The following is a 42,364-nucleotide window of genomic DNA, read 5'->3' on the forward strand; positions in this document are numbered from 1 at the left end:
CGATGCGGTGCGGCGACCCCGTCAGGAACTGACACGTCGCCAGCAACAGGTACGCTTTTCCTGGGAATTGATCAGCCACTGTTGGCGAGTCCTACAGCGGCATCGGGCCCATGGGATGGCCGCGGAGTTGACCTACCGGACGATCTTCGCCTTGATCCCCCTGGCCGTGCTGGGGTTGGTGACGTTTAACATCGTCGGCGGGATGGACGAGGTACGGGACCGCGTCGAAGTCCAACTGTATGCCTTCTTCGGCGTGCCGGACATCGCCTACGAAGTCCGCGATGACGAACTGCCCATCGATCCGGTGCCCGACAACGTCATCCCGATCGATCCCATGGGGGCACCGGATCCGGACGCCGAGCCGATGCCCGAGGCGTTGCCGGCCGACCTGTCCGAGGGCCTGCCAGAGACCCTGTCCGAACCGCTGCCTTCGGGCAGCGACGGCGTGGGCAATCCGGCAATGCCGGGCGGCGACCCGGGGGTTCTCGACGGCGTAGACGGCCAGGATCCGTTGGTGGTCGCGGCACAGAGAGCGGCCGGCGCCGTGTCGGCCGAGGGCGGACCGGACGCGGAAGCCGAAGTCATCGCCGAGACGGCCGAAGCCGAACAGCAAGAGGAACGCAGTGCCGAAGCCAGCATCCGCCGGGCGCTCAGCGACAGTGTCGACAAGGTGGCCAACCTGGATTTCGCCAGCATCGGCTTGATCGGATTGTTGTTGTTCATCTATGCCGCCTTTGGTTTGACCGATTCGGTCGAAGAGGTCTTCAACGCCATCATCGAAGCGCCCAACAGCCGCCCCATCCACATGCGGTTTGCGATCCACTGGGCGGTCATCACCCTGGGTTCGGGGTTGTTGGCGATCAGTTTGTACCTCAGCGGCCAGTTCGTCGATTACCTGAGCGGAACCGCGTTGGGAGCCGGCAGCGGAATTTATTTGAAACACGTCACCGGCGTGCTGGCCAGCTGGGTGCTGCTGTTCTTGATGTACGCCCTGATGCCCAATACCAAGGTGTCGATTCGCGCTGCGGTCATCGGCGCTCTGGTGGCGGCCCTGCTGTGGGAATCGGCCAAGTTTGGTTTTCAGGTCTACGTGCGAACCGCCCTGCCGTATTCGGCCTTGTACGGTTCGCTGGGATTGATCCCGTTGTTTCTGTTTTGGGTCTACGTCACTTGGTGGATCTTTCTGTTCGGTTTGGTATGGACCTACACCCTGCAGACCATTCGCGGCCGCGTGCCCACCAAGGAAGAGGACGAAGCGGCCGTGGTCGCGTCAGGTGACCCCGACTGGATGCTGCCGGTGATGGTGGAGGTGGGGCGAGCCTTCGATGCGGGACGCAAGCTGACGCGCAGCGATCTGGTCGAACGCCTGGGATTGCCCGGCCGAGCCGTCGTTCATCTGTGCGAGGCGTTGGTCGAAGGCGGGCTGGTGCGCCGCAGCGACGGCGAGCCCGATGGGCATCTGTTGCCGTCGCGACCCTTGGACAAGATCACTGCCGAAGACGTCCTGAAGTTAAATCCCTATGCCCAGCCCGAAGCGATCCGCGGTCCGGCGTGGGCGCTGCTGGATCAATTGAACCAACAGCGCCGCGAGCTGGCCGCCAGTACGACCATCGAAGAACTGGTCGTTTCGGGGGATCCGCTGGGCCCGCCAAAATTGATCTAGCTGCGGACTCGCCACCTGGGCTATGGTGCCCCAAACGTATCCCCGCCGCCGGTGATCAACGGCGGAGGACGTGCGCGTGGACGGACTTTGCCGCCGGATCGACGCGGGAATCGAATTATCCGATCGCTGCAGGTCAAGGAGGACCGTGGTGCAAACTTTTAAAACAGCCGTGATCGTCGTGTTGATCGGGACCGTGGTGTGGGGCGTGTGCGTCTCGCTGACCACGCCGCCCGCGGAATTGCCCGAAGACATCATCGTCGCCATCAACGAAACCGATTCCGCCTTCCCCGATGGGACAGATTCCACGTTGGATGCCCTGGGTATCGATCCGGGACTTCCCGATGCTCTGGATGCCGGCGCCCCACCGCACCATCACCATCACGAGGAAGGCCATCACCATCACGAGGAAGGATTGCACCACGACGAAGACGGCGGAGTGATCGGTTCCTTCTCCGACTCGACCACGGCGGCAGGCGACAAACCTACGCAGGTTGCTGGAGACAATCGCCTGCCTCGGCCCCCGGTCGGGGTTGAACCGCCGGTCATCGAATCGGGCCGGACCTACGAATCGACCGGCCAGGACCGTTTTCAGTTGCCCGATCCCAGTTCGCTGGCGCCCTCGGTGGCCACGCAGGAAGACGCCGGACAGGCGACGCCGACCGATTCCGATCCGGCTGCCGACGCCCGGCTCGATCTGGCCATGACCGCTCCTGCAAACACCGATTCGGCAGACGCTTCCGCCGCCGGCGGTGGTTATCAATTCCCCAATATGCAGGCCGGTTCGGACGCCGCCGCCGGTGACGCCTTGGCTCTGCCCGGCGACACGGCCGATGTCGGCGACACGGCCGATGCCGGCGAGATGGCCGACGCACCATCGAGCACCAATGTGGGGTTGGCCAACGCGATCCTGGCCGCCGACGGTCACGTCGAAGCGGACCGGATGAAGGAGGCCCTGACCACGCTCAGCCTGTTCTACAACGCGCCGGACCTGACCGACACCGAACGCGAACAATTGCTCAGCCGCCTCGACCCATTGGCCGGCGAAGTCATTTACTCTCGGTTGCACCTGTTGGAGCAGCCCTACCGGGTCGGCAAAAATGAAACACTGATGGAGATCGCAGCGAAGTACGAAGTCCCCTGGCAATTGTTGGCCAACATCAACGGCATCGAGGATCCGGTGGTGGTGATGCCGGGCACGGAACTGAAGGTCGTTCGCGGACCCTTCCGTGCGGAGGTGAATCTCCAATCCGCAGAACTGACCCTGATGCTGGGCGAACTGTACGCCGGCCGCTTTCCGATCACGCTGGGCAGCGATCCGGCACCCCAGCCGGGAACCTACACCGTGCGGGACAAGCAAGCCGGCAAGACGTACCGCGATGCCAATGGGAATTCGATCGCCGCCGGGGATCCACAGAACCCCTTCGGAAACGTGTGGTTGGATTTGGGGCAACAGATGTGCATTCACGGCGGTGCGGCCGCCGCGATGGGCAAAGGCTGCATCGCGCTCGAGCCGGCCGATGCCGAAGACGTGTACGGGATCCTCTCGCAGGGTTCGACCATCAGCATCCGGCGGTAAACGGTTCCCCGGCGGGGACGGTTCCCCGATGGCGCTTGGGCCGTCACAATGCCTCCCGTCAACCCACCGTTCCACCACCGTTTGAAAGAGCGCAGCGATGAATCATTTCGATGCCGATGCCCTGAAACAATTGCTCCGCAGCGAAGCACTCCAGTTCGGCAACTTTACTTTGGCCAGCGGCAAGCAGGCGTCCTATTACCTGGACTGTCGCAACCTGACGCTGCATCCCCAGGCAGCCAATCTGATCGCCGCCGGGATGCTCAAGCAGATGGACGAGAACGGGCCGCTGCCCGATGCCGTGGGCGGGATGGCCATCGGTGCCGACCCGATCACCGCGGCGATCGTGACCGTGGCCGGCCAACGCGATCTACCGCTGCGGGGGTTCATGGTTCGCAAGGAACCCAAGGATCACGGCACCGGACGACAGGTCGAAGGTCCGGTCAAAGCCGGCCAGCGAGTGGTCATTGTCGAAGACGTGATCACCAGCGGTGGCAGCGCGCTCAAGGCGGTCGACGCCGCCGAAGCGTTTGGTTTGAAGGTGATCGGCGTGCTGGGGATCATCGATCGTTTGGCCGGTGGCCAGGAAGCGTTCGCGCAGCGCGGGATCCAGCTGCAGACCCTGTTTACGATCCGAGATTTCGGCATCGAACCCGAATAACGCTCGCGTTTCTCCCAGCCCCGAGGCAGCGACGCCATGGAAACCTCCCTTCATCGCCAGTTAAAACAGTCCTACGCTGGCGGCGCCGACGAGGTGGAAGTGACCATGGGGCCCTACCGCATCGATGCGGTTTGCGATGGCGAATTGGTCGAGGTCCAGCACGGTTCGTTGGTGGCGATTCGCGACAAGATCCAGCGCTTGCTGGAGGAGCACCGGGTCCGCGTCGTCAAGCCGATCATCGGCCGCAAACGCATCGTACGCCAGAGGTCGGCCGACGGCCCGGTCGCCAGTCGCCGCTACAGTCCCAGCCGCGGCAGCGTCCTGGAGCTGTTTGATGAACTGGTCTATTTCACGCGCGTGTTTCCGCACAGTCGCCTGGTCTTGGAAGTGCCGGTCGTGGAAGTGGAGGAGTGGCGATTGCCGCCGACACGGTCACGTCGCCGCCGCCGCCAGGCCAAGTACCGCGTCAAGGACGTCGTGTTGACCCGCGTCCTACAGACGCATCGCTTTGTCGATAGTTCCCAACTGCTGCCGTTGATCGACTCGGAGCGGTTGACGCAGCCGTTCTGTACGGCTCAACTCGCTGGCGTCCTGGAGGTCGAGCGTTGGGTGGCCCAGCGGATCGCCTATGTGCTCCGCGAAACCGGGGCGATCGCCGCGGTGGGCCGCCGTGGCAACACGATCCTGTACGCGACCCCTGAGACACAATCGGCGTTGACCGCCGCGGCCTAGATGCCGTAACACGGGCTCGTATCAAACCTACCAATACCGCTTTCAGCAAGGATGCAAATAGCAATGGCCAAGTTTGCAATGGGATTCGGCGTCGTCCTTCTCACGTTGTCGCTTTCCGGATGTGGTTCGAAACCTCCCGTCGCCGAAGATGCCCCCCAGGATTCGGCCGCCGCGCCGGCTGCCTCGGCGCAGGCCAACGCCCAGAGCGCCACCGAAGCTCCGACCGCCGTGGTCAGCGAGTTTCTCGATCGTATCCGCCGCGGCGGTGCCGCTCAGGTGGAAGCCGTGCGGTTGTTGACCGCGCGGGCGCAAGCCGAATGCCAACGCACCGGATTGAAGATGGATTCGATGGGCGCACCCGATGCACGTTTCGAAGTGACTCGCAGCCAACCGGCTCCCGACGCCGAAGACGCCGCCCTGGTCCACTCGGTCTGGACCGAACCCGTGGCCGACGGCACCGAAACGACCAACGAAGTGGTGTGGTTGATGAAGAAAGAAGACGCCGGTTGGCGAATCTCGGGTCTGGTGTTGCAGGTGGCCGAGGACGTGGACCCGATCGCGATCGATTTTGAGGACGGCGATCAAGCCGCCGCAGTGCTCGGCGCCGCCGCCCCGGCCGCAGAAGCCACCGCCGCCGCACCGGCCGCTACCGAACAGCGGTAGTTGGTTGTTGGTTGTTGGTTGTTAGTTGTTAGTTGATGGGTCCTTGTTAACCGACAACCGACAACCATCAACCGACAACCGGCAACCGACACCTACTGCGTCAACCGCTCGTAGGCTTCTCGATATTTGGCCTGGGTTTTGGCGATGATCTCCGCCGGCAGCGCCGGCGGCGGGCTGTTGCGGTCCCAGTCGCTGCGGCTGAGCCATTCGCGAACGAACTGTTTGTCGAACGAACGCTGGGCGTGGCCCGGTTCGTATTCGTCGGCGGCCCAGAATCGCGAGCTGTCGGGCGTCAGCACCTCGTCGACGAGAATTAATTCGCCGTCGACCAAGCCGAATTCGAACTTGGTGTCGGCGATGATCAGGCCGCGGCCGCGAGCGTGCTCGGCGGCCTGGCGGTAGATCTCCAGCGAAGCCGTCCGCAAGCGGCCGGCCAGGTCTTCGCCAATCTGCTGGGCCATCCACTCGTAACTGACGTTTTCGTCGTGCCCGTGTTCGGCTTTGGTGGCCGGCGTGAAGATCGGTTCGGGCAGAGCCTCGCACTGCCGCAATCCGGCCGGCAGCGAGACCCCGCACACGGCCCCGTTCTGCTGGTATTCCTGCCAGCCGCTGCCTTCGAGGTAGCCGCGGACGACGCACTCAAACGGCACCACCTGGGCTTTGCGGACGACCATCGAGCGGCCGCGGAGCGGTTCGGCGTCGATGCCCTCCAGGCGGCCGAGCGGCAGATCAACGCTGACCAGATGATTGGGAAAGTCCAGCAGCGTGAACCAGAACCGGCTGAGGCGGGTCAGCAATTCGCCTTTGCCGGCGATCCCCACCGGCAGGATCCAGTCGAAAGCGCTGATCCGGTCGGTGCTGACGACCAGCAGTTCGTCGCCCAAATCGTACACGTCGCGAACCTTCCCGGTCCGCTTCGGCAGGGGCAGGTCGGTACTCAACAGGGCCCCGGCGGCATCGGTTTGAAAGTTCATAGGGATCGATTGGCAAGCGTAGAGAATCGAGCAAAGCATGTTGCTAGCGGATTTTAGTGCGGCGCGGTGGGGCGCCAATGCCGCCAGCGTCGCCTTTCGGCAGTGTTGCCTCCAGCTACTTTCGCGGAGCGAAAGGCGACCCTCCCGCTGCGCGGGAGGGTGTTGTCGCGGGGTTTCACCGAAAGATTTATGCCGACGTGCTTAGTTTGCCGGAAAATAGTCTTTAATCGTCAAAGTTTACCGCGGCGGCGGTCGATACTTGCTTTCGGGCGGATGGACCAGGCTTGGCAACAGGCTGGGTCCATTCGATAGGGGGGCTTCCATTTCAATGGTCACAGGACTGCGCTGCGGCACTTCGCCGCTCGCGGAATCGGACACTGGCAAGGAAGCCTAAAGATGAATCGTCGGCTGTTTCGCTACGCCGCTATTATCCAGCTCGCGTTGACGGTGATCACGTCGATCGGTTGCACACCAACGCAACCGTTCTTCCTGAATGAATCGCCGAACCTGCAGTATTATCTCGATACCGCTGCGGAGATCGAGTATCCGGACGTGCAGGTCGATTCGTTGGCCGAGACGACCGAGTCGCTGCCGCCGCTGACGATCGATAATCACGAATTCGAGTACTGGGACCTCTCGCTGGAGGACTGCGTCAGTATCGCCTTGCAGAACAGCAAGTTCTTCGTGACCACCGGCGGAACGGCCGAGCAACGCCAGAACGTGGCGGCTCAGTTCACCAGCGGCCAAGCGGCTCAGTTCGGTTCGGTCTACGACGTGGCGATCCAGCAGAGCACCACGCAGTCGGTGCCGCTGACGGTCGACAGCCAGGGCAACCGCGTGCTGCCCCGCGGCGCACCTCGGGCCAACCAGGTGGGCGGCGTCGAGGACGCGTTGGCCGAGTTCGATGCCCAGGTCAGCGGGTTCTTCAACGTCGCCACGACCGACCGCGTCCGCAACGTCGGCCCGGGCAACGTCTTCAACCCCCAGCAATTCCAGGCTTTCGACAGCACGCAACAGCTGGCGATCAGCAAGCGGACGGCGACCGGTGGCGTGTTGACCCTGCGAGAGCAGGTGGTCTACGCTCGCAACAACGTGCAAACCAACGACGTCGGGCGTCAGGTGCCCAGCGATTACACGGCCGTGATCGAAGCCCAGTGGCAGCATCCGCTGATGCGAAACCGCGGGACCCTGATCAACCGTTTGCCGGTCGTCCTGGCCAGCTTGAACGAAGACAACACCCTGCACGATTTTGAGATCTCGGTCCGCAACCTGGTCCGCGACGTCGAGAACTCGTACTGGGATCTGTACGTCGCCTACCGCAACGTGGAAACGGCCATGATCGGCCGCAACAGCGCCCAGGCCACGGCGGAATACGCCAAACAAAACCTTTCCGGTGGTAAAGGCACGACCCAGGACGTGGCGCAGGCCGCCGGCCAATACTTCCAGTTCCGCAGCCAGTTGGAATCGGCGTTGACCGGTTCGAACGTGCCGGGCCTCGATCGCTTGGGCGTCTACGGGGCGGAACGCGTGTTGCGCGAGAAGATGGGCTTGGCGCCGACCGACAGCCGCCTGATTCGGCCTGTCGACGAACCGTCGCTTGCCCGTATCAATTTCGACTGGGAACAGGCTGTCTGTGAGATGCTGGCCCTCAGCCCCGAGCTGCGACGCTCGCGCACGGAAGTCAAAAAGTCCGAACTGGAATTGATCGGTGCCAAGAACCGGTTGTTGCCCGAGTTGAACTTTTCGCTGCTGTACCGCTGGGTCGGTGTGGGCGACACGCTGGGACCTTCCAGCGGCAGCGACATCCCGGCTCCCAACGCCGGTTCGTCGGCTCTGGCGGAGTTGACCGGCGGCGATTACCAGGAGATCGGAGCTCGGCTCGAATACACCCCCGCAGCGATCGGCAAGCGACGTCCGCTGGCCGACGTGCGGAACAAGCAATTGGTGCTGGCTCGCAACCGCGACTACGTGCGGGAACAGGAACGCCTGCTGGTCAGCCAGTTGAGCGACGCGTTCGGCAAGCAGCGAACGCACTACCACCTGATCCAGACCACGGCCCAGCAGTTGGCCGCCTACGACCGCGAAGTCGAAGCGCGTCTGGCCCTGTACCGCAACGGTCTGAGCCCGGTGAACGAAGTGCTGCAGAGCCAGCTGCGTCGTGCTCAGGCCCAGATCAGCTACTACCAGGCTCTGGCGGAATACAACAAATCGCTGAACTACATCCACTACCTGAAAGGCACGCTGCTGCTGGAGTGCGGGATCGAGCTGGAAGAAGGCCCCTGGCCGAAGAAGGCTTACTGGGACGCGATCGAGCGGGCTCGGGAACGAACCGCGGGCAAGAAGATCCGCTACGGCGTCACCCGTCCGAACGTCGTCCGCCGCGGTCCGGTCCACCCGGTGGCTCCGGCCCCCGCCGGCGACGCCCAACTGCTCGCCCCCGGCGGAGCGGTCATCCTGGAAGCCGACGACAGCGGCTATGAGGTGATCGAACCCACGCAGGACAACGGGATCGAGATCGTGCCGCCGGGCGAATCGATTCTGGAGGACGCTCCGGTGGGTTCGGGAGCCGCTCCGCAGGGTTCGGGAGCTGCTCCGCAGGGTTCGCCGGCTCCGGCCGACGGGGCCGCCTGGCAGGAGCAGGCCGCCCAGGAGATCGCCCCGGTGGTGCACCGCACGCCGCTGCCGGCACGGGGCGGAAAGTAACCAACGGCTCGCCGGCGGCGGACTTGATGTTGCTCCGGCCGCCGCGGCTGGGCTACCTTCCACCCCGGCTTTGTTCCTTCGGTCTTTCCTTCCGGCACATCCATGGCAGCTTACCGGCGACCCCAACTCGCAGAGCGCCGCCGGCGCGTGATCTACGCCCACGGTTTGGACCAGCGACGCGGCCCCTCCAAGGCCGCCGTGGCGGCACGTCGTCAAGCGCGGCGGCCTCACGCCGCCTACGGAGCTCGGGTGCATCGCCGCTTGCGGGCTCGCTGGTTTGCCCTGGTGCCGGTCCGCCGCCGCAGTTTGTCGGCGGCCATCGTTGCCGTCGCCTGCCTGGCCGCGCTGTTGACGCTGGGCCACTGGGCGGCCACGTCCTGGGCTCCGTTGGCCTACAAGTCCGAACTTGCCCGGCCGCTGCTGCTGGGACGCCCGGATAGTTTTGGCTCGTGGCTGGCCCTGTTGCTGTTGACCACGGCCAGCGTGGCCGCGTTCTTGATCTATCAACTGCGGCGCTATCGCAGCGACGACTACCAGGGACACTATCGCATCTGGCGGCCGGTGATCCTGGTCCTGGCCGTAGCCGGTTTGGACGTCCTCGTGGGATTGGTCGACTGGGGCGGTGCGCTGCTGGACAGGTGTTTGGGCGAGCGTCAGGTGCTGGCCGGGGATGACTGGTTGCGGTTGCTGTTGACCGTCGGCGGGGCCGCTCTGGGATTGCGTTTGACGGCGGAGATCTGGCGTTCACGCGTGGCTACGGTCGCGCTGGCCATCGCCGCGATGATGTTGGCCTATCCGGCCCTGGTGCATTGGCGTTTTGTTTCCGCCGCGACGCCGGCAACCGTCCTGTGGCTGGCCGCCGCGCCGCTGTGGGCCTATGCGGCGATTTGGGTCGCGATGGTCGCCTACCTGCGCCTGTTGTATCGCGACGTCCGTCAGATCGATGCCAACGACCGCCTGGCCGATCGCCTCCGCGAATGGAAGATCGTGCAGTGGTTCGACCGCACGCGACGCGCCGAGCTGCGGCTGGTCGAAGAAGACGCTCGGCCGGAAGATGCCGAAGCGGAGCACGCTGAGTCCGATAACGCGGAGCCAGATGATGAGGACACGGAACCGGGACGCCTGCGACGCTGGGTCCGCTGGCCTAAAGCGTTGTCGCGGCGTCAACCGGCGGGCAACGAAGACGGCGCGGACGAAGGCGACGCGTACGGAGACGATCAGGGCATCGAGGTAGAGCAGGACGTCGATGCGGAGCAGGACGTCGAGTCCGATGCGGACACCGAGGAAGACGACACCGAGGAAGCGCCGCGCGAAAAACGTCGCTTGGGTTTCAAACTGAAATGGTTTGGCAAGCGGCGCTCGCGGTCCGAGCCGGCCGGAGAAACCGAATCCGAGCCGCCGGAGGACGACGAAGCGGCCGAGCCGGAGTCCGCAGAGCAGGGCGGGGCGGAAGATGAGGAAGAGGTCGAGCCCAAGCGGCCGCGTCGCTGGTTCGGTTTGCGGGCTGCCAGGGGGCCGTCCGAGCCGGCGGATGCCAGTGCGGATGATTCCGCCAGCAATACGGACCACGAGGAGTCAGCCGCAGCGGCGGACGCTACGGACGGTTCGCAGAAAGTGGCTGGCAACGAAGAGGCCGGCAGCAACCAGGGCTCTGGCGACGATGAGGATGCCGAGCCGCTGGATCCCGAATCGATCGACTGGTCCTCGATGAACAAAGCCGAACGACGGCGGATGCGCCGCGAACTGAAACGCCGCGGCAAAGCGGCCTAGACTCGCGCCCCCAGTGGCACAGGCTTTGTAATCGTTACAGCTTCGCCGACGGTGCGGTTTGCGTTGACTTTGACGGCTCTTTGGAATGTTTGGCAGCGAACGTTGATTCCAGTTGCTCTCGGTCCACCGCCGATACGGTCTGTACGGTTCGTAGCGTGTGGGCTGCGCACCGTATTCGCTCTCCCTCAGCAAGAGATGGCCTGCGGTGTCGAAGCTACGAACAGAATCATGGTGTCGCTACCTCATGCTCGTGACGGTGCTGGTCCACAGCGGATGCAGCCTCGCCCAGCGGATTCCGCCGGGGCCGCACGACACGACCACGTCCTATCATGATCGGGTGGGGCTGCAGATCGAGTACCCGCAGGTTTCCGCCTGCACCGAGAACTCGCCGCCCGAAGCGACGGGAGCCACCGAGCCACTGGCTTTTGAGGACCCGTCGGAGCTGCCGGCTTGGGACCTGACGTTGGAGGAGGCCGTTCGCTTGGCCGTCGGCAACAGCCCGGCGCTGCGGACCCTGGGCGGGGCCGTGGTGACGTCGCCTCAGGCGACCACGACGGTCTACGACCCGGCGCTCGCCCACGCCAATCCCCAGCTGGGCGTCGAAGCCGCGTTGTCGGCCTTCGACGCGCAGTACAGCGGCCAGTTGTACTGGACCAAGGTGGACCAACCGACCAACGTCCAGCGTGGCGGGCTGGGGGCGGCCTTCAATCCGGTGGCCCTGCAGGAAACCAACGCCGTTTTCACCAACGAATTGGCCAAGCAGACCGCGCAGGGTGCCGGTTTCGCGCTGCGGCACGTGGTCAACTACAACCGCACCAACCGCCCGTTTCGGCAGTTTCCCAGCGACTTCATCGGGTTTGTCGAAGCCGAATGGCGCCAGCCGCTGATGCAGGGTGCCGGGACGTACTACAACCAGATCGCCGGGCCCAACGCTCCGATCGGCCAGTACAACGGGGTGCTGATCGCCCGCATCAACGAAGACGTCTCGCTGGCCGATTTCGAAGCCGCGGTGATCACGTTGGTGGCCGATGTCGAGCAGGCTTACTGGGAACTGTACGAGGGCTACCGGTTGCTCGAAGCGAACCTGCGTGGTCGCGAAGCGGCCCTGCAGACGTTCCAGTTCCAGGAGACGCGTTTGGAAGCGGGGATCGCTAGCCCGGATGAAGAAGCCCAGGCACGATCGCAATTCTTCCAGTTCCATGCTCAGGTTCAGAACACCCTGGCCGGACCGTCGGGACTGTATGCCGCGGAACAGCGCCTGCGGTACCTGCTCGGTTTGCCCGCGACCGACGGTCGCTTGATCAAGCCCGTCTCCCGCCCCGCGACCGCCGAAGTCGTATTCGACTGGAACAGTGCGCTCAACCAAGCGCTCTCGCGCCGCGTCGAAATCCGGCGTCAGAAGTGGAACATCAAACGGCGCGAGCTGGAGTTGGTGGCGTCGCGTCTGAATCGTCGCCCCCGCTTGGACTTCCTCGGTCAATACCGCTGGCGCGGCTTGGGCGATCACCTGATCGGTGACAACGATGGCCAGCCGCTGGATAACCTGTACGGTTCGATCACCGGCGGGGACTATCAGGAATGGCAAGCCGGGTTGGAGCTGAGTTTCCCGGTCGGCTTGCGAGCGGCCAGCAATGCGGTGGCCCATGCGAGATTGAATGTGGCCCGCGAACGGGCCCTGCTGAACGAGACCGAACTGCGGGTCAGTCATGATCTGTCCGCGGCGGCTCGCGAACTGCAACGGGCTCATACGCTGCTGGAAACCAACTACCACCGCTATCAAGCCGACCTGCGGCAAATGGAAGTCTTGCTGCAGCGGTACGTCCAGGAACTGGACAATATTAATTTCTACCTGCAAGCCCAACGCCAGGTGCTGCAGAGCGAGTCGGACTTCTACCGCGCAATCACCGCCTATAACTTGGCAATCCGCGAACTGCATCGTCAGAAGGGCACGCTGTTGGCCTACAACCACGTGGCGCTGAATGAAGGACCGTGGGCTGCCGGAGCGATGAACGACGCCTACCAACGCGGCCGCTTCTTCAAGGCTCGCCAGAATCCTGGTGCGGTCGAGATGACGCCGCCGGTCAGCGCCGGACCGTTCGACCCGTCCCAGCCCGCCCCGCAGACGGCTGCCCTGGATGCGGTGCCCGAGTTTATCCTCGACCAGCGTCCGGTGGTTACGGCCGGCCCGGCTCGATTGCCCGAGGTGGAGTCGGAGGTGCAAACCAGCCGTCCGGCGGCCAACCCCGCGGCGGCCAACCCCGCGGCGGCGGTCGATCAGGGGCCGGTCACCTTTGCTCCGTCCCCGATGTTGAACTCGGCCGTGGGCCATCGCCCGGGTGCCGACCCGGCCGCCACGGTGCAGCCACCGCCGGCGGCCCTGCCACCGGCGGCCGCCGGTGATGGCGAGGCGGAATCGTCGGTCAGTCTCAAGCGGTTGCTCGAGCGGTATCGTTGATCTCGAACAGTTCTGGATAATTTCGTTGCCTCGGCCGCAGGCGTGACCTAAGTTTCCGCATCAGGAATCAATGTCGACGCCTCTACGCTAGCCGGCCTGGAATGTCTGGAACCTCCTCCCCCCTCGATCCGATCAACGGTTTCTCGTCACCCGCCGCATTGCCCTTGAGCGGGGGCACGCCGGAGGAAGCCGACCAGGCGATCGAAAATCGCCTGGCCATGGTCCGTTTGGGCATGGCGACCGCTCTGTACTACGCCCTGCGGACCAAGCATCCGCCCACGGCCGCGCATTCTTTGCGCGTCGCCGTGGGATGTTCGCTGTGGGCCGAGCGCATGCGTTTGCCCGCCGAGATGCGGGACCGTATCGAGGTGGCGGCGCTATTGCACGATATCGGCAAGATCGGGATCCCCGACAACGTATTGCGCAAGCCCGGCAAACTGTCGGTCGCCGAACAATTGACGATGGACCTGTATCCGCGGCTGGGATGCGAGATCCTGTCGGGATGCACCAACGACGCCGAACTGCTGTCGATCGTCCGTTACAGCCACGCCTGGTTCGACAGCCGCCGCAACCGCGACGCTCCGCGAGCCCAGTCGATCCCGTTGGGCGCTCGCATGTTGGCGATCGTCGGCGCGGTCGATGCGATGACGACCGACCAGGTGTACCGGCCGGCAATGAGCCGCGAACGCGCGATCAGTGAATTGATGGCCGGCAGCGGCACGCAGTTCGATCCGGAACTGGTGCACGACTACTGCCGCATGGTTCAGACCCAATCCGAAACGGTTCCCCGGGGAGTCGTCACGCGGTGGTTGCAGCAATTGTCCGACAGCCGTGACGATGGACCCTGGGGTGCCGGCAACGTGATCGGCAGCACCGACATCGCCCGCGTCGATTGTCACCAGCGGTACCACAGCCAATTGTTCGATCACATGCACGACGGTGTCGTCTTTGTAGACGCCGACGGCATCGTGATCGGTTGGAATCGCGCCTTGGAACGGCTCTCGGGCGTGATGTCCGAGGCCGCGTGCGAACACCTTTGGACACCGGAGCTGATCGAGCTCGAGGACAGCGACGACCAGGCGATCGATACCGAGAATTGTCCGGTTTATGAATGCCTGCGAAGCGGCGTGTTCAGCAGTCATCAATTGCAGATTCGCGGACGCGAGGCGAACCGCGTGCCCGTGCACGTGCACATCTCGGCCGTCAGCGGTCGCCGCGGCGAAACGATCGGAGCGCTAGCGATCTTCCACGATGCCTCACGCCAAACCAGTCTCGAAGAACGATTGGTGGCGCTGCATGAGAAGGCGACCAAGGACGCCCTGACCGGGGTGGACAACCGCGGCCAGTTCGATCGCGCCTTGGCGGAGTTGACCGATTTCGCCAGCAGCAGCGGGCCGACGTTCAGCTTGATCATCTGTGACATCGATCGCTTCAAACAGATCAATGACGTCCACGGGCATCAGGCCGGCGACGAAGCCCTGGTGCAGTTCGCCCGCGTTCTGCAAAAACACGCTCGGGAAGGGGATCTGGTGTGTCGCTACGGCGGCGAGGAGTTCGTCGTGCTGAGCCCCTCGAGCGACAATCCAACGGCCACCCGCCGCGCCGAAGCCATCCGCAAAACCATCGAGCAGACGCCGGTCGAGGCGCTTGGCGGCGCCCCCCTGACGGCCAGCTTTGGCGTGACCGAGTACCAGTCCGGCGACAGTCCCGAGACGGTCCTCGCCCGCGCCGACCGAGCACTGCTGCGAGCCAAGGACACCGGCCGTAACCGTGTGGTCCAATTGGGGGCCGGTCGCAGCAGTGATGAAGCCACCGTGGACCCGCGCGGCGGTGCGCTGGCCGGGCTAATGTCCTGGTGGGAGGGCGGCGAACAGAGCCAGACCGAGCTGCAGGTCCACACGCCGGTTCCACGCGATCTGGCCATCGAGAAACTGCGCGGCTTTATTGCCGATCACAGCGCCGAAGTCCTGTCGGTCAGCGAGGACGAAGTCCGCGTGCGGCTGAACGTCCTGTACAGTCTGGGAGGTCGTCGCCGAGCGGACCATCGGATCGGGTTTGAAATCTCGATGCAACTGGAAGAGCAACCGCAGGACACCGACCCCCAGGCCGCGCCGCTGGCCCAAACGGTCGTCCACGTCCAGCTCTGGCCCATCCGGCAACGCGATCGCCGCCTGCGAGAGCTGGCCAGTTGTATCGATCAGGTGATCGCCAGCCTGAAAAGCTATCTGGTCGGCAGCGTCGTACGCTCGGCCACCGCCCCGTAAAGAGCCACCGCCCCGTAAAGAGCCACCGCAGCGGGTATAGAGCCACCGCAGCGGGTATAGACAGCCGGCTATAATCGCTCGTCTGCCCGGCCGACTGGGACCGCGGGGTTTTGGGGAGAGCCTCGGGCAGCCGAGTTTGTTCCTGCATCCCGGTCGCTTCGTATGCCTCCTGCCCAACCCTCGCCGTGCCGTTTGTGCCAGCGGGTGACCAAATTAGGGACGACCGAGCATCATCTGATCCCGCGTACGTGCCATCGCAACCGTTGGTTTCAGAAACGCTTTAGCCGCGAGCAGATGCGGCAGACGATCTCGGTCTGCCGGGATTGCCACCGCGCAATCCACAAGCTGATTCCGCGGGAAAAAGATCTGGGGCGTTTTCACAATACGCCCGAAAGCCTGTTGGAGCACGACGAGTTGGCGAAATTCGTCGCCTGGGTACGCCGCCGCCGCTAGGGTAGCCGATCGCCAGCGATTGGATCGAGACGGCGCAAAGGTCCGACGTCTGGCGACTTCAGCTACGGCCAGCTCCTGATCAAATGGGGACGCCGACGCAGCAACGCTCTGCGGGCTACTCGATGCCCACTTCCTCTTTGACCTTTTGCACAAAGTGCGGGCTCTTGCCGCCCTTGCTCAGCTCGGCAGCCCGTTTCTCGGCTTCGCTCTTCTGGTCGTATTCGAAGACGGCGATCCGCTTGAGGCTTTGGCTGAACACGCCCCAGTACATCTTCATGCGAACTTCGGTGGCCGGTTTCGCTTTGGTTTTGCGTTTGGCCGTTTTGGTCTTTTTCTTCTTCTTGGCCGACTTTTCGGCTTCGGCCGCTTCGGCTTCAGCGACCTTGTCTTTGCGGCTAACGACTCGACGCGCCATAGTAGTAATTAGGGGTGCGTAGGACGATGGGGAGAAAGTGGCTCGACAGAAGAGATAAGGATACTCATCGCGAGCCGTTTTGCCTACCAGAGCCGATTCAAATTGGCGAGCCGTCGCACTGCTGCTGATTTGGCCAGAATGGGGACCGCTCAGCGGACGTAGCTGCCCGGATAGGCACTGCCCGAAGTGCTGCCGGGCTGGTACGGAGCCGCCGGCGTGTAGGCGGGCGGGGCGGCAGCGGTCTGGGCCGCTGGGCCGGACGCGGCTCCGGGGACGGCGTAGCCGTACGGATTGGCGGGGTTGCCGGCCGCTGCGGCGGGCGATTGGTTGGCGACCGCAGCGTTGTCGGCCCCGGGCAAGCTGTAGGCGGATCCGCCGTAGGCCGGCGCCGTACTGGAAGCGGCCGGGGTGGCCGAGCCGGCGGAGCTGCCGGGCAGGGAGTAACCGCCCGCGGTGCTGGCATACGCGTTACCGCCCGCCGGGGCGTTGCCAGCGGGTTGCGTCTGGCCGCCGGCCGCTTGCCCTTGGTCGCTGGCGGGGCCGCCGTACTGGTATCCGCCGGCGGTCGCGGCTTGCGCATAGCCACCGTAGTTGCCCGCCGCGGCGGTCTGCGCGGTTGGGGACGCGGCGGTGTTACCGAGGCTGGCGTTGTAGTAGCCGTTGGCTCCGGCGGCGGCAGCGTTGGGTACCGAACCGGCCGGAGGAGTCACTGCGTAGGCACCCGAAGCACTACCGCTCGCGGACGCCGGGTTGCCAGCCGGTGAACCTGTGTCGGCCGATTGGGGCGAGGCGGTTCCGCCGGCCACCGAAGCGATTGCCGCGGGCGTCGCGTTCTGCGAAGGCGGAGCCGGGTAGGTGGTCGAAGGACCATCGCCGGCCAACGCTTCGGCCGAAGGTTTCTTGCCCCATCCGAACGTGTTCCAGCTGGGGGCGCTCATGCCGCCGCGGCATCCGGTCGAAGCGGCGACCGCGACCGCGCAGCCGGCCAATAGGACTTGGCGTACGTGGGTTCGGTAACGCATCAGTTCCATCCTTGGTAGTGACAAATCGCAGGATTGCCGGTTCGCAGACCCGGCCAGCCGCGATCATATTAGCTGAGGTTGAATCATTCGTGTTTCCATCACAATCGATGGCGCCGCCTACAGAGAAGTCTTTCGACCAGCAGGACTGGCGGATTTGAATTATTCGGCAAAAACTTCCCCGGCATTCCTTGCCAAAAAAAGCTTCGCATCCTGGGTCTCGGGGACCGTAGGACTTGCCGCAGCCGCCCGTCAAGATCAATCAGGCTCGTCGCTGAAGTCGCCATACTTGGGACGCGCGGCGTTCGACGCCGCTACCTCCAAACGCTGGCGAGTTCAGCTACGAATTCTCTCACCTGGACCCGTCTATGCCCCTATAAAAACAGCTCGGCTGCGAACAGCCGAGCTGACAAACATTCGTAGGCGGGTTGCGGGACGAGCCCGCTACCTTTACGGGACGAGCCTGTTACTTGGCCGCTTCGTAGCGTTTGGCGACGGCGTCCCAGTCGACCACGTTCCAGAACGCGGCGATGTAGTCGGGGCGACGGTTTTGGTAGTTCAGGTAGTAGGCATGTTCCCAAACGTCCAGTCCCAGGATCGGCGTGCCACTCATCCCGGCCACGTCTTTACCCATCAGCGGGTTGTCCTGATTGGCCGTGCTGCCAACGGCCAATTTACCTCCGTCGACAACCAACCAGGCCCAGCCGCTGCCGAAGCGTGTGGCGGCGGCCGCAGCGAACTTTTCTTGGAACGCTTCGAAGCTGCCGAAAGCGGAATCGATCGCTTCGGCCAATGCGCCGGAGGGTTTGCCGCCCTTGCCCGGACCCAATACGGTCCAGAACAGAGAGTGGTTGGCGTGACCACCGCCGTTGTTGCGGACCGCGCCCCGTTTGTCGGCCGGCACTGCCGAGAGGTTCTGGATCACTTCCTCAACCGGCTTGTCGGCCAGGTCCGTGCCCGCCAACGCATCGTTGACCTTGCTGACGTAACCTTGGTGATGCTTGCCGTGATGGATCTCCATCGTCTTGGCATCGATATGCGGTTCCAAAGCGTCGTGAGCGTAAGGCAAATCAGGAAGGGTGTAAGCCATTGGGATGGGCTCCAAAGATACGTGGAGAGAAACCGCCGGGCTTCGGCACAGCGAAGACCCAGGATGTGGGTCCGTACTGTGTTGACCATAACGCCCCGGACACCCATCGCAAAGCGGGGGCTCTATAGCTCCGCCGGCCCGCCGCCCGGTCCCGCCGGCTCGCTGGGCCCGACGCGCGGCCCGCTGGACCCGACGCGTGGCTCGCTGGGCCGAACGAGGATCTCGTCGGGCGTGATCTGCACAACCCGGTAGCCTTCGGCCAAACGGTCCCCTTCGCGAATCAGACGGTTGCCTTCCAACAACGCAATCCGACCGTGTTCGCTATGAAGGATCGCTTGCAAGCGTCCCACGGACTCCGGATCGAGCTGCTCGACAGACACTGTGTGCGAATGTTCATCGGCCGCGTCGTCATCCACAGCGTGGTCGCTTGCGGCGACCGCCGCCGATTCGCTGGCCGCGGTGCCCGGCGACGTCCAAGACGTGCCCGATGTCGCCACCGCGGGCGCCGGCTGGCGCAAGCGGTCGACCAGGCGGGTCATGTCCTGCGCCATCTGCCACCACGACAGCGCGCCCTCGGCCGCTTCCTCCGATGCCACCGGTCCGGCGTCCCTTGCAACGGGCGAAGCGCTGTCGGCCGTTGCGGATCCGCTTTCGCTTTCGGTTTTGGTTTCCGGTGGCAGGAACGGGTTTTCGGCGGTGATGTGTTCTAGGTTCCAGCGCGGCCACGGCCGCGCGGTCGTCACCTCGGATGACGCAGCCCCGGCCGGTGATGCCGCGACCGGCGCAGCGGGTGGAGGCGGAGGCGTGGTTTCCTTGGCGGGCCAGAACAGCACGGCAAACAAGACCGCGACCAGCAACGGGATCACCACGCGTTTGAGCTGTTGTTGTCGCCGCAGCGCGGCTTCGTCGGTTGTCATGCTGGAAGTCCTCTTTACTTATTTTTCACAGGCGAGAAGCCCGGGCGAGGGTTAAGCGGTTTCGGGTGCTTGGAGGCTGTGCGCGAGGGTGATTCGCAGTTCCATGGCCATGCTCGACTTGCCGGCTTGCGGAGCCGTCAGGGACAGGTTGCCGATGCGACACATCCGCGGCAACCGCTGCAGGCCGGCGGCAAACTGGCACAACCCTTCGTAGGATCCTTCCAGACGCAGCACCAGTTCGGTTTCCTGGTGTGTGGGGTGTTGGTGCCGCGCCCCCGGCCGGTAGTCGCGAATCTGCAAGCCGCTCTGCTGGGCCAGTTGGGTCAGCTGGTCCAGGAACTGGATTTCGCCGGCTTGGTCCGGGATGCGGCGGTGGACCTGCTGTTCGCGCTGGCGCGCCGCGGCGAGGGCGGCTTCGCTCTGGTCACGCCGCTGGGCGATCTCGGCGGCGCGAGCCAGGGTGGTCGAGGCTCGGTGGCATTCGGCGCGCAGTCGCCCGCAGTGGGCGTCCAGTCGCCCGTAGGCGACAATGCCGGTCATCAGGATCGCCGCGGCCAGGGTGGCGCCGATGGCATGCAGGACGCAGGAGACGGTCCGCATGGACATCCGGCCGGCGTAGCGATGGCAAAGGGTGTTCAACATCAGTGCACCAGTTCGAGATGAAAGTGGCGTCCGCCGCTGGCGCCGCTGGGCGCGTCGCTGGAGGATCTCAGATCGACCTTGGCAAAGACTTCGTAGGAGCGCAGCTGGGCGACGAACTGGGACAGGGCCGCATCGCTGCTGGCCCAGCCATGCAGGCTGACCTGGATCCGCAGCGGCGATGCGGAGACCGGTGTCGCGGTGGCGGCAGCGGTTTGCGAAGTGGGAGCGCGACCGTCGGACTGCAGATGGAATCGCAACGTCTGAACGTCGCCGGTCGTGGCGGCGGCGCTTTGCGCGATCATCCCCAGGACCGGCAGGGTCGGGTCCGGCGGCAACAGGTTCTCGGTCGCAACGGTTTGTTTTTCCAGCCGAGCTCGTTGTGTTTCCAGTCGCGCGATCTGCGATTGTTGTCGCTCGAGCGGTTCGATTCGCTGCCGGACAGTTTCGGTTTGACGGTTCAAACTCGCCAATTGCCAGCCGCCGACGCCCATCGCTGCGATGCTGATCAGCAAACATGCCGAGCATAGCGTCAACCATGTTTTGACACGGCTGCGCAGCATCAGCAGCAAACGAAATTCTTCATGCAACAGATTCATCGACATCACAGCGGCTCCCAGAAACTATCGGACAACTGGCGAGCGGCCGCGAACAGGGCCGGGTGTCCGGCAGACGGCTGCGTGGCCGGCTCTGGGGTCGGAGCGCCGCTGTGGCCGGCGGCACAAACGTCCAGCGAGAGCTGCGGAGCCAGAAAGCGGTCCAGGGAGCGAACCTCGGCGCCGCCGCCGGTGATCCACAGGCGTTTGGGAAACTGATCGGGGTACTGCGCCGAGGCATAGCCCAGGGTCCGCTGGATTTCCTCCAGCAATCTTTCCAGGGCGGGGGCGACCAGGCCGGTGAGGAGCGAACGGCCTCGCGGCGACGTGGGTTCCGGTCCCAGACCCACTTCCCCGAGCAACAGCTGACTTTCTTCGGCCGTCAACTGCAGATGCTGGCTTAGCAACCGGTGCAGCGGAGCCAGGCCACAGTCGCCCAGGGAGCGGCAGAACCCCGGTCGACCTTGTTGGCAAAAGACGATCTGAGCGGCGTGGTCATCGATGTGCAGGACCGCCGCCGGTTCCGCCGACAAGGTATCGCTCGCCCGGCGGAAGGTATCGCTCGCCCGGCGGCTCACCCGCTGTACCGCCCGCGCCAAGACCGTGGGCAAACAGGCCAACACGCGGCATTCCAGGCCGCACTCGAGCAAACGCTCGGTGACGCGCTGGGAGATTTCGTAATCGGCCGCGACCACCGTCACTTCGGCCAGATCGCCGGTGGCGGGTTTGCAGTTCCAGAAGGCAAACGTAAACGGTTTGCCGAATCCCAGTTCGTCGCTCAATTCGTCTCGCACCATCGCCCGCATCTCTGTTGGGCTGCCGGCCGGGATTTCGAACTGCCGCAGAGGCAGCAGGTGCGGGGGCAAGGTCAACGCGACCCGGTTGCCGCGGAACATCGACCGCAAGCGAGGCCACTGGGTGAGCAATTGATCCAGGGCCGCATCCAAACCCTGCAGGTCACGGGCACCCTGCAGGTCTGGATCGTTCTGGCCGCCGGCCCAGGACAGCTGCCACTGAGCACTCGGCTGGCTCCGGCCGCTGCCACGGATCTGTTGAGCGATCTGGATGGTTTGGGAGCCGATTTCGATCCCGATGTAGCCGTAGCCGGCCGGGCGCAGGTTCCAGGCTCGGGGAAAGCGGTTCCGCGGCCGGGGAAGGCCAGCGGTCGGGGCAGGTGATGGATGCGACGAAGCCCCTCCGCCGCGCAGCCGCGGCAGTCGGTGCGACGTTTCGGAAAACGCCTCGGTGAGGGACGATACGAGACTCATCATGTGGCTCCGGTGTTTGCGTCCGCTGGAGCGCAAAGGAAATTAGTGCGGTGTAGAGGACACGTCTAACAAGGGTAGGACAACCGAGAGGATGACGCCGGCAACAATGACTCCCAAAACCACAATCACCGCCGGTTCCAGGACTTTCACCAGGTCGCGGATGTTCTGCTCGCCCTCTTCTTCGTAGTACTGCCCCACGCTTTGCAGCACCTCGCCCAGATTGCCGCTGCGTTCGGCCGTGGCCACCATCTGCGCGGCGCCGGCCGGCAGGTACTTGGCCTCGCGCAGCGGTTTGCCCATGCCTTCGCCGTTCAGAACATCGCTTTCCAGTTTCTCAAACAGGTCTCGGAACAGCCGGTTATGAACCGAATCACGACACAGCCGAATCCCATCGATCAAGGGCACGCCGGTCGACAGCATCGAACCCAACAGGCGAAAGCAACGACCGGTCAGCAGCGGCCGAGTGGCATGGCGAACCACCGCGAAATTTAAACTGACGTGGTCCAGCAGGCGGCCCACCATTCGGGTGTTTCGCAGCAGAGTAACCGCCGTCGCCAAGGCCACCGCAGTACCCAGTACCAACAGTCGATGTTCGTTGACGATCTGTCCGAAATCCAGCATCACCCGGGTGATCGGTGGTGCCGGGCGGCCCAGGTCGTCGAAGACTTTGGAGAACTGCGGCAGGATAAAAAACACCAGAGCGATCAGCACCAGGACCGTCACCGCGCACAGGACGATCGGGTACATCAGCATCGACCAGACGGCGGCTCGCAAGCGGATGTCGCCGCGGACCAGTTCGGTCAATCGTTTCAGGACTGCATTGATGCTGCCGGATTGCTCGCCAGCGGCCACGCCCGCGACCAGGGTGCGGTCGAACACATGCGGGTGACGCGACAGCGCTTCGCTGAATGAGACGCCGGCCGAGATGTCCTCGTGTACTTCGCGCAAGACCTTGCGAAAGGCCAGGTTGGTGATGTTGTCCGCCACGTTCTTGATGGCTTCGGCGATATCGACGCCGGCCTGGCACATGATGTTCAACTGAGACAACATCATCAGCAGGTCGGTGCGTTTGATGCCGCGTCCCGAACGCGGTTTGGCGGTGTTGCCGGCGGCCAGGTCTTGGACGGCTTGGATGTTGACGACCAATAACCCGTCACGGCGCAGTTGCTGGCGGGCTGCGGGCAGGCTTTCCGCTTCTAGTTTGGCGGTGACCGACGCGCCGGTGCGTTGTTTGGCGGTGTATTGAAATTGCATGATGCCAGAGAGCGTGTGACCGTGTTCTATTCGAAGTGGGCGACGCGCATGATCTCCTCCAGGCTGGTGCGACCGGCTTCGGCCATCCGCAGACCTTCATCCATCAGCAGCGTGCCACCTTGGTCCAGGTGACAGGCGCGGAGCTCGTCCAGTTCCGCTCGGCGGCCGATCATCTGCCGCATCCGTCGATCCACCGAAAGGATTTCGTAGATCCCCAGTCGTCCCTGGTAGCCGGTGTCGTAGCACTGTCGGCAGCCCTCACCGCGGGTGAACGGGCGGCGGGCGTCGCCGGTGTAACCGATCGAAGCCAACAGTTCGGCGCCCGCGTAGTGGGTGGTTTTGCACTTGGGACAGATCGTGCGTACCAGCCGTTGGGCGATCACGCCGACCAGGGCCGCGGCGATCTTGAATGGTTCGACGCCCATGTCGGCCAGTCGCGTTACCGCGCTGATGCTGTCGTTGGTGTGCAGCGTGCTGAGCACCAGGTGGCCGGTGAGGGCGGCTTGGATGGCGACGGTGGCGGTTTCCGCATCGCGGATCTCGCCCACCATGATCACGTCGGGGTCTTGGCGAAGGATGGACCGCAGGGCCGAGGGAAAGGACATCGCCTTGGACGCTCCCACGGGCACCTGGTTGATCTGTTCCAGCTGGTATTCGACCGGGTCTTCGACCGTGACGATGTTACGGTGTACGGATTTGATCAATTCCAGGGCCGAGTACAGCGTGGTGGTTTTGCCGCTGCCCGTCGGTCCGGTGACGAGAATCAATCCGTGCGGCCGCGCCAACATCTTTTTGGTCGTCTGCAGCAGCGGTGCGGGCACGCCCAGTTCGTCCAGATTGAACGTCACGTTCTTGCGGTCCAGCACCCGCATCACGACCTTTTCGCCCAGGATGGTGGGCAGCGTGGAGACGCGGAGGTCGATTTCGCGGCCTTCGACCAGGACGTGGATGCGGCCGTCCTGCGGCAAGCGGTGCTCGGCGATATCCAGTTTGGCCATCACCTTCAGCCGCGAAACCAGAGCCGCATGGAAGTCGCGTCGGGGCCGCAGCACCTCGCGCAACTGGCCGTCGACGCGCAGTCGCACCGTGGTGCAGCGATGGCCCGGTTCGACGTGGATGTCGCTGGCCTTCTGACGCAGGGCGTTGACGATCACAAAGTTCACGAGGTTGACGATGGGGCTGCCATCGGCCAACGATTCGATGTCGCCCAAGTCGATGTCGACCGTGTCGTTCTGGACTTCGACCGCATCGGGCGACATGTCCGCACTGATCGCGTCGACCGCGAAATCGTCTTCGTAGCATCGCGGAATCGCGTTTTCGATCGCCGCCCGCAGCGCCAACACCGGGGCCACGCGGAGCCCGGTCAGGCGTTCGATTTCGTCGATGTGACGCAGGTTCCGTGGGTCGGCCATGGCCACCGTCAGGGTGCCGTGGACACGGAACATGACCAGCGCGCACAACTGTTGGGCTTTGGCCCGCGGCAGCAGCCGGACCACGGCCGGGTCGACCAGTCCGTCGCGCAGGCGAGCTGCCGGCACGCCGCACTGTTGTCCCAGCACGCGCAGCAGCGTGCTCTCGTCGACGAAGCCCAGTTCCAGCAGGGTTTCGCCCAGCTTGGTGTTCTTTTGAGAATGCTGGTTCAGGGCCGCGGACAATTCGTCGCTGCTGAGCGCCCCGGCCTGAACCAAGCGTTCGCCCAGCGGGACCCGCGGGGCGGCGAACGCCGGCGGAATCGCGGCCGGTGCGGACGGTGCGAGCGGTGTCGCGTGGGTGGTGGTCATTGTGCGAAACTCCCCGCGGCCGACACCACGTTATCAAACACCACGAAATGGTCGGTCATCCGCGTGGCCTGCAGGATCTCGCGGCAAAGGGTGGTCGGCGCGGCCAGCTCGAACGCACCACCGCAGGCGTCGCAGCGGCGACGCACGTCCCAGATCCATTCCAGGGCCGCGCTGTCCAGCAGGGGCACCTGTTGCAGGTCCAGCACCATCTTGGGCGGCGCGGCGGCAAAGCACGGTTCGATCCGCTGGTTCAGCGTCTCGATACTTTCGGCGGTCAACGGTTGGTTGGCGGCCAACAGCCACACGGTTCCCTGTTGCTTGACGTCCAGCATCAGTTTTGCTCCGTCGGGGCCGGCAGCGACAGCGTGAACCGCGAGCCTTCGTTCAGCACGCTTTCAATACTCAGTTTGCCGCCGTGCAGGCGAGCGACTTGCTGGGCAAAGGCCACGCCCAGTCCGCTGCCGGGAATGTCCTGGATGCGGGAGTCGTGACAGCGGTAGAACTTTTCGCCGATGCGCGACAGCTCTTCGGCGGCGATGCCGATCCCGGTGTCTTCGACGTGGACGTGGACTTGCTGTTTGTCCTGTTCGACCTTCAGCCGCACCTCGCCGCCTTCGGGCGTGTATTTGATGGCGTTGCCCAGCAGGTTGACCAGGGCCGCGGCCAGTTTGTCTTTGTCCGCCTGCAACTTCGGCAGTTTCGGCGGCAACACGCTCTCGACGACCAGTTGCTTTTGCCGGGCCTGGGGTTTGACGTTCTCCAGGACTTCCTGCAGCAGACGTTCCAGATCCGTTTCGTGACGGGTGGCTCCCATCGCGCCCGATTCCATCTGGCTGACGTCCAGCAGTTCGTCGATAAATCGAGCCAGCCGCGTGGCTTCGGCATTGATGATATTGAAGAACCCTTTCTGCTTTTCGATATCGATGTCGGCATCGAGCGTCAGGGTTTCGGCATAGGCTTTGATGTTGGCCAGAGGCGTGCGCAGCTCGTGCGTGGCGGTGAACACGAATTCGTTTCGCATCTCTTCGCTCAGGCGTTGCTGGGTGGTATCGCGGATCATCCACACCAGTCCGGCGGGCGCTGCGGCGCCGTTGTCATCGCACAGCGGCACCCGGGCGACCCGCAGTACGCCGTCGGCCGTGGTCGCTCCGCGGCGCAGCTCGCCCGTGACCTTGCTGGCGGAGTGAACCAGTTGTTGCAGGATTGGGTTGTCGGTGGATCCCGCCCACTGCTGGAGCAACTCGGCGAGGCGTTCCCCGCTCAAATCGCGGCCCGGATCCAGTCCCAAGACATGGCTGAGGGCCGGGTTGACCGCTTCGATGTCGCCGCTGGGGTTGGTGATGGCGATGCCTTCGGGCAGGTGTTCGAAAGCGGCTTGCCAACGTCCCCCATTGGCGTCGCGGAACGCGGTAGCCAGCCGCGTGGCCAACGCGTCGGCACGATCCGAACGCCCGATTCGCTCGAGCAGGTTGTTCCAGCCGGCGGCCACCGAACCGGCTTCGCACAGCGGCTGGAGGGCGTCGGTCGCGGGGGAGCCGTTCTGGCTGGCGTCGCCCAGGGTCCGCAGTTGGGCTTCGATCGTGCCCGGCACGCGGGCCACACTGCGCAGCATCCAGCCACCCAACAACAGGACCGCCAAGGGCACGGCGACGGCGACGGTCGCCACGCGGTGGGAGTGGTCTTGCAAGGAGAATTGAATGGCCAGGGTTCCGGCCAACACACAGGCCAGGCCGAACGCCAAATGACGTTCGACCAACCGTTGGGCCAGCGAGAGATCGGAGGATTGCGACATGGGGCAGTGGTCAAGAGGCGGTGGGACAGCCGTCCACAGCGGCGTTCGCCAGTTTGACGATCTCACGCATGCTGAACGGCTTGTAGATGATGTGTTCAACCTGGTAACGCTTGCGCATCTGTTCCGCATCCAGTTCCAGCCCCTTGGCCGAACAGATCAGGATCGGCAACGAAGCGTCGCCCAGGTCCTGGCGGACGAACTGGCACAGTTGTTCGCCATTGGCACCAGGCATTTGGAAATCGGTGATCAACAGATCGAACTGGCTGCCCCGCAGTTCTGCCATCGCTTGCAGGCCATCTCGCGCCACAGCGACCTCGAAGCCGGCGCGCTGGAGATTGAAACGCAGCACGTCGGACAGCACACGGTTGTCTTCGGCGACCAATACATGTTTGGGATTCATGGGTGCCTCCATGGCTCAGTCGAGAAGATGGAAATGACGGGAAACACCAAGACACCGTAGCCCCGCGATGTCTTGGTGTCGTGCATGAGAACGCTGTGGGCGGCGGTTCGAGTTACCAGTCGGAGCCGTCGGCATGATTGACGACGAACCGGCCGCTGGCCTCGTGATAGGCCCAGCCATCATTGCCATCGGGAGCCAAGGCGACTTCGCTGGCAGCCGCTCGGACCGCGGCGCTGACGTTGCCGGTTTGGCAGGTCGGGAAGGGGCCGTTCAGGTAGGGTTCCAGAGCCGTGGCGAGCGTCGCCGCCGGGGGATACTCTTCGTTTTGTGCGAAGTACATTTGGATGGCGTCGCGCACGACCGTCAAAGATTGACGCGTGCTGCTGTCGCGAGCGTTGTCAGCGGTGTTGAACATCCGCGGTGCTGCGACGGCCGCCATGATGCCCACAATCAGTACAACCACGACCAACTCTACCAGCGTAAAACCGCGACGCTTCGAACTTTGGGTTTGCTTTCCAGTTACTGACATTTGTCCCCGAACTCCAAGAAGTGAGATGTGTTGTGTTTGATACCGCCCGCTCCGCCTCGATGGCCGGTAATCAAATGCTCTAACGTGTTCAAGCGTTCTTGCTTGCATTCGCCGAAACCTAGGTTGCGGTCAGACACCGGGCAAACTTGTTTTAAAAAATCTCCGTCCAGTCATGGTGAGCTATGTTTGGGGGCAGCCCGGTTGTAACGACCTGTCTATCGAGGCCCCTCCATGAGTACCTGTTATCCCATCCTGTCCGGACAACAATTGACGCTTATTAATCAGACGCGATTGAACCTCAATCAGCGTTTCGATGCGTCGTTTACGGTCTGGTACCTGGGCTCCGAAGGTTTGCAGGAATTGGTCGGGCACGCCGAAGCGGCGCCGTCGTCGCTGAAAGAACAGATGCATCGTTTGGTCGCTCGCGGCGGCATCACCGGAGGATGTGTTTGCGAACCCGTCGAGGGGGGCGGGGATCTGGTTGTGCAGGTATTGCCGGTGGGGGCCAGCGACTTTGTGCTGATCGCCGGACACAGCGATCGACAGCGTTTGCAGTTGTCACAGGAGTTGGCCGAGAGCGCTCACCTGCAGGCCGAGCAGACGCTGGAATTACAGGAATCACGCAGTTGTTTGGTCGAATACGCCGACCAGGTCACCAACGACTTTGAAGAGTTGGCTTGGCTGCGACGGCTGGCCGAACACATCGAAGCCTGCGATCTGAAAAGCGATATGCAGACGGTTTGCGAGGCGATCCTGCCGCCGCTGCGCGAATTGATTAATGCCGAAACGATCGCCCTGATCCAACCCACAGGAACCGATGCCCAAGACGCGTTCGTCTGTGCCTATCGGCTGGGCGACCTGCCGATCGACCTGGATCGTTTTCAAGATCTATTGACCGCCTGTCCCATCCCTCTCGGACAGCCCTTCGTTTGCAACGCTACCGAACCGCTAGCGGCCAGCGGTGCCACCTTTGGCATGCGTAACTTTATTCTCGTGCGGATTTCGCGGTCGGGAACCGAGTTCGGTTGGTTGTTGGTTGCCAATCGAGCGGTCATCGGAACCGGTGCCACCGACCTGCGCGTGAACGCCAGCTGTTTGAACGGGTGGGAGTTCGGCACGTTCGAAGCCGGCATCGTCAATGCTGCGGCGGTGATGCTGGGCACGCACGCACGCAACTCGCAATTGTTCTGCGAACGCGAAGACCTGTTGCTGGGCGTGGTTCGAGCCTTGATCAACGCGGTGGATGCCAAGGATGCCTATACCTGCGGGCACAGCGACCGTGTGGCTCTGTTCGCCCAACGCATCGCTCGCAAAATGAATTTGAGTGCCGTGGAGTGTGAGCGGATTTATATGGCCGGACTGTTGCACGATATCGGCAAGATCGGAATTCCCGACCAGGTACTGTGCAAAGCCGGACGGTTGAGCGATGCGGAGTACGAAACGATCAAACAGCATCCAGAGATCGGTTATTCCATCCTGCGGCACGTCAAACAGCTGGAATACGTCCTGCCCGGAGTGCTGCACCACCACGAATCCTACGATGGCAAGGGATACCCGCACGGCTTGGCTGGCCAACAGATCCCGGTTTATGGCCGGGTGCTGGCGGTGGCCGATTCGTTCGATGCGATGACCAGTACGCGTTCCTATCGCAAGGCCATGCCCCACGCCAAGGCGATCGCGATTCTGACCGAAGGCGCGGGCACCCAGTGGGACCCGGCGGCCGTGCAAGGATTGCTGGAAGCCCTGCCGGAGATCGAACAGATCTGTCAGGCGCACCAGCCCGACAAGGTTGTGGACGACGAACGGGTCGATGGGACCTCGCCCTTTTACGGGGCGCGTATCGGAGAGTCCTGCGATGCGTTGACCGCCGCGTTGAGCGCCCTGGGAGACGCTTCATGAACCGGCGGCGACGCGGCGGCCGGCGGGGAGCTTCTCTGCTGGAATTAACCTTTGTCATTTTGGTCGTGGGTATTCTGGCCGCGGCGGCCCAGCCTCGCTATGCCGCCGCGCTGGCCCGGTACCGCATCGATGCCGCAGCCGAACGGATCGCCGCGGACCTCCGCTATGGATCGATCCTGGCGCGAACGACCAGCCGTCCGGTGACCGTGCGTTTCTTCTCCGCCGGCGGTGCCTCCTACCGCTTCGATGCCGTAGCCGACCCCCGGCAAGCCGGTCTGGTGGCGGACCCCGCCGAACCGTCCACGTGGTACTCCGTCGACCTGACAGCAGAACCCTACGGCGTGGCGCTGAGCGGCTCGCACGTTTGTACGTTCGATATTCATGGGATGGCCGACCGGGACCAGCAGATCACCGTCGGGGTCGGAGCCAACACCCGCACCGTTTCGCTCCGGGCCGGAAGTGATCGGGTAGAGACATGAACCGCAGTGCGTTTTCCTTGGTGGAATTAAGCGTTTCGATCCTGATCGTCAGCCTGTTGATGTTGGGGTTGATGTCTTCGATCCAGATCGTGACCCAAGCGTCCCAGTTGGTCGATGGGCCGGTTCAGGAAACGACGTCGCTGGCCCGCGCCGTTGAACAGATGTCGGCGGATCTCCGAGTCGCACAGACGTTTATCGAACGATCCAGTGACGCCGTGGAGTTTACCGTCGCGGACCGCGATGGCGATGGCAACGCCGAACGCATTCGGTATCAGTGGGCCGCCGCTGGCGATCACTCGTTGACGCGAACCCTGTCCTACAGCGCTGGCAGCCGGCCGGACGAGACAAGCGTTACGGCCGAGGGCTTGCAAAACCTGAGCCTGCGGTATCTGACCGCCACGCATGGTCCGCAACTGGAAGACCCCGAGATCGAAAGCGACGAGGTGCTGTTGTTGTCGCACGACGACCGGCCGCCGCAGGCGCCGCTGCGCGTGTTGATGGTCGTGGCCAATCCCTCCGCGCTGCGTGCCACCGACGCCGGCAAAGCCAACTTGCTTGAGCAATGGGGGTTTGCCGTGGAGCCGATCGCCGCGTCGGCCAGCCAGTCCGCTCTGGACAATGCCGTGGGACGCAGCGACGTGGTCTTTATCTCCGAAAGCACAAACAGCAAAACGCTGGGCCGCAAACTGACTATGGCTCCCCTCGGCATCGTTTGCGAAGAGAGCCATCTGTGCGACGAACTGGGGTTCACGGCGGACGTTGGCAGGGGCACCTCGCAGACGTATCTGGATTCGACCGTCGGCACGCATTACCTGACCGAAGGCTGGTTGCCCGGCGACGCCGTTCAAATTGCCCGAGCGCAACAATCGGTGCGGAATCTGACCGGCGATTCCGACCGCTGGTCCTCGGATTTGAAGGTGTTGGCCCTTCGCGATGGCCAGCCCGCGCTGTGCGTACTGGAAACCGGCGATCGATTGATGCCGCCCCCGGACGCGTCTGCCGTGACGGCCGGCGAAACCAGCACCTTGCCCTACCGAACGTCAACCTCGGACATCAAAGACGACTGCGTGGCGATGAAGATCACTTTGGATACCCACGCCAGCGTCACCAGCATTACGGCCAATCTCCGGCTGCCCTTTGCCGGGTGGACGCAATTCGCCTTGTATGCCGACAGCGGAGGCGAACCGGATCGCTTGCTCGCCCAGACCGAACGCGTGGTGCGACTATGGGGCAGCGACGGTTGGTTGACCGCGACGTTTGACGACGATGTGCTGCTGCCGCCGGGCGATTACTGGTTGGCGATCGCCGTGCCCGACGGGGTGCGGGTTCGCTACGACATCTCCGGCGGGACGGCGCGGTTGTCGGCCGTGGATCCGGGGTCGGGATTTCCTGCGCCGTGGCGTGAAACCTTTGGCCCCGACCCCAACCACGGACGCGCCTCGGTCTATCTGACTTATGACGCGGTTCAGTCCGCACCCGCGCGGCGAGTGATGTTGCCCTGGGGCAGTTCCGGATTCGATATCACCGCTCTGAACTCGCAGGGCCAACAGTTGCTGTGGCGGGCGTTGCTCTGGGCGGCGGATGCGACGCCTTCGGACACCGAGGCCGAGTGGGGCGTACGCAGCGATCGCTCGGTCGGGCAGTACCTGGTTCCCAAACTACCGGCGAACGCCACCGGATGGCGGCTGACGCGGCTGTTCTGTCGGGTCAAACGGCCCGAATTGCCCTCGCTCTTCGAGGTGCAGTTCAAACTGCTCTGCGCCTCGCTGGACGGCCGACCGTCCGCTTATGAACTGCAGTCGGCTGCCGCGACGTTTGGAAACCAGTACTCGGCGACGCGATATCGGTGGTTCGAAATTCCGTTCGCCGGCTCGGGCGATCTGCGGGTCGACCGCGGCGTGTGTCTGACCGTCGAGGCCGGCGGCGGCAGCGACGCGGTGCTGATCTGCTACGACGACGGCCGCGAGGGTGAAGCGGCCGGTGCGGGCATGCTGCAGTCGCCCGGTCAGGGCGCGGTCTGGAGCGCATCGACGGACGCCGACCTGCGGTTCTACTTGTACGGACGTTATCGCACGCGAGGAGAACCACAATGGTAATGCGCGAGCTGGCGCCACAACCCGCCGCGGGATTCGGTCGCCGCCGCCGCCGAGCGGGCTTCAGTATGCTGGAGGTCACGCTGTCGACGTTGTTGGTGGGCGTGTTGTTGACCGTTTCGATGTCGACGGCCGGCGTGTTGATTCGCCGCCACGGCCTGCGCGCTCAGGCGGATGTCAAAATGGCGCTGGCCCACGACCTGCTGGGCGAAATGGAACAGGTGTTCTTTGCCGATCCCGACCGTACGCAATCGGACTTCGGGCCGGAATTCGGCGAAACCGGCGAGGGACGTCGACGCTTTGACGACATCGACGACTACGACGGCTGGCAGGCCGCCGTCGTTCAAGACAAGAACGGTGCGCCGCTGGTCGGCTTTGAAGGCTATCGCCGCAGTGTCGAGGTCCGGTACGTAAGACTTAGTGATCCGGCCGAGGTAAGCGCCGTGGCGACGGATCTAAAACGCATCGTCGTGACCGTGACCGGACCCGACGGTCAAGCGATCCGTTTGACGGCCCTGCGCAGCCGGCGCGGCGGAGCCGATCAGATGCCCGGTGTGCGGGCGACGTTCGTTCGCAGCGTGCAGATGGAGCTGAGCGATTCGAAGGCCAGCCACCCTGTTCGTTCCGGCGTGGGGCTGTTGAATCAAGTGACCGTGGAGGACGATTCGTGAGGAACGCTCGGTGCGGTTCGACGTATTTGATTGTCTTGTTCACCACGTTGATCGTGACGGTGATCGCCTTTGCCGGATTCCAGCGGCTGCAACTGGAGCAACAGCAGGCGGAGCTGGAACGCGACTGGAACGAGGCGGCCGTGACGGCGCGTTCGGCGGTCGAATTTGCGCTGACCAAACTGGGTAACGACCACGATTGGCGTCGCGCCTACCAGGACCTTTCCGAGGGCAATTACAGCGACCCGGTGCGGCTGGGACGCGGCACGATGCGCTGGCAATTGGCCGATCCCGTCGATGGCGACTTGGCCCAAGGCGAGAACGATCCGGTGCGGATCTACGGCTACGGCCAAGTGGGCGACAGCCATCGTGTTTACAGCATGTTGGCCTGGCCCTCGGGCAGTCCCCTGGATGTGCTCCGCTCGGCGGTCCACGCCGGCGGCGACCTGGTGGTGCAGGCCGCGGCGGACGTGCGCTGGGGACCGGCCAGCGCCAACGGCCGGTTGCAGATCGCCAGCGGCGAGCTGCTGGGCGATGTGGAAGCCGGCAGCGTGGATTTTCCCGACCACGTCGTCGGCACCTCGACGATCCTGGACGTGGCCAAAACGATGCCCAGTGGCGTCGTGTTCTCGGTGTACAAGTCCTTGGCGGTCAGCCTCACGACCGCCGACCTGGGCGGCGGCTCGAACCCCACGATTGCCGGTCGATTGGTGTGCGACAGTGGACCTCCGGCCGCAACGGTTTCACCCAGTACCGACGGGGTATACCTGATTCAAATGGCCGCCAATCAAACCCTGACGATTCGCGATTGCCGCATCGCCGGGACGCTGTTGGTAGAGCTGGCCGCGGGCGCGGAGCTGGAGATCGGACCGAATGTCCTCTGGCACCCGGCTCGGCCGGATTATCCCGCCCTGTTGGTCGACGGCCGCTCGCAGTCCAGCGGCAACGTGGTATTAAACTGCTCCGGGCGGTTGGCCGAGGCCGACGCAGGCGTCAATTACAATCCTGCCGCCGTGCCGTACTATGGCGACAGCGACGACGACCAGACGGACGTCTATACGGCTTCTTTGGCCGGTCTGTTCCATGTGCTGCGCAGCGACCAGCCGCTGGTTGCGGCGGAAACGGTCGTGCGTGGGACCGAAAAGATCCGTGGCTGTGTGCTCAGCGATGGGACGATCCGGATCGACGCCGACAGCATCCTCGCGGCCGATCCGATGCTGATCGCCAAACCGCCGCAGGGTTACGCCACGTTTCCCGATCCCGGCAATTTGCTCAGCAACGGCGACATGGAAAGCGGGACCGCAGGCTGGACCAAACTGGGCAGCAACACCGCCCTGGGCAGCGATCCCGAGGCGCGCAGCGGCGCGTCCAGTCTGCGGGTCGACGCCCGCGATACGGCTTCCAGCGGTGTCCAGCAGGACGTAACCGGCCGCGTCGCCAGCGACCGGCCGCTGGCCAGCGAAGTCTGGATCCGGTTGCTCGACAGCGACGAAGCCGTGACGATCACGCTGGAGACGGACAGCGTGGGCGACGGCGTGCAACGCTTCGTGCAGACCGCCCAGGCGACCACCCAGTGGCAACGCCTGCAAGTGGAACATCAGCCGCGGTGGAGCGGTCCGCTGACGTATGCCCGCTGGCAGATCGCCACAACCACCAGCAATCAAGCGTTCTTATTGGACGATGCGATTGTCCAACAACAGGCCTCGGAAACGGCAACCACCCTGTCCGCTGTGCCCGGATCGTGGCGAGCCGAAGCGGTGCCGTCGCGATAGCCTCGGTCAGCAAACCTGGGTCGAACGCGCTAGGAGCCTGGCGTTCTAAGCACGTCGGCATCAATCTTTCGGTGAACCCCCGCGACAACACCCTCCCGCGCAGCGGGAGGGTAAAGCCGAATGAAATGTTGCGACGTGCCTAGTGAGCCGTTCATTCCATCCAGCCAGGTTTTCAGACAGAGCCTAGAGAAGCTCACCGGCTGCTTTACGCGCTGTCGTCGCTGCGGCGGGCGGTGGTGCGGCGCTGTTGCCGGCGGCGTTCGACCGCGGGTTGCTGGGCCGCGGAGGCGTCGTTGGCCGATTGCGAACCGCGGCGTTCGCGCCGGCGGCGGTCTTCCTGTTCGCGCTTTTCCAACAGGTGCAGCAGTTCTTCGGGGATCGGCAAATCGTTCACCATCGATCGGTTCTCTTGAAGGCTGGCCGGAAAGGATCGACATTGCTAGTCGTGGCAGTCAAAACCTACGTTGCCAAACGACGCGGCGAGGGGGTTGGGCCAGAACTATTTTGATCCTGCCCCGCGGACGCGCGGACGCAACCGATGTTACCGCTTATGCCGGCCCTTGCGAGAGTCGTTGCGTTTGGCGTCGGGCAGTTCGGGCTCCCAGTGGCGACGATCGTTTTCGTGCAGCGGTCCATGCAGCAGCCGCGTCGTGGCCTGTTCCAGCTTGGAGGAACGCATCTCGCGCAGGTACGGCTCGTCGTGAACAATGCGTGGCACCAACGCGATGATGATCTCGTTGCGTTCCAGTTCCTTGGTTCGCTTTTGGAACAAGCGTCCCAGGTACTTCACGTTGCCTAGCACGGGCAATTTGTTCTGGGATTCGTTGTCGACTTCCTGGATCAGGCCGCCGATGATCAAACCTTCGCCGTCGGCCAGCATGACCGTCGTATCGACTTCGGTGGTTTCGCTTTCGGGCAACTGGGTCGTGGCGTTGATATTGCCAGTGGAAACCTGCGGACGCACTTGCAACAGCACCTGTTGGTCCTGGGTGATGATCGGCGTCACGCTCAAGATCACTCCCACGTCCAGGAAATTGACGCTCTGCAGGGTGCTGGTCTGCGTGGTGGTGGTCATCAGGTAACCGATTTGGCCGCCCACCTGCATGCGAGCTTCCTGGCCGTTCAAAACCGTGACGTTGGGCGAAGCCAGGGTCTTGGCGTCGGTCGTGGTCTTGATCGCTTCCAACAACCCCGACATGTCGTGGCCCTTAAAGCGCAGCACGGTCGTCGGTCCGGCGTCGCTGGCAAATCCCGGCGATTCCAGCGAAACCTCGCTGCCACAGATCCGCAGCAGGTTCTTGAAATCGATGCCGTGCCGCAGTTCGTCGCGGAGATTGACCTGCAACACATGCGCTTCGACCGAAACCTGCCGCGGCGGGATATCGGTCTGGCTGAGATAGGATTCGATCCGCAGCAGGTGTTCGGGCAGATCTTCGACCACCAGTTGTTCGTGGGTCTGCCGCTGGTCGGTGCTGCTGGTCTGTTTGGCAAACACTTTGCCCACCGGCGACAGCAGTCCGCTGACCACACTCTCGATGTCCGCGGCCAGCACGTAGTTCAAGTTGTACACGCGGACTTCGCGTCCTAGTGGAATCGCTCCGCTGTCCTGGTCCTCCTGCTTCAGCGAGGAGACGATGACGATGTTTCGCTGACGCGTCCAGGTGTAACCGTTGACGGCCAGAATGGCGTGGAAGGCGTCGTCCAGTTCGACATCGCGTAGTTTCAGCGTGACGCGTTCGTCGCCGATGTCGCCCGAGACGATGTTCAATCCGTTCTCCTCGGCGATCATCGCCAGCACACCACTGAGCGATGCGTCGATCGCTTGGATCGTGACGCGGCCCTGCCGGACCGCCACGTGGACGTTCTCGGGCGGCTGCGGATTCGATAGGGCAATGGGCTGGGGCAGGATTTCTTGTTGGGCGTTCGCCAGCGAGACGCTGCCCGGCGCGGCTTCCTCTAAGGTCGCCGGTGGGGGTGCCGGGGCGGCGGTGTGTGGCATCGGTACAGCAAGCTGCGGGGCGGCGACGACCGGAGGCAGGCTCGTGGGGGGGCGGTTCGCGCCGGGCCGTCGAAGGTCGGGACGCCGAAGGTCGGGACGCCGCGAGGGCAGCCGGGCGGTATCGGCCGGCAGCAGCTCGGTGACGTGAGCGGCGGAACGGGGGGCGGCGGCTCGGGGGGCGGCGGCTCGGGGGGCGGCGGCTCGGGATGTCGGAATCGACGCAGCAGCCCGCCTGGGCGCAGGGGCGGGCGACGGGACTGTGGTCACCGGCGCCGGATTCGTCTCCCGCCCTGGCGTGGCTTCAGGCTGCGGCCGCGGCTTCTGCGACCGACTCCTACCCACTTGGTCCCAAGCCACTTGCTTGGGGCCCTGTTGGGCGATCGCAACAGGCGTCACGGCAACGCTCAGTGCGACGACCAGCACGGCGATCGCCGCCGAGAGGGTATCGATGCGGGGAATCAAACGGTAAAGCACGCGGCTGATACTCGGGGTATGGAGATGGACATTCGGCCACAGCGAGTCTTTGTTAAGATCGGAGCCATCGAGCCAGATAATCCATACAAACCGAAAAAATTCTGTTCCTGGAAAAGGTTGCCTGGGCTGCCTATTTTTCCTTGATCGCAATGATAGAAATCGATATCAGCGAAGCCGGCGTGCGGTTTTACGTCCATGTGACCCCGCGGGCCCGGAAACCCCGAATCGGGGGCGTTCACGATGGTGCCCTGAAAGTGTTGGTGACCGAGCCGCCGGACAAGGGCAAGGCGAACACGGCCGTCCGGCGAGCGCTGGCCAAGTCGCTGGGGGTGTCGCGCAGCAGCGTCGAAATTGCCAGCGGCCAGACGTCGCGCCGCAAACGCATTCAGGTTCACGGGCCGGACCTAGAACCATTAGCCAGCGCCGTGCAGCGGCTGGGCCAAGAGCCATAGTAGCTCGGCTGTCCCAGCCGAGAACGACCATCAGTAGCTCGGCTGTCCCAGCCGAGAGCAACACCGCCTACGGCCGGGGACGGCCGTGCTACTATCCTCTGCCCGCCAGCGTATTCCACACCTCCGTGTTGGCTTTCATCGCGGCGACGATGTCCTCGGGCACGCGGCCGTCCTCCAGCAGCGTCCAGCCGGTAAAGCCGGGAGCGTCGGTCTGCTTGAGCAGTTCAAACAATGCTTCCCAGGGATATTGATCGCCGCGAAGGTCGTGGATATGGATCGTGCCCATGCGGTCTTGCAGCGAACGGTAGTTGGCCTGCAGGCCGTCGCCGTGCAGGTCGGCCGGGTTGCAATTCCAGCAGACGACGACGTTGGGGTGATCGGCGACGTCCATGATGGATTTCATGTGGTGGATCTCCGACGTGCCGCGGCCATGGACCTCGACGCGGATCTGCACGCCGTGCTCGGCGCCAAAGCGTCCGACCTGGTTCAGCGATTTGCCGATCTGTTCGATCGTCGCTTCGACCGGACGCTCGGCGGGAAGCCCGTTGGGACGCACTTTGACGCCACTGCCGCCGACGTCCCGGCACAGTTTGACGAACTGTTTGGTTTCTTCGATGTTCTTCTGCAGCACCGCGGGGTCGACCGCGTGGTATTCGCAGGCACTGCCCAAACCGACCAGTTCGACGTCGCTGTCGGCAAATCGCTGGCGGACCGCGGCGCGCTGGGCGGCGTCCAGATCGATTTCAACACCGTGCTTGTGGGTGCTCCGCAGCTCGACGCCCTTAAAACCGGTCGCTTCGCAGTTGGCGATCACGGTTGGCAGGTCCCAGTTCTTGCCCCAGTTGTAAGTGACCAAGCCCAGCTTCAGGCGGCTGGCTGAGGAATCGGCGGCGGCGGCACCGGAGCAGGGCAGGGCGGATAGGGCAGCGAGGCCAGCGGCAGAGTGGGCGAGGAATTGTCGACGAGGCAGAGTCATGAGGTGGAATTCCTGTAGGAGGGTGAGGATGAGGATGAGGATGATAAGCATTCTACCACCGCTCCCGGGTCGCGAGAGAGTGATGGAGAATGCGCCCTCACCGGATCGCCTGCCGAGTCCCCCGCACCAGGATCCAGAAGCCGACCAGTACGGCCAGCCAGAACGGCAGCAGCAGGGGCCAGTCGTTCCACCAAGGCGGTTCGGACAGGAACCAGACGGTCAGCCCCACGGCGGTCGCGGTGAACACCGGCAACAGCAGCCAACGCAGTGACCCAGCCGCGGCGGGACGCGATGCAGCCCAGGCTGCCAAGCCGGCGACCACGGCCAACACGATCAACGCCAGCTGCAGGACCTCGCGAATACTCTGCGCTTCCGGTTCCCCCAACCAACCATACAGTTGCAGGTAGCCTTGCTGATAAAGTTCGACCGCCAAGTAACTGGCCCCGGCCAACAGGACGGCCGAGAACGCCGTGGTGACCAAGAGGATCTGGCCCAGGCTGACCCGATTGTCGCGACGCCCTTTGAGAACGGCGTAGGACTGCCACCCGCGAATGCCGATTCCCAAGACGCCGAACAACCAGACCACACCTCCCAGGCCGAGGCTCAGCAGCGAGCCCTCACTGCGGCGATAGGAGACGCTGGGCGGAGCGGCGCTGGCTGGCTGGAACAACTCGGGACTCAGCAAACTGGCAATGGCGGGGCTGGCGACCGGGGGCGGGTCGAGCCACCGGGCGATGGCGACGGTCGCGTCCGGTGCCGGGTGGGCGTGCTGGTGCAACCGTTGAACCACAGCGTACAGGTTGTCCAGGCTGTCGCGTTGGCGGGCGATCAGCTCCGGATCATCGGGGTGAGCCGCTTGGGACTGCTGATACCGGCTGACCCAGGCGTCCAGGGTTTGGGGAGTGAAAGGCGCGAGCCCGGACGCGGTCGTGTCGTAGGCCATCGGTTGGTCGCGATCCAAGTCGATGCTGATCCGCTGAGGGCTCTGCTGGCCATCGGGGTAGACGGCGAATTGCACGCGTTTGATCACCGCCGCGCGGCGCTGCGGCAGGGCCGGTTGCCAGCCCGTCCCCATACCGGTGATCGAGAAACGGGGCAAGCCCAGGGAATTGTCGACTCGCTGGGCCGTGAAGTCGTGTAGATCCCAGCGCTGGGGCAGAAAGATCTGGGTCCAGCCCAGGTGCACCGCGAACAGCAACCCCGCGCACAGGGCCGTCCAGAGGGCGGCCAGCAACAGTGCGGCAAAGCTGGATCGCAGCCCGACCAGACCGGCCGCTACGGCCATGCTGCGGCGCGCCGTCGACGTCGCTCCCTTGGCCGTCCCCGAGGACAGTTCGGCGACGATGCCCAGGCTGTGAGCGGTTTGTGATTTCGACCAAGGCGGCGAAGTGAATTTGGCCCGCGTCTCCGCCTCCCGCAGCGTCCACAGCCCCCATAGCGCCAGTGGCCCGCGTACCAGCCAGGCCAGCGAACAGGGCACCAGACAGATTGCCAGACCACCCAGAGCACCGTTCAGGTATTCGCGTTTGTGCAGCAGCAGTCCGCTGATCGCCGCCACCACGCCGTAGATCGCCCCGGTTAACGCCCAGTAGAAGAAGGCGCCCGTTTCGCGTCCTTGCAGCGGAGCGAGCAACAACAGCAGTGCCGACAGACCGACTTCCAGCACACCGGCAGCCAGCAGCGCCTTGCCGGCCGCAGAACCCGGGGCGGCCAGCGCCGCCCGCACGCTTCGTTTGATCCCGGCAACCTTTTCCGCGAACCGCTGTCCGCCTGTATCGAAGGCCTGCCGAGCGGCTTTCGAGGCTGTGCTGGTCGCCCTCGGTTCGCTCAACCGCTCCAGGTCGGTTTGGACTTCGGTGACGCGTTGATAACGCATCCCCGGTTCTTTTTCCAGCGACCGCAGTACGACTTCATCCAGCCGCACATCGACGCGAGCGCGGCGGCTGGGCGCGCCGAAGCGGCCCAGGGGAAGTTCGCCGGTGAGCATCTCGTACAGGACGACGCCCAGCGAATAGATGTCCGCCCGGTGATCGACTTCCAGCGGCCGTTCGATCTGCTCGGGCGCCATGTAGTGCGGCGTGCCCATCACCTGCCACTGGCCGGTCAGACCCCACTCGTCGCCCAGCTCGGTCAGCTTGGCCAGGCCGAAGTCGGCGATTTTGACCTGTCCGTCGGTATCGATCAGGATGTTTTCCGGTTTGATGTCGCGATGGACCACGCCGCGTGAATGCGCGTACTGTAGGGCTTCGCAGATTTGGGGCACGATGGCGAGCGCTTCGGCCGCGGTCAGCTGGCCGGTCTGTTCGATCTGCCGTAGGTTCCGGCCATCGACGTGCTCCATGATCAGGTAGAACAGCGGCCCGCTCTTGCCGTAGTCGTGAATGCCGACGATGTGAGCATGGTTCAACCGTCCCAGTAGTCTGGCTTCGCGGGTAAAGCGTTCGGCAAAGGTGGGATCGGTATCGACGTCGGGCCGAAGGATTTTCAGCGCGACCAAGCGGTCGAGGTTTTTCTGGCGAGCGCGATAGACCACGCCCATCCCGCCGTGACCGATCTGTTCCAGAATCTCCAGCTGGGGGAAATGCGGGGCGAGATGTTCGGGTGGCGGAGCGACGAAGGGCGGCCGGTAGGGATCGGTCGCCGCGGCGTCCTCCGTGCGGCTTTCGAAGCCCAGCTGCAGCAGGCACCGTGGGCACAGTCCGGCGGGAGCGTCCGGCGGCAGGGCCGCACCGCACTGGGGACAGTGATGCACGGCCGTCTCGGCAGGCGGGTCGGTCGACGAAGCTTCGGCCGCGGCGTCCGCGTCTGGCGGAACGTTTGCCGCAGCCGGCGGATCCGCCGCTTCCGGTACGTCGGCCGCTTCCTGGGCATCGGCTGCGTTTTGAGCATCGGCTGCAGCAGGATCGGGCGCTGGTGCTTCCGACGCGGGGAGATTCGTGGCTTCGGGCGGCGGAGTTTGGTCGGACCGGTCGCGTCGATCGGGCTGTTCGGATCGATCGGGTTCGGGTGACGGGGTTTGGCTCATGATGACGGCTGTGCGTGGCGAGCGAATCGAAAGGGGGACAGTGAAAGCGGCCCACCTTTAACTACGCCGACTGGCCGGACGGGTTACAGGGCGTCGAGCAAGTTTTTCAGTTCTTCATCGACGTCGACTCGATCGCTGACCGTATCGGCCACTTCGATCCGCAGCAGTTGGCGATAGCGGGCGCGGATCCGGTGCATGCGGACTTTCAGAGCCGCTTCGGTGGTTTGCAGTTCCTCGGCCACTTGGGCCAGCGGCGTGCGTCCGGCTTGTCCGGTCAGCAGTTGAATGAGCCGAGCGGTGTGCGGGGTGCCGACTTTCTCGCTCAGTTCGGCCTGCAGCCGGTTCATGGCCCGATCGATCACGGTCAGTGCCCACTGCCGCTCGAAGTTGCGTTCGGGCGTGCCATGATCGGCAGGCTCTCGCTGGAACCGGCTTTCCGAGTCTGCGGGCGACAGGGAGAGCAGGGGAGTGGGCGGCGAGCGTTTCTTAGCGCGTTGGCCGCGCTGGTAACCGATCAGGTGATTCTGAGCGGATTTCAGCAGGAAGGACCGCAACCGGCCCCGCTCGGGCGTGGCGGCAGCGAACAGTCGCTGTTCAACGACGCGGACAAAAAACGACTGCGTCACATCGAGGGCTTCTTCGGCCGAGAGCCCGCGGTGGCGGATGAAGGAGTAGACCGGATACCAGTAAGCCTGACACAGTTCCTCCAAGGCCGCGCGCGAGCGCAGCGGCGTGCCTTCTCGGGCATCGGCGACGATGGACCACCGCGTCGATTCAAACCGCCGCGGCAGCCCAACCGGCAACTGGCTGGAAGTAAACGAGAAGTCTTTCATAGCCCCCAGTCTACCTCGAAACCCAGTGGCATAGGCTTCCAGCCTGTGAATAGTGGCATAGGCTTCCAGCCTGTGAAAAGTGG

At 64.0% G+C, this 42,364-nt stretch carries 35 protein-coding genes (1 of these 35 cut by a window edge); 16 read left to right on the forward strand and 19 right to left on the reverse strand.

Going from position 1 to position 42,364, the window contains the following annotated elements:
- The 5 genes from GE027_RS04915 to GE027_RS04935 all read left to right on the forward strand — a co-directional run.
- On the forward strand, positions 1-1,663 hold the 3' portion of the coding sequence (locus GE027_RS04915; RefSeq protein ID WP_153556055.1) for a YhjD/YihY/BrkB family envelope integrity protein. The gene continues 29 nt to the left of window position 1, outside the view; 1,663 of the gene's 1,692 nt are visible here — the last part of the coding sequence; its start codon lies off the left edge, out of view; its stop codon occupies positions 1,661-1,663.
- 148 nt (positions 1,664-1,811) lie between these two features.
- Entirely contained in the window at positions 1,812-3,239 is a 1,428-nt protein-coding gene (locus GE027_RS04920) for a L,D-transpeptidase family protein (RefSeq protein WP_153556056.1), read from the forward strand.
- 97 nt (positions 3,240-3,336) lie between these two features.
- Positions 3,337-3,897, forward strand: a complete 561-nt coding sequence (pyrE, locus tag GE027_RS04925; protein WP_153556057.1) for an orotate phosphoribosyltransferase — start codon at positions 3,337-3,339, stop codon at positions 3,895-3,897.
- A gap of 36 nt (positions 3,898-3,933) precedes the next feature.
- Entirely contained in the window at positions 3,934-4,629 is a 696-nt protein-coding gene (locus tag GE027_RS04930) for a hypothetical protein (protein ID WP_153556058.1), read from the forward strand.
- Positions 4,630-4,692: 63 nt separating this feature from the next.
- Positions 4,693-5,292: a hypothetical protein gene (locus GE027_RS04935; RefSeq protein WP_153556059.1), complete on the forward strand. Its 600-nt coding sequence runs from the start codon at positions 4,693-4,695 to the stop codon at positions 5,290-5,292.
- Between the two features lie 92 nt (positions 5,293-5,384).
- Here GE027_RS04935 and GE027_RS04940 read toward each other — a convergent pair whose 3' ends face one another.
- The gene (locus GE027_RS04940; RefSeq protein WP_153556060.1) at positions 5,385-6,266 is read right to left on the reverse strand and encodes a phosphoribosylaminoimidazolesuccinocarboxamide synthase; all 882 of its coding nucleotides are present in this window, start codon (positions 6,264-6,266) and stop codon (positions 5,385-5,387) included.
- A gap of 396 nt (positions 6,267-6,662) precedes the next feature.
- Between GE027_RS04940 and GE027_RS04945 the strand changes: the two genes are divergently transcribed.
- The 5 genes from GE027_RS04945 to GE027_RS04965 all read left to right on the forward strand — a co-directional run bounded on the left by GE027_RS04945 (position 6,663) and on the right by GE027_RS04965 (position 15,911).
- Positions 6,663-8,969, forward strand: a complete 2,307-nt coding sequence (locus GE027_RS04945) for a TolC family protein (protein ID WP_202617331.1) — start codon at positions 6,663-6,665, stop codon at positions 8,967-8,969.
- A 102-nt stretch (positions 8,970-9,071) separates the two neighbouring features.
- Complete coding sequence (locus GE027_RS04950) at positions 9,072-10,739, forward strand: ICP22 family protein (protein ID WP_153556061.1); 1,668 nt, start codon at positions 9,072-9,074, stop codon at positions 10,737-10,739.
- A 244-nt stretch (positions 10,740-10,983) separates the two neighbouring features.
- Entirely contained in the window at positions 10,984-13,194 is a 2,211-nt protein-coding gene (locus GE027_RS04955) for a TolC family protein (protein ID WP_153556062.1), read from the forward strand.
- 101 nt (positions 13,195-13,295) lie between these two features.
- Complete coding sequence (locus GE027_RS04960) at positions 13,296-15,458, forward strand: sensor domain-containing diguanylate cyclase/phosphohydrolase (protein WP_153556063.1); 2,163 nt, start codon at positions 13,296-13,298, stop codon at positions 15,456-15,458.
- Positions 15,459-15,620: 162 nt separating this feature from the next.
- A complete protein-coding gene (locus GE027_RS04965) occupies positions 15,621-15,911 on the forward strand; it encodes a thymidine kinase (RefSeq protein WP_237607288.1) in 291 nt (96 codons plus the stop codon).
- A 115-nt stretch (positions 15,912-16,026) separates the two neighbouring features.
- Here GE027_RS04965 and GE027_RS04970 read toward each other — a convergent pair whose 3' ends face one another.
- The 13 genes from GE027_RS04970 to GE027_RS05025 form a co-directional block, all read right to left on the reverse strand.
- Complete coding sequence (locus GE027_RS04970; protein ID WP_153556064.1) at positions 16,027-16,326, reverse strand: hypothetical protein; 300 nt, start codon at positions 16,324-16,326, stop codon at positions 16,027-16,029.
- Positions 16,327-16,475: 149 nt separating this feature from the next.
- Positions 16,476-17,348, reverse strand: coding sequence for a hypothetical protein (locus tag GE027_RS04975; protein ID WP_153556065.1), 873 nt, complete (start codon positions 17,346-17,348; stop codon positions 16,476-16,478).
- Between the two features lie 463 nt (positions 17,349-17,811).
- Positions 17,812-18,435: a superoxide dismutase gene (locus tag GE027_RS04980; RefSeq protein WP_153556066.1), complete on the reverse strand. Its 624-nt coding sequence runs from the start codon at positions 18,433-18,435 to the stop codon at positions 17,812-17,814.
- Between the two features lie 122 nt (positions 18,436-18,557).
- Positions 18,558-19,352 carry a hypothetical protein gene (locus tag GE027_RS04985; RefSeq protein ID WP_153556067.1) on the reverse strand — a complete coding sequence of 265 codons (795 nt, stop codon included), beginning with the start codon at positions 19,350-19,352 and terminating at the stop codon, positions 18,558-18,560.
- A 51-nt stretch (positions 19,353-19,403) separates the two neighbouring features.
- Positions 19,404-19,994: a type IV pilus inner membrane component PilO gene (locus GE027_RS22795; RefSeq protein ID WP_162006577.1), complete on the reverse strand. Its 591-nt coding sequence runs from the start codon at positions 19,992-19,994 to the stop codon at positions 19,404-19,406.
- On the reverse strand, positions 19,994-20,590 hold the full coding sequence (locus tag GE027_RS22800; protein WP_162006578.1) for a PilN domain-containing protein: 597 nt from the start codon (positions 20,588-20,590) through the stop codon (positions 19,994-19,996). Before GE027_RS22800 ends, GE027_RS22795 begins: the two co-directional genes overlap by 1 nt.
- A gap of 5 nt (positions 20,591-20,595) precedes the next feature.
- Entirely contained in the window at positions 20,596-21,855 is a 1,260-nt protein-coding gene (locus GE027_RS04995; protein ID WP_162006579.1) for a type IV pilus biogenesis protein PilM, read from the reverse strand.
- Positions 21,856-21,897: 42 nt separating this feature from the next.
- Complete coding sequence (locus GE027_RS05000; protein WP_153556070.1) at positions 21,898-23,109, reverse strand: type II secretion system F family protein; 1,212 nt, start codon at positions 23,107-23,109, stop codon at positions 21,898-21,900.
- Between the two features lie 26 nt (positions 23,110-23,135).
- Complete coding sequence (locus GE027_RS05005; protein ID WP_153556071.1) at positions 23,136-24,890, reverse strand: GspE/PulE family protein; 1,755 nt, start codon at positions 24,888-24,890, stop codon at positions 23,136-23,138.
- Complete coding sequence (locus GE027_RS05010; protein ID WP_153556072.1) at positions 24,887-25,222, reverse strand: STAS domain-containing protein; 336 nt, start codon at positions 25,220-25,222, stop codon at positions 24,887-24,889. Before GE027_RS05010 ends, GE027_RS05005 begins: the two co-directional genes overlap by 4 nt.
- The gene (locus GE027_RS05015) at positions 25,222-26,682 is read right to left on the reverse strand and encodes a sensor histidine kinase (RefSeq protein WP_162006580.1); all 1,461 of its coding nucleotides are present in this window, start codon (positions 26,680-26,682) and stop codon (positions 25,222-25,224) included. The genes GE027_RS05010 and GE027_RS05015 overlap by 1 nt, the downstream gene beginning before the upstream one ends.
- Positions 26,683-26,692: 10 nt before the next feature.
- Positions 26,693-27,082, reverse strand: a complete 390-nt coding sequence (locus GE027_RS05020) for a response regulator (RefSeq protein WP_162006581.1) — start codon at positions 27,080-27,082, stop codon at positions 26,693-26,695.
- 112 nt (positions 27,083-27,194) lie between these two features.
- Positions 27,195-27,719 (reverse strand): type II secretion system protein, encoded by a 525-nt coding sequence (locus GE027_RS05025; RefSeq protein ID WP_153556075.1) that lies wholly within the window; start codon positions 27,717-27,719, stop codon positions 27,195-27,197.
- Between the two features lie 123 nt (positions 27,720-27,842).
- Here GE027_RS05025 and GE027_RS05030 point away from each other — a divergent pair, with 123 nt between their 5' ends.
- The 5 genes from GE027_RS05030 to GE027_RS05050 are packed head-to-tail and all read left to right on the forward strand — an operon-like array spanning position 27,843 to position 34,522.
- Positions 27,843-29,510, forward strand: coding sequence for an HD-GYP domain-containing protein (locus tag GE027_RS05030; protein ID WP_153556076.1), 1,668 nt, complete (start codon positions 27,843-27,845; stop codon positions 29,508-29,510).
- The gene (locus GE027_RS05035; RefSeq protein WP_153556077.1) at positions 29,507-29,989 is read left to right on the forward strand and encodes a hypothetical protein; all 483 of its coding nucleotides are present in this window, start codon (positions 29,507-29,509) and stop codon (positions 29,987-29,989) included. The genes GE027_RS05030 and GE027_RS05035 overlap by 4 nt, the downstream gene beginning before the upstream one ends.
- On the forward strand, positions 29,986-32,085 hold the full coding sequence (locus GE027_RS05040) for a PulJ/GspJ family protein (RefSeq protein ID WP_153556078.1): 2,100 nt from the start codon (positions 29,986-29,988) through the stop codon (positions 32,083-32,085). The genes GE027_RS05035 and GE027_RS05040 overlap by 4 nt, the downstream gene beginning before the upstream one ends.
- A complete protein-coding gene (locus GE027_RS05045; RefSeq protein WP_153556079.1) occupies positions 32,079-32,753 on the forward strand; it encodes a hypothetical protein in 675 nt (224 codons plus the stop codon). Before GE027_RS05040 ends, GE027_RS05045 begins: the two co-directional genes overlap by 7 nt.
- The gene (locus GE027_RS05050; RefSeq protein ID WP_153556080.1) at positions 32,750-34,522 is read left to right on the forward strand and encodes a carbohydrate binding domain-containing protein; all 1,773 of its coding nucleotides are present in this window, start codon (positions 32,750-32,752) and stop codon (positions 34,520-34,522) included. Before GE027_RS05045 ends, GE027_RS05050 begins: the two co-directional genes overlap by 4 nt.
- A 205-nt stretch (positions 34,523-34,727) precedes the next feature.
- On the opposite strand, the gene GE027_RS05055 is transcribed toward GE027_RS05050, so the two are convergent.
- Both GE027_RS05055 and GE027_RS05060 read right to left on the reverse strand, forming a co-directional pair.
- A complete protein-coding gene (locus tag GE027_RS05055; RefSeq protein WP_153556081.1) occupies positions 34,728-34,919 on the reverse strand; it encodes a hypothetical protein in 192 nt (63 codons plus the stop codon).
- A gap of 144 nt (positions 34,920-35,063) precedes the next feature.
- Positions 35,064-36,995: a hypothetical protein gene (locus GE027_RS05060; RefSeq protein ID WP_153556082.1), complete on the reverse strand. Its 1,932-nt coding sequence runs from the start codon at positions 36,993-36,995 to the stop codon at positions 35,064-35,066.
- Between the two features lie 149 nt (positions 36,996-37,144).
- On the opposite strand from GE027_RS05060, the gene GE027_RS05065 reads away from it, so the two are divergent.
- Entirely contained in the window at positions 37,145-37,447 is a 303-nt protein-coding gene (locus GE027_RS05065; RefSeq protein WP_153556083.1) for a DUF167 domain-containing protein, read from the forward strand.
- A gap of 91 nt (positions 37,448-37,538) precedes the next feature.
- Here GE027_RS05065 and GE027_RS05070 read toward each other — a convergent pair whose 3' ends face one another.
- The 3 genes from GE027_RS05070 to GE027_RS05080 form a co-directional block, all read right to left on the reverse strand.
- The gene (locus tag GE027_RS05070; RefSeq protein ID WP_153556084.1) at positions 37,539-38,423 is read right to left on the reverse strand and encodes a sugar phosphate isomerase/epimerase family protein; all 885 of its coding nucleotides are present in this window, start codon (positions 38,421-38,423) and stop codon (positions 37,539-37,541) included.
- A gap of 97 nt (positions 38,424-38,520) precedes the next feature.
- Positions 38,521-41,448 (reverse strand): serine/threonine-protein kinase, encoded by a 2,928-nt coding sequence (locus tag GE027_RS05075; RefSeq protein WP_153556085.1) that lies wholly within the window; start codon positions 41,446-41,448, stop codon positions 38,521-38,523.
- An 83-nt stretch (positions 41,449-41,531) separates the two neighbouring features.
- Complete coding sequence (locus GE027_RS05080) at positions 41,532-42,281, reverse strand: RNA polymerase sigma factor (protein ID WP_153556086.1); 750 nt, start codon at positions 42,279-42,281, stop codon at positions 41,532-41,534.
- Positions 42,282-42,364: the final 83 nt, after the last annotated feature.

The organism is Roseimaritima sediminicola (assembly GCF_009618275.1).
Lineage (GTDB): Bacteria > Planctomycetota > Planctomycetia > Pirellulales > Pirellulaceae > Roseimaritima > Roseimaritima sediminicola.

Coding starts and splice junctions, on each gene's coding strand:
- pyrE (WP_153556057.1), top strand. CDS start 3,337: ATGAATCATTTCGATGCCGATGCCCTGAAACAATTGCTCCGCAGCGAA.
- GE027_RS04930 (WP_153556058.1), top strand. CDS start 3,934: ATGGAAACCTCCCTTCATCGCCAGTTAAAACAGTCCTACGCTGGCGGC.
- GE027_RS04935 (WP_153556059.1), top strand. CDS start 4,693: ATGGCCAAGTTTGCAATGGGATTCGGCGTCGTCCTTCTCACGTTGTCG.
- GE027_RS04940 (WP_153556060.1), bottom strand. CDS start 6,266: ATGAACTTTCAAACCGATGCCGCCGGGGCCCTGTTGAGTACCGACCTG.
- GE027_RS04945 (WP_202617331.1), top strand. CDS start 6,663: ATGAATCGTCGGCTGTTTCGCTACGCCGCTATTATCCAGCTCGCGTTG.
- GE027_RS04950 (WP_153556061.1), top strand. CDS start 9,072: ATGGCAGCTTACCGGCGACCCCAACTCGCAGAGCGCCGCCGGCGCGTG.
- GE027_RS04955 (WP_153556062.1), top strand. CDS start 10,984: ATGCTCGTGACGGTGCTGGTCCACAGCGGATGCAGCCTCGCCCAGCGG.
- GE027_RS04960 (WP_153556063.1), top strand. CDS start 13,296: ATGTCTGGAACCTCCTCCCCCCTCGATCCGATCAACGGTTTCTCGTCA.
- GE027_RS04965 (WP_237607288.1), top strand. CDS start 15,621: ATGCCTCCTGCCCAACCCTCGCCGTGCCGTTTGTGCCAGCGGGTGACC.
- GE027_RS04970 (WP_153556064.1), bottom strand. CDS start 16,326: ATGGCGCGTCGAGTCGTTAGCCGCAAAGACAAGGTCGCTGAAGCCGAA.
- GE027_RS04975 (WP_153556065.1), bottom strand. CDS start 17,348: ATGCGTTACCGAACCCACGTACGCCAAGTCCTATTGGCCGGCTGCGCG.
- GE027_RS04980 (WP_153556066.1), bottom strand. CDS start 18,435: ATGGCTTACACCCTTCCTGATTTGCCTTACGCTCACGACGCTTTGGAA.
- GE027_RS04985 (WP_153556067.1), bottom strand. CDS start 19,352: ATGACAACCGACGAAGCCGCGCTGCGGCGACAACAACAGCTCAAACGC.
- GE027_RS22795 (WP_162006577.1), bottom strand. CDS start 19,994: ATGTTGAACACCCTTTGCCATCGCTACGCCGGCCGGATGTCCATGCGG.
- GE027_RS22800 (WP_162006578.1), bottom strand. CDS start 20,590: ATGAATCTGTTGCATGAAGAATTTCGTTTGCTGCTGATGCTGCGCAGC.
- GE027_RS04995 (WP_162006579.1), bottom strand. CDS start 21,855: ATGAGTCTCGTATCGTCCCTCACCGAGGCGTTTTCCGAAACGTCGCAC.
- GE027_RS05000 (WP_153556070.1), bottom strand. CDS start 23,109: ATGCAATTTCAATACACCGCCAAACAACGCACCGGCGCGTCGGTCACC.
- GE027_RS05005 (WP_153556071.1), bottom strand. CDS start 24,890: ATGACCACCACCCACGCGACACCGCTCGCACCGTCCGCACCGGCCGCG.
- GE027_RS05010 (WP_153556072.1), bottom strand. CDS start 25,222: ATGCTGGACGTCAAGCAACAGGGAACCGTGTGGCTGTTGGCCGCCAAC.
- GE027_RS05015 (WP_162006580.1), bottom strand. CDS start 26,682: ATGTCGCAATCCTCCGATCTCTCGCTGGCCCAACGGTTGGTCGAACGT.
- GE027_RS05020 (WP_162006581.1), bottom strand. CDS start 27,082: ATGAATCCCAAACATGTATTGGTCGCCGAAGACAACCGTGTGCTGTCC.
- GE027_RS05025 (WP_153556075.1), bottom strand. CDS start 27,719: ATGCAAGCAAGAACGCTTGAACACGTTAGAGCATTTGATTACCGGCCA.
- GE027_RS05030 (WP_153556076.1), top strand. CDS start 27,843: ATGAGTACCTGTTATCCCATCCTGTCCGGACAACAATTGACGCTTATT.
- GE027_RS05035 (WP_153556077.1), top strand. CDS start 29,507: ATGAACCGGCGGCGACGCGGCGGCCGGCGGGGAGCTTCTCTGCTGGAA.
- GE027_RS05040 (WP_153556078.1), top strand. CDS start 29,986: ATGAACCGCAGTGCGTTTTCCTTGGTGGAATTAAGCGTTTCGATCCTG.
- GE027_RS05045 (WP_153556079.1), top strand. CDS start 32,079: ATGGTAATGCGCGAGCTGGCGCCACAACCCGCCGCGGGATTCGGTCGC.
- GE027_RS05055 (WP_153556081.1), bottom strand. CDS start 34,919: ATGGTGAACGATTTGCCGATCCCCGAAGAACTGCTGCACCTGTTGGAA.
- GE027_RS05065 (WP_153556083.1), top strand. CDS start 37,145: ATGATAGAAATCGATATCAGCGAAGCCGGCGTGCGGTTTTACGTCCAT.
- GE027_RS05070 (WP_153556084.1), bottom strand. CDS start 38,423: ATGACTCTGCCTCGTCGACAATTCCTCGCCCACTCTGCCGCTGGCCTC.
- GE027_RS05075 (WP_153556085.1), bottom strand. CDS start 41,448: ATGAGCCAAACCCCGTCACCCGAACCCGATCGATCCGAACAGCCCGAT.
- GE027_RS05080 (WP_153556086.1), bottom strand. CDS start 42,281: ATGAAAGACTTCTCGTTTACTTCCAGCCAGTTGCCGGTTGGGCTGCCG.